Here is a 57,671-nt window from a genome sequence, read left to right as displayed (position 1 = left end):
ACCGTGTTTATCAAAAACTTTTTGGAAGACTTACCGAAAGACAAATGCTTAGTCCTGAATGGGGATGATGTTTTGGATGTGACTTTGTTGAAAGAAAGATCTGTGCCGAATTACAGGAGATTGTTGGATGGGAAGGAATACTTGATTATAGATGAAGCACAACATATACCGGATATAGGGATGATTCTAAAGCTGATCGTTGACACCATTGACGGCATCAAAGTGGTAGCTTCCGGATCTTCTGCTTTTGATCTCTACCATCAAGTGGGAGAGCCTTTGGTTGGCAGGAAAAGTACACTTTACCTGTATCCTTTGGCCCAGAAGGAAATAGGGAAGTTGGAAGATTTTCGTTCTACAGTAGCTAACAGAGAAGAAAGGCTGATTTTCGGAGGGTATCCGGAGCTTGAACAGTATCCTGATTGGAAGGACAAAGAAACATACCTCAATGAGGTCATGAATGATTACCTTCTCAAGGATATCCTGATCTATGATGGTCTGAGGAATTCTGACAAGCTCTTCTCGTTGTTGAAGCTGATAGCTTTTCAAATTGGCAAGGAAGTGTCATTGGATGAGCTTGGTCGACAATTGGGCATGTCCAAGAATACGGTAGAGCGCTATCTGGATCTTTTGTCAAAGGTGTTTGTTGTCTATAAAGTGGGGGGATTCAGCAAGAATCTTCGCAAGGAGATTTCAAAAAGAAGCCGCTGGTACTTCTATGACAACGGCATCCGAAATGCCATCATACAAAATTTCAATAGGCTGGACATGAGGATGGATGTAGGGGAATTGTGGGAAAACTATTTGGCTGCCGAAAGACTCAAATACCAAAGTTATCATCAGTTGAATTGCAACAATTACTTCTGGAGGACTTATGACCAACAGGAATTGGATTGGGTGGAAGAAGAGGGGGATTTGCTCCGGGGAGCTGAGTTCAAATACAAGTTGGGCAAAAATATAAAGCCCCCGGCTGCTTGGGTAAAGGCTTATCCAAATGCTGATTTCCAAGTGATCCATCAGGATAATTACCTGGATTGGATAGTATAGCAAAAGGCTCCTAAATTGGGAGCCTTTTGCAATTGATCAAGTGGTATATACAGAGTTGAAGAGTACATAGTCTGTAGTGAGGTCAGAGCCCCATCCTATGCCTTCTTCCTTGCCGTTGTTTACTTCCAGATGGATCCTTATTTGGGATTCCCGGAGAAGTTTTTTGATGTAGTTTTTATCTATCGGGAGTGGCTGTCCTTTTTCCAATACCTGGATCAGGTGCTCCGAATCACCGATAAATAAGTTTACCTTTTTGTAATTGAAATTTATCCCGGCATTGCCACAGGCAGCGACGATTCTTCCCCAGTTGGGGTCTCTGCCAAACATAGCTGTTTTCACCAAAGTAGAATCTGAAATGGCCCGGACTAGTTTTCTTGCGGTTTCTTCTGTCCTTGCCTTGGTGACTTTGTATTCTATGAATTTTGAAGCCCCTTCTCCATCAGATACAATGAGTTTTGCCAAATGCGTCATCAGTTCCAACAATTTTTCCCTGAAAAGTATAAAGCCTGGATCTTCCTCTTCTGCGATGATTTTGTTTTCAGCCATGCCATTGGCCATGATGGCAACCATGTCGTTGGTGGAAGTGTCACCGTCCACAGTGATCATGTTGAAGGTCCTGTCAACACAATACCGCAATGCTTTGTCAAGGAGGTTTTTGTCAATGTTAAGATCCGTGACGATAAAATTCAGCATCGTAGCCATATTGGGATGGATCATTCCGGAGCCTTTTGCCACTCCGCCCATGTTGATTTCTTTGCCATCGTGCTCAAATTCTACAAAACCTTCTTTGGCAAAAGTATCTGTAGTAAGAATCGCATTGGCTACGAATGAGCCGGCTTTTGCATCATCACTGAGTTTGTGGATGTTGTTTCTGATTCCTTCGACTACATCATCAGTCGGGAAAGGTTCCCCAATCAAGCCTGTAGAGGCAATGATGACATCGTCTTCAGGAATATTCAGCAGTTCGGCTGTGACTTTCATCATGGCTTCTGCACCCAAGCGGCCTTGCTCTCCTGTACATGCGTTTGCATTGCCGGCATTGCAGACGATTACCTGTGCTTGCTTGTTGGCGATATTTTTCTCGCTGATTTCTACGGGCTCTGCCCTTACTTTATTTTGGGTAAATACTGCTGCCGCTGCAGCAGGCACTTCTGAATAAATAATGGCTAAATCCCGTCGCATGGATTTCACACCTGTGTGCGCTCCCCAGCATTTGATGCCTTTTACATTTGTAATATTCTTAATCATATCTTTTTATATTAAGGTCTAAGTGGTATTTGTTCCAAACCTGTTTTTTCTTCATACCCAAGCATGAGGTTCATATTATGTACAGCTTGGCTTGCAGCACCTTTGAGCAGGTTGTCAATAGCCGAGATAACGATAACCCTATTGGTGCGTTCATCCCAAAATGGATAAATATCGCAATAATGACTTCCTCTGACATCTTTGATGCCTGGCGCGGATTTACGTAACCTGACAAAAGGTTTCCCTTCGTAGAAATCATGATAGATTTTCCCCAGGCTTTCTTGATCGAGTTTTTTGGTCGTTTTTGCATATGCTGTGACCAAAATCCCCCTATCCACCGGTAAGAGGTGAGGTGTGAATTGTACTTGGATTTCTTGCTTGCCCAGGATTGAAAACTGCTCTTCGATCTCTACAGTATGTCTATGTACCCCAAGTCCATAAGCTTTGAAATTTTCGTTTACATTGGAGAAATGTGTTGTGTCACTTGCTTTCACGCCTGCACCTGTCAACCCTGATTTGGCATCTATGATTACCGTGTCTTTCTCAATTAAGCCGCCTACAAACAAGGGGGCTAAGCTTAGAATTGAGGCTGTCGGATAGCACCCGGGATTGGCTACTAGGGAGCTGCCTTTGATTTGGTCTGCAAATAATTCAGGCTGTCCATAAACTGCACTTTCAAATCCTTTTGTGAAAATATGGTCTTTTTGATACCATGTTTTGTAAATCTCTGGAGTAGAAAGCCTAAAATCTCCTGACAGATCAATGATTTTACAGTTTTTATGTTCCCATCTTTTTATGAAATCCATGGATACCCCGTGGGGGAGCGCCAAGAATAGTACGTCGACATCGGACTGGTCGATCACATCTGCACTTTCCAACTCTTGGTCCAGTATTCCCATAAATTGGGGATGTAGGTCAGAAAACAGTTTCCCTTTGTGTGTTTCAGAAGTGATATGTTTGATGGTGATTTCAGGGTGTTGACAAAGCAAGCGGGCTAATTCCGATCCGGTAAATCCCGTTGCTCCGATTATTCCAATACTCGGTTTATTATTGTGCATTTGTTAGTTCTTTTTTCATGATGAATACCTTTTCCAAAGCAAGTAGAAAGGATTCTAACTCTTCCCGGCTTATATTCAATGCTGGGACTAACCGCAAAACATTGACGGCTGTTGCATTTGCCACAAATCCTTCTTGGAGGAGTTGCTGCATGTATGGAAGTGCTGGTTCATTCAGTTCTATTCCAATCATCAAACCCATGCCCCTAACTTCTTTGATAGTGCTGTACTTTTCCTTAAGGCTGTTGAGTTTCTCCATCAGCCATTCTCCTTTTTCTTTTGCTTCCTTGGTGAGGTTTTCTTCTACGATTACTTTTAGGGTAGCCATGGATGCGGATGCGGCAAGTGGGTTTCCTCCGAAAGTAGTCCCGTGGTCGCCAAACTGGATCGCTCCTGCAATCTTCTCATTGCATAGCAATGCGCCAATGGGCATTCCCCCTCCCAGACCTTTTGCAGAAGTCAGGATGTCCGGCTGAACACCATAATGGTCTTTGGCAAACCAATGGCCAGTCCTACCTATTCCCGATTGGATTTCATCAAAAATAAGGGCGACATTATTCTCATCACAAATTTGCCTCAAGCCTTCTAAGTAAGCTTTGTCTGCAAGCTTGATCCCACCTTCACCTTGGATTGGTTCTACAATAATCCCGGCGACTTCTTCTGATATAACGTTCCTGACCGCTTCAAGGTCATTGAATGGTACTTGGGAAAAGCCATGTGGTATTGGGCCGAAGCCTTGTTGGTATTTTGGCTGTCCGGTAGCGATGGTCGCAAGGGTTCTTCCATGGAAGGAGTTTTCCATGGAGATTATTTTTCCTCCCCTTCCGATGCTGTGCGCATATCTTCGGGCGATTTTGATGGCTCCTTCTACGGATTCCGCTCCACTGTTTGTGAAGAATACCCGATCCATACTCGATATTTTGACCAATAGTTCCGATAGAGCCACTTGTATGGGGCTGACAAAAAAGTTGCTGATATGCATCAATTCGCCAGCTTGGTCTTGGATTGCTTTGACGACTTTGGGGTGGCAGTGCCCCACGTTGGTGACGGCAATACCTGCAAGCATATCGATGTATTCCCTGTTTTCGATGTCCCACAATTTACTCCCCTTTCCTTTGACAAAAGTGATGGGGATACGGTTGAATGTAGGTAAGTAATATTTTTTATCGAGAAGATGTAAGTCTATATTTTCCATTTGTTATTTTGAAATAGTTGTTCCTGATTTTAAACCTTTTTCGAAAAATCCGAGTAGCTCTTTGGGTTTTGTTCCATTGATGATCAAGACGTTTTTCACCCCTTTCTTCAATGCGGATTCGCATGATTGGATCTTTGGGATCATGCCGCCTTGGATGATTGAGCCATAATATTTTGGAAGGTCTGCCACTGATAGGCTTGTGATCAAAGATGCTGGATCTGGATAATTTCCGTAGAGGCCATCCACATCTGTCAGGGAGATGTAATAATCTACCTGCAATGCTGCTGCAATCTCTCCTGCAAAATCATCCGCATTGATATTGTAAGCCAATCCATTTTCATCGCCACCGATACAGGCGATGATCGGTGTGAAGTTTTTTTCTAAAAGTGTATCTATTAGGGAGGTGTTGATTGATTTGACTTGCCCAACACGGCCCAGGTCTATCTCATCAAGGATGCCGTTTGCATCTATTTTGGAAAGGAGTTTCTTTTCAACTTGTACCATTTGGCTGTCTAGGCCAGAAATGCCCACAGCGGAAAGTTGGTTCTGTGAAAATAGATGGACTAAGTCTGCATTGACTTCTCCAATGAGTGTTTTTTGGATTTCTTCCAAAGCCTCCGGGCTGGTTTGCCGCTGGCCTTCTATAAATTCGGAGACTATCTGGGACCTTTCCAGGGCTCTGTTGATAAATGGACCACCTCCGTGGACGAGAACAATCTGGTGTCCGGCTTGTTTGAGGCGAAAGAGTGCTTGAGCAATTTGTTGTTTGAGTTCCTGATTGACCATGGCATTCCCACCATATTTGATGAGAAGCTTCGATGACTGCATGTTTTTTTGGTTTGGTGAAAAGATTGATGGTGATTAATCGATTTTAGATTTTTCAAAATTTAATTTTATAAAACCCGATTAATTCATATTTCCATCTTTGTGAACAAATATCATTCCATCGGGTGGATATCCTATTCTAAATTAACAATGTATTCAAAATCCCTTGGATAGGTTAAATATTGCCTTAGAATAAGTATAGTTTGTATTGTTTATAGAAAGAGGATTGTTAATTTGGCAGTAGAAATTAGTATTGGGGTTATTTGTATTGAAAAATTATGTCAACATTGGATTTAGGTATAGGAAGCCAGATAAGGCATCCGAAATTTGGTAAAGGTGTAGTGGTAGAGTCGGATGCTTCTTTTTACAAAATTTATTTTAATTTCATAGCTGAGGTGAAGACGATTGCTCGGGATTTTACAGGCTTTGAATTGGTGGAGAAAAAAGAGGCAGATTACCAGCCGATTTCTATCATGGATATTGAAAAAGCTTTGGAAAATGTAGTCAAAAGAAATCAGCCAAAAGAAGACATTCCAAAACTGGAAATGGCTCAAAAGTGGATAAAGGGAAATTTGGTTTTAAATCCATTTAATGAGGAATTGAGTAGTAAGGAAGTTCCTATTTCAACTTTTTTTCACAAGATTGTAATGGTGAGAGAGCGTCTTCGCGTTTTGGAACAAAACATCAATAACCATCCTAAACTTGACGATGAAGATAGGGTTCATCTTCAGCAATATATCACAAGGGCATATGGTTCTTTGACGACTTTTAACGTTCTTTTTGCCGATAAAAAAGATTATTTCAAAGGTGCAGCAAAAGAAGATTAGTGTAAAGTTTTGTTTTGACGTTGATGAAATAAGCCCTTCAAGGGTTCAAAACCCTTGAAGGGCTGCCCAATACAAAGAAAATGTTGAGAGCAAGAAAGATATATTGGGTTTCTTCTTTTGATATCTATTTGAAGTGAGCGCTATTCAGTTACGACCATTTTGAAACCTTCACCATGAATGGTGATAATCTGCACTTTTGGATCTTCTTTTAATATTTTTCTGATTTTGCTCAAATAGACATCCATACTTCTCGCATTGAAATAGCTGTCATCACCCCATATTTGCTTGAGCGCGTGGCTTCTGTTTACCAGTTTGTTCATTTCGGAAGCGAGCAATCTGATCAATTCATTTTCTTTGGAAGTGAGCTTGTGTTTTCCTGAAGGGCTTTCTATTTGTTGCTCGTCATAGTGGAGTGTGAAATCCCCAAATGTCAGGGTTTTCAAATTGCTGGTTTCTTCGCTTTTCAGTGTTCTTTTGAGGATAGCGGATATCCTTAGCAAAAGTTCCTCCATGCTAAAGGGCTTGGTGATGTAATCATCGGCGCCGATTTTTAGCCCCTCTATAACATCTTCCTTGAGGTTTTTGGCAGAGAGATAGATGATGGGTAAGTCTTCCTGTACTTTTTTGATTTCCTTGCCCAAGGTAAAGCCGTCTTTTTTAGGCATCATGATGTCAAGGATACAGAGATTGTATTTGTCTTTTTTGAATTTTGACCATCCTTCGTCCCCATCCCTGCATAGAGTCGCCTCATAGCCTTTCATAGTTAGATACTCATTGAGGATATCACCCAGGTTTGGGTCGTCTTCTACGATCAAAAGTTTTGGCTTGCTCATTGTTTCTTTGGTAATTTTAAGGTGAATATACTTCCTTTTCCCGGTTCGCTGTTTACTTGGATTTCTCCATGGTGGGCTTCAAGCATGGTTTTGACATACGAAAGCCCCAATCCAAACCCTTTGACGTCATGCAGATTGCCTGTGGGAACTCTGTAGAATTTATCGAATATTTTTTTTACTGCATCTTTTGACATTCCTATCCCATTGTCTTCAATTGAGATGTAGACTTCATCTGCTTTGTCCCAGGTTTTGATAATGATGATGGGGTTTTCTTTTGCGTACTTGTTGGCATTGTCCAGGAGGTTGTTGATCATATGGGAAATATGGAAAAAATCACCTTCCAGATAGGTATCCTTCAGCTTGTTTACCAACTTGATTTCCCCCCCTTTATTTTCAATTTGAAGTTCAAATTGTTTTTTGACTGACTCAAGCAACTCTCTGATATTGATTTGTTCTATTTTGAGTTTGAAGTCTTTTTTGTCCAAAGTGGCTGATTGAAGGACTTTTTCTACCTGCGTCCCCAAGCGCTTGTTTTCATCTTTGATGATACTCAGATAGCGATTTCTGAATGTGTCTTTGTTGGCAAGCTCTGGGTCTTGAAGGGCTTCTATGGCCAGACTGACGGTCGCAATGGGCGTTTTGAACTCATGCGTCATGTTATTGATAAAATCATTTTTGATTTCAGACAGGTTTTTTTGTTTGATGATGACCCTGATGGCATATATGAAGCAGAATATAATGATCCCAATGAACAGCAAGGAACTCAAGACAGGCAGCCAAATTTGCTGGAGCACGAATAGTCTTTTGTTGGGAAAATGGATCAAAAGGTAGTTTTCCTTGCCTATAATATCACTTGGAAAAAGCCTGGCTTGCTGTCCTTCCTTGATCAATTTGAAAATATCGGTGATAGGGGTAATGGGGACTACTACGCCTTGGTCGTTTCTGACTGCCAAGTCAAATGTTTGGTTTATACCCCTTTCATTCAGGATTGCTGTAAGGAATTTTCTTACTTGGCTTGTGTCCATTCTGCTGAATACGTCTTTCTGGCCTTCCAGCAACTCTTCCATCACCCTATTGGTTGCTTCAATTTTCTCGTTTGTCCTCCTTATTTTCTCAAAAAAATCTTTGGGGATCTCATATTCCCTCTCTATTTCTATTCTGGCCGGCTTTCGACCCCGGTAAGTGATTTCTACTTGATTCAAATATGCATATTGCCTCTCACGTTCTTGTAGGAGTACCTGCATTTCATCAGGAGTCAAGATCATAGATGCGGTTTCCGGGGTGAGGTTGTTCAAGAAATTATCCAGATCAGCCAACAACTCAATGCTAAACCCAGTGGCCTCAATGATTCTTTTGAATCTTTGGCTGAATTGGGGAATGGGTTGCTGCATAACAGAATCTGCCAGGGAAGGCCTTCTTCTGGTGATGGGTTTTTGAAGGACTTGGATTTCTATCGGATCGATTTTTTCAAAAAGCGATTGCTGAAGTAGTGTGTCTTTGGCTAGGTGTCTTAGAAAAATGTCGCTTGTTTCACCTTTGTCTATTTGTTCAATGGTGGCATTGAGGGATTGGTAGATGTTTTGTTCAAATCTTTCCTCATTGATCCTTAGTGCATTGCTGACCCAATAAAACTGAAACCCGATCAAGCCAAAGCTTGCGAGTGACATGAGTATAATGATCAACTTCATTTTAGACCTAGACATAGCGCAAATTTAAAGGTTATAATGAAGACCTTGAGAAGCTTAACATCTTTTAACAGCGCTTTATTTGTCAAAAAAGCTTAATTGAGAAAAACCTTTACTATTTTTGATCGTTGTTTAATTGTTTCTTAAATAAAGCGAAAGCTTATATAATACCGAAAAAGGAAGGCTATGGCCTTCCTTTTTTATTGTGTATCAATTCTTATCTTTGCTGCTTAAATAAATCTCATGGAATTAGTCAACCAAACCTATCAGATCCAGGGTCAAGCGATGACCGAATTGGCGAAAAAATACGGCACACCTCTCTATGTATACGATGGTGATAAGATTTTGAGCCAGGTAAAGCTTTTGCAAGATGCTTTTTCAAGTGTAAACTTAAAGATCAAATATGCTACAAAAGCGCTTTCGAACATCAATATATTGAAACTTTTGAAGAAGGCGGGGACTGGAATAGATGCAGTTTCCATTGAGGAAGTGATGCTAGGGCTTCATGCGGGTTTTGCTCCGGGTGAAATCATGTATACACCCAACTGTGTTTCGTTTGATGAGATTCAGGAGGCTGTGGCTTTGGGGGTGATGATCAATATCGACAACATCCCGATGTTGGAGCATTTTGGGAAAACCTATGGGAATAGCGTGCCTATCTGTGTCAGGTTGAATCCGCACATCATGGCAGGAGGTAATGCCAAGATCTCCGTAGGGCATATTGACAGCAAGTTTGGGATCTCTATCCTTCAATTAAAGAACATTTTGAAGGTTGTGGAGAATTTTGACCTCAATGTAGCAGGGCTACATGTGCATACCGGTTCGGATATTTTGGAGGCTGAGGTTTTCTTGAAAGGTGCAGAAATCCTTTTTGATGCTGCCAGGGAATTCAAGGATTTGAGGTTTTTGGATTTTGGTGGAGGGTTCAAAGTGGCCTATAAAGAAGGGGATATCTCCACTGACATCATGGATGTTGGGAGTAAGGTTTCTGCGGCTTTCAAACAGTTTTGTAAGGAATATGGCCGTGAGTTGGAAATCTGGTTTGAGCCAGGCAAATTTATCGTCAGTGAGAGCGGTTATCTTTTGGCTAGGGCGAATGTTATAAAATCAACCCCTGCTTCTACATTTGTGGGGGTGGATACCGGATTAAACCACCTGATCAGGCCAATGATGTATGACGCATACCATGGAGTGGTCAATGTCTCAAAGCCAACCGGAGAGCAACATATATACAGTGTCGTTGGTTATATCTGTGAGACAGATACCATCGCTGCAGACCGAAAAATGAACGACATACAAGAAGGGGATATATTGGCAATCAGGAATGCAGGTGCTTATGGATTTAGCATGGCATCCAATTATAATTCAAGATTGAGGCCTTCTGAAGTGTTGGTTTTGGCGGGGAAAGATCATTTGATTAGGGAGAGGGAAACTTTCGAAGATATACTCAAGCACCAAATTGATATTGGGATTTGATATAAGTGTTTAGACATCAATAGGATGTTGGATTAAATTAAGCTATATCTTTTGAACAAAATAGTAAAATACGTACCTTTGTGTGGGGTGAATATCCTAAATTTATAATCCCTAGTAGTAGTAATTACTTTATAAAGACCCGATAGTTTTATCGGGTTTTTTTATGCTTTATTGGCTGATACTGCTGTTTGCCTAATTTATTTTTTCACAATTTTTTTTCTGTACTCCGTGATTTCGAACATATCAAAAAGCAACTCTTCACCTTTTTTTTGAATATGGTATTTATATGAGAAAAATTGCATTTTTTTTAGTCCCTAACTTATTGAATTGTTTGGGTTGAAATTTTGGAAATAAGGTAAATATTCTCTTCATTAAGTAAAATGATCATTTAAATAGAATATCATTTTGGTAAATTCAAAAAGCATAAAATATTATTTTAAATACTGAGTGGCAAAAAAATGTGTTTAAAGCACAAAATTTTTACTTGGAATTTAAAATAAAAAAGAGAAGAGGAATTGGGTTTCTATGGGGAAATTTAAAGGTACATATGGAAAAATTATGTTGATGGAGACCAGGGTATGGGTCTTGTCACTGCTATTCCATTCTTTCTTTTTTGCCAATGTTTTTTCCCAGGAAATCGAAAAAATTGATCCTAAACCGGGAAAACAAAATCATTCAGAATTAGGACAGAATTTTTCGGTTGGAAAAATTGAAGTACATGTTTCTGGAAAGTTGGCTCTTTGCAACCATGATGAAAGGGGGCATATTGTTCTGGATGTCCAGGGTGGTGTAGAGCCTTATTCATTCCGATGGAACAACAATGACACTACCCAAAATAGATATGACCTTTATTCCGGTACCTATACCGTGTTTATCAAAGACAGCAGGGGTACAGAGCACAGGGAAAGGATAGTGGTTCAGCCCCCATTTCCATTGATAGTGGAAATGGAAGAAATTACACATGCTGCTTGTGCCAACAGCAAATCCGGTTCGGCAAAAATCAATGTCAAAGTAGGTCGAGGTGAGCCTTATAGGGTGGAATGGAGTCATGGTCTGCTGAATAGAATGGAAGCTGAAAATCTTCCGGCAGGAGACTACACCGTTACGGTTTATGATTCGTTTAATTGTAGCACAAGCATTTCTTTTTCGATTGGCAACATGCCGGGGACATTACAGGCTGCAATTGAGAATACACTGGATGTCGATTGTGCCAACGGGGAAAAAAAGGGAGTCGCTTGGGTGCGTGTATCGGGAGGCAATCCGCCATACAAATTCAAATGGAATAATGGGGAAGAAGGTAATGAGATCAATTTTTTCAAAAGTACTGAAGTCTCGGTAGAAGTTACAGATGCCAATGGATGCATGGTGGCTGAAGAAGTGAAAGTGACTTTCCCAGATTTTGTGGCAAATGCACGACTGGATTTCAATTACAGAAAATTGGAAATCAATACAGGCTCGAATGTTTATGCCAATGACCCCATCCAATTTGAGAGCTATATCGCTGATGAATTCATCAGTTGGGAATGGGATTTTGGTGATGGTGGGAACAGTGGGGAGAAGGATCCTGTCCATGTTTTCAGGCAGGCGGGGCAGTTTGAGGTAAAGTTGACAGCCTTCGATATTTTTGGATGTGCATCTGAAGAAACCAATAGGGTTCAGGTGCAATCAAATGGGGAGGTAGTGGTCATTCCGAATGCTTTTACTCCGAATGGGGATGGGTTAAACGATAGGTTTCTACCTGTCATGAAAGGTGTCAGCAATTTTGAAATGAATATTTTCAACCAGTGGGGAGAGCATATTTATGCAGAAGCAGGCCTGGAGATCCAAGGTTGGGATGGTTTTTATAGAGGAAATTTATTGCCACAAGGTAACTATGTCTATAAAATAACCTATACGAGTCCTGATGGTAAGTTAGTCAACAAAACAGGTGGTGTCACCTTAATCAGGTAATCTTATGAAAAGTATCTGGATCATTGTCTCCCTGTTTTTTATGCTTCATTCCGTGAATGCTCAAGATATGCAGTATTCCCAATTCTATGCAGCGCCTATTTATCTCAACCCGGCATTTGCTGGGGCTTCTGAGATGACAAGAATAGGAGTAAACTATAGAAACCAATGGCCGGGATTGGGACAGACTTTGAATTCCTATTCCGCATATGTAGACCATTATATTTTTAATCTCAACAGCGGAATTGGGTTGATAGTCAATGGAACCCAGGAATCTATGGCCAATCTAAGTACAATGGACTTTGGGTTGGCGTATTCATATAGGTTGCAGTTGGGGTTCGACAGTTTTTTGAGGTTTGGTGGGCAGGCAAGCTTTGTGTCTCGGGATGCGAATTTTGACAACCTGGTTTTCGGTAGCCAAATTGATCCAAATGGAAACATTGGGGATTTTAGTGGTGAGAATTTAGGTGCGGATGCGAAGCATCGGTTTTTGGATTACAATTTTGGGGTTTTGTACAACAATAAAAATATTTGGTTGGGAATCTCCGCACATCATGTGACACAGCCTAATGTTACATTTATTGAAGGTGAGTATAGCAAGCTGCCCATGAAACTTTCTGCCCACGGCGGTTTGAAATTCGACCTTGCAAATGGACTTGCCCAGAATTTTTATAACAACAGCCAAGGGGCTAGGGAATTGGTTCTGGCCTTCAATTACAAAAGACAAGACCCATTCAATCAATTGGATTTGGGGGCGCAGTTGCATTTGCAGCCATTGGTTTTTGGACTTTGGTATAGGGGCTTGCCTACAGGCAATGGAGCTTTGCCAAACAATGAGTCATTGATCGGATTGCTTGGTGTTTCTCTAAGTTCCGGATTGGATATTGGATATAGTTATGATTATACACTTTCCAAGTTGGGGCAGGCAAATACAGGTGGTGCACACGAAATATCTATGAGATTCTCCTTTTTGGCTGGTGATTCGGGACAAAAAGGGAGAAAGGTGACTAGCATGCCTTGTTTCAAATATTAATATAGGTTAGGTTTTTTTGATTTATCAGTATGTATTATGCCCCTGATGATTTGTCAGGGGCATTTTTTTGATGATTTTCCGCTTTCTTTCATATAACCAAACAATTAATTGTTGGAAGAAGAAAGTGAGGTTTTGTAGACTGTTGTCTACTCCAATGACAAGCTGTGGGCGAGTATCCACATTCTATAAGTTCTCTTCTAGCCCAAGGTGAATTCTATTTTCGAAAACAAATTGTCCCCGGTATATTTCAAAGTTCCTAAAAGCATCTATTTGTTTAAAATTTTCATTACTTCGGTAATCGGTAGAGCCTTGACTGTTCGGCCATCTTTACCTTGCATATCCTGAGCTGCAAACAGGGAATTCAAGATAGCTTCTTCGGTAGCCTCAATGGTTGCCAAAAACAAGGCTGTCATGTCATCATTGCGAAGCTCTTTTTTCTCCAACAGCATCAAAGGTTCTTGTTGGTGTGGGATTAGGTTTTCTTCATAGTTTGAAAATGCAATCACATAATCTCCAGAGCCATTGGATGCGATCCCGCCAGTCTTTGCCAATCCCATCATGGCTCTTTGGGCCATTCTTTTGAGGTTTCTTTCGCCTACCGGCGCATCAGTAGCTACGATTATCATGCAGGATCCATCAGCCGATTCAAGCTGGTTTTTAAAAGCATATTGCCCCAATTCTTTGCCGACTTCTGCCCCATTTATCTGAAGCACACCACCAAAGTTTGATTGGACAAGCACTCCGACAGTATACGATCCCAAAGAAGTAGGGAGTTTCCTTGAAGCACTTCCGATTCCGCCCTTGAACCCAAAACATACAGTGCCTGTCCCGGCGCCAACATTTCCCTCCTCAAGAAGTTCTTCGCTCGAATTTTCAATTGCCTGAAGTACATCATTTTTGCTGACATGCATTCCCCTGATATCGTTTAGAAAGCCATCATTCGTTTCTCCCACTATGGCATTGACAGATTGGACTTCCCCATTTCCTTCTTGCGCAAGTGTATAGGTGATGACTCCCTCGATCCCTGCAGCTACACTAAGCGTATTTGTCAGAACGATTGGTGATTCTATATTTCCCAATTCATCAATCTGTGTAGTCCCAGCAAGTTTCCCGAATCCATTTCCTATGAAAACTGCCGCTGGGGTTTTCTGTTGGAATATATTTCCCTGATGTGGCAAAATCACTGTGACCCCAGTGCGAACAGTCTCACCTTCGATCTTTGTGACTTGACCTACACTGACCCGGGGAACATCAAGTATCGAGTTTTTGATGCCTGGTTCCAACACTCCTACCTGAATATCATAATCCCTCAATCTGCTTTGGGAAAAGCTGCATTGTATTACAATGAGAAAGAATGGGAGGATCAGGCTGATTGATTTTTTCATTTTGCTTTTTAAAACCATTTTAACATTACTTGGATGATTTTCTTTGCTGCAAAACCGTAAGGAGGAAATAGGGATTTGGAAGAGGTGATTCCTGTTCTTTGTTTGAGGACTGCTTTTTCATTGCTAAACGCCAAGAAACCATGATGTCCATGTGCCTTGCCTATTCCCGAATTGTTGATGCCACCAAACGGGAGTTCATGGTGAAGGAAGTGAAGCACACAATCATTGGCAACAGCTCCTCCTGAAGAGGTTTTGCTAAATACCCTATCTAGCGCTTCTTGATTGTTGGAAAAAGCATATAAGGCCAAAGGTTTTGGTTTACTGTTCACGTACTTGATGGCACTATCTAGATCAGAGTAGCTGACTATGGGTAAAATCGGTCCAAAAATCTCTTCTTGCATTACTTCCATACTGTCAGTAACCCCTGTTATAATAGTGGGTTCGAAAAAATTGCCAGAGGCGATCATCCTTCCTCCAAATGCTATGTGCGCACCATTTGTCAATGCATCGGCAAGCAGGAAGTTTATTCTGTTCAAGTGCTTTTCGTTTACTATCCTAGCATAATCTTTTGAGTTTTCTATGCCTTTGTTTTTGGGGTCGTACATTTTGTGGAGCTCGGCTTTGAGCGCTTCGACAAATGCTTCTATGATATCTTCATGCACAAGTAGGTAATCGGGGGCAATGCAGGTTTGTCCACAATTGACAAATTTCCCCCAGATGATTTTGGAAGTGGCATCTTGCAAATCGATATCCCTGTCAATGATGGCGGGAGATTTACCCCCAAGTTCTAAAGTGACTGAAGAGAGGTTTTCGGCAGCAGCTTTCATGATGATTTTTCCTACAGCCGGACTACCAGTGAAGAATATATGATCAAAAGGTTTGGTTAGGAGGTATTGGGAGACTTCTACATCTCCTTCAAAAACAGCTACAAGTTCAGGCTCAAAAATTTCCCCAACCATTCTACGGATCAAAGCGGAAGCATGGGGAGTCATTTCCGAGGGTTTGATGATTGCAGTACATCCGGCTGCCAAAGCAGAGACCAATGGTCCAATTGCCAAGTTAAAGGGGTAATTCCAAGGGGCTATAATCAAAGCATTGCCCTTTGGCTCAAACTGTACATACGAACTTGTACCAAGCAGGGGGATTGGGGCGGAAACCTTTTTAGGTTTCATCCAGTCCTTCAAGTTCTTGATGGCATACTTGATTTCTGAGGTGACGGTAAAAATTTCAGAAATGTCAATTTCAGCATAAGGTTTTTTGAAATCAGCATGAATAGCTTTCCTGATATCCTCTTGGTGGCTTTTTATCCAATCGCCTAGTTTTTCAAGTTGCTGGATTCTTTGGGAAGACGTACTCTCCCTAAGAAGAATGGCGTTTGATTTTTGGGCGGAGAAGGTTTTTGATATTTCTGATTCAAATGATACGTCTTCCATAGTTTTCCAAGTAGATTTTAGCGAGCTTAATTTACTCAAAAAAATCTGGAAGCGGTAAGGTTAGACTGAGTGAAAATGATACCTTTAGACAAACATATCATTTTCGCTCAGTTTTAAAATTATTTGTAATCAAATAATTTGTCTAATGGCTTTGAGTAAATACCACCACAAAGTGTTCTGCATTGTGTAGTAACTGTTACTTCCCCATTATTTGATAAAAATATGGAGCTAATCAATGTGCTTTCAAGCTTGGAGTTGTTTAATTCCCTTAGTTTTGGGTTTGAGGCTAGGTCAACAAGTTCATAGATTTTATCATCAAGAAAGCCTACTACCCTGTTGTTTATTCCTGTATAATTGAATAGGGTAGGATTATCATTTGATGAACTTTTGCTTATTGCCTTAAAGTTCGAGCCATTTAGACTAGCTTCAAAAATGGTAGTTTCCTTAGTTGAATTTGCATAGCCAATCCCAATGATTTTGTTGTCAAGTTTTGAAAATTTAATTCCGTCTATTTTAGTTTCAACTTTTACATTCCCTTGATGATCAATTTTCAAAAGGTTGTTCCCAACTTTGACATAGAAGAAATTTCCATTTGCAAAAACTATCGAAACAGAATCGTAATAGTTTATCACGCTAGGTTTAACAACTTTTATTTCACTGACTATAATATTGGTACTTTCCTTTTTTAAAGAAATTAAAAGAAAACTTGGATTGTTTTCTGCCAAGCCATTGATAGATGTTCTGTAGGGAATCAATACATGCCCATTCTCCGTCAAACCAAATGCATCAAAGCCTGACCAAAATGGCATGTCTTCGAATCTGACAAAAGTAGGGTCTAAGTCTATTGGCTTAATGCTAATAGGTGCAGATATGGCATTAGTGTTAATGGCAAATACATTGACGTCGAGCTCTGTTCTAGTGACAAGAAAATCTTTGGTAATAGGTAATTTGAACCATCCAGGCCTTGTCTGATATTCTTCAAAATTAAAGCTGTTATTGTTTTGCCCTTTTATTTCAAAATGATAAAATAGCTTGTCCCCTGAGATTAAATTCAAATTATTGTCCACGTAACTGTGGTTGTAGACACTTGTTCCAATGTCGGCAATATTGACCCAATCTATACCATTTACAGGATTAGTTGCGTCATCGTCAAATTTTTCGACACAACTGATTGTCAACGATACTATAGAGAAAAAGAAAATCAATTTCGAGAGCAGGGTATTTTTCATGGCGTTGTTGTTTTGAAATACAAATTTATAACTATTAAACGTAAAAAAAAGTATTTGAAATTATTTTTTTTTAAATGCTCTGAAGATGCCTAGCTGATTTTACTTGAAGAAGGTAAATCTTTAAATCTTATTGTGGATTACATAAAATGGGATGTTTGCAGTGGCAAAATTACCAGCATCATCATATACGAATATGAACAGTCTATAAGCCCCTTCCTCCTTTGGAGTAGTGAATTGCACGGTGTTTTTGCTAGGGTCAGTTATCAGGTGGGAATAGATGTAATTATGTCTGCCTACTGAATGGTAGCTTGGCCCCTCAGTCCTTATTTCCCATGAGTATTTCATATTGTCGTTTTCAGGATCTTGGGCATTGACTTTGGCTGTGTAAATATTATCTGCTCCTAGGTATATGTTTTTCTCTCTTGGAATATCAATGATATTGATCATGTTTATCAATGGGGCTTCATTTTTGGGTTTCTTTCCAGTCCATGACTCTTGTAGCCTATTGACGATTTCAGATTTATATCCTTCTTTGGAAAAAAGGCTGAACCAAGTATTTGTGACCTCATACTTATATCCCCAGTAGAATGCGTACCCACCTAGACTGTATTTTTTATCCATAGATACAATTTTCCAATAATCTTTAATATACTCTGCGTTTTCAGTACTGCTTCTTTCAATGGGGGCACCCCACTCAGTGTCTATGGTTTCCCATGGACCTTGGGTTCCAAATTCAGAGATCACATAAGGTTTATTCCAACCCAAAGGATGCTTGATGTCTTTATGTAGTTTAGGTAATTTTTCAAATGCATTGATACCGATTAAGTCAAGATGTGGGCATAGAATCCTTATTAGTCCATAATATTTTAAGTTGGGACTAACCGTTGTTGTGGTCATAACAGGATGGTTGGGATCTACTTCATGGATCATTTTAGCGACTTTGTTGATAAAAAGGCAGATCATTAATCTATTTCCTCCAAAAAAATGCACTTCATTGCCTACTCCCCACATAAGCAATGCAGGATGGTCCTTGTATTTTATGATGACTTCTCGAATTTCTTCTACTTTCTCATTTACTGCTTTTGGATTCCAATAATTAAAATCGTTTCCCCAATGTTGCTTTCCAATCTCGATGCCCAATGTTACGGTAAGTCCATTTTCTTCGGCTTTATCCAGAATCTCCTCAGCATTGTGCAAGCTCCAAGTTCTGATGGAGTTGCCTCCAATGTCTTTCAATTCCTCAAAATGTGAAATCCCCCCACCTCCAACTATATAATATGGTTCCCCATGGCGAAATAACCGATAGCTTCCATCAATATTTTTGATTTCAACAACCTTTGGCTCATCAGTTCCTCCTTTTTTGCAAGAAAGTAACCCTATAGAAACAATCGTTGCAATGACAACTGTGTTTATAAGTTTGAATTTTGTTTTCATTAATATTCAATTCTAATTGAAATAAGTTTTTAAAATTAGCAAAATTATTTTATAATTGCATAAAAATGTATTTAGAATATATAAAAATGTTTTTTGTTTAAAAAAACTCTTCCAATCGAGCCAAAAAATGAAGGTCTTTAAAAAGAATAAAATGACAAAATTGAAATCATTCAAGCCTACAATGATTCTGTTGTTTTGTTTGTCAATGATTAGTTTAGGGTTTTTTGTTTATGGGTTTATAAGTGAAGTTGGTGTGGGACATAAGGTATTGTATGGCTTGTTGACTGTGAGTTTAATTTTCAAATTGTTGAAAGTTATATTTGAGTGGTATCATTATGTTGGGCTTACTGATATAAAGTTCAGGGAAGATATTCTGAGGGATTACACCGTAGATATGTTCACCACAGCTTGCCCCGGTGAGCCATTTGATATGATTAAAAATACTTTGGAGGCGATGGTGGCTGTAACTTATCCGCACAAGACATATTTATGTGATGAAGGCGATGACGACGAATTGAAGAAGCTATGTAAGAAACTCGGGGTTATCCATGTCACTAGAGAAGTCCATAATAATGCAAAAGCAGGGAATATTAATAATGCATTGAGTCAATCAAGTGGTGAGTTGTGTGTGATCCTAGATCCAGACCATGCGCCAACACCTGATTTTTTGGATACGGTTCTTCCATACTTTGATGATGGGGAACTGGGGTATGTGCAAGTAGTCCAAGCTTATGAAAACCAGGAAGAATCCTTGGTAGCCCAAGGTGCTGCTGAGCAGACCTATTTATTTTATGGGCCATTGATGACAGCCATGAGCAAGTATGGATCGGCCCAAGCGATTGGGGCAAACTGTACTTTCAGAAGGGCTGCTTTGGAAAGTATTGGGGGGCATGCGCCTGGACTTACAGAAGATATGCACACTTCCATGCTATTGCATGCCAAGGGATGGAAATCACTTTATGTACCCAAGATAGTTTCAAGGGGTTTGGTGCCATCTAGCTTGTCTGCCTACTATTCACAGCAACTTAAATGGAGTAGGGGGACTTTTGATCTTTGGTTTAATCTTGTACCAAAACTATTCAATAAATTTACTTTGGCGCAAAAGTTCCATTATACTCTAATGCCTGTCTATTATCTATTTGGAATTATAACTTTGATTGACATCCTTGTCCCAATCTACAGTCTGAGTACTGGTGAATACCCATGGTTGCTGAATCCTACTTTGTTTTTTACTTATTTTATTCCGTTTCTCATCTTATCGATGTTTTTTAGGTGGAAAGCACAACAATGGTTGATGGAACCACACGAACGTGGCCTTCATTTGGCTGGAGGAATCTTGAGAGTTGGCACATGGTGGATTTACATCGTAGGGTTTGTGTATACTTTATTCAACCACAAAGTACCTTACATTCCGACACCTAAAGAACATTCTTCCAAGAATGAATTTTGGTTGGGGTTGCCAAATCTAATCGTATCAGTTTTGTCCTTAGCTGCGGTAGTTTACGGGGTGCAAAGAGACTTTCAGCCGTACAGTTTGTTGATGGCAATTTTTGCTTTATGTAATTCAGTTATCTTTTTTCTGGCATTTCTCTTGGGTCAATCAGAATGGATGAGTAAAATCAGTCTGGCCCTTACTAAAATGAAGGATAAACTTTTTGTACAGGAAATCTTGGTTAAAACTGGGTTGTCTTCTAGGTCTTTGAGTTTTCCCGTTGTAATATTTTTGTTGTGTGCAGCTTTGTTGTTTTCCAATTTTAAGATTTTAAAAGATTCTTATGTTGACTTTTTCCATCCTGTCGAAAGGCAAAATGTGGGTGGTTTTTATCTTGGAATTTACTCTCCTGAATACAATGATGAATACGATAAGGAATGGGTAGGGGAAATCAGGGCATCAGCAGAAAGAAATTTTGAGATTATTTCTACTTATTTGGCATGGGGAGATCAAGCCCTACCCCGTCAAAACTGGGATGATATTATTGAAAATGGACAAATACCTATGATTACATGGGAGCCATTTACAAATGATTTCAAAGAATTCGAGTCTCATCCAGAAATAAGTCAAAACAAAAAGGTATTTGCTTATATTTTATCTGGAGTATTTGATGGTTATATAGATAAGGTCGCAAATGAGTTGAAAGAGTTGAATGGACCTGTGTTCCTTAGGTTTGCCCATGAAATGGAGAATCCCATGTACCCATGGTCAACTACTGGGGGGAATACGGCGGAAGAGTTTAAGCAAGCATGGAAGTATGTACACCAGCGGTTTGATCAGTTGGGGGTACACAATATAAGTTGGGTTTGGAGTCCATGGTCTTCAAGTTTGATGGAGGATTACTTCCCTGAAGGTGACAGTGATGCTCCACTTTATTATGTAGATTGGGTAAGTTTGACAAGTTTGAATTACAGTAAGGCTTCCATTGACCAAAATGATATAGATTTTAATAAAATATATAGTCCATTTAAATCTAAAATTCAAAAAATGGGATTGGATCTACCGGTGATGTTGGCCGAGTTTGGATCAACATCCTATAGTGTAGCTGCAGAATCTTGGAATATAAACAGTTTGAGCTTAATTAATTCCAAGTATCCTGAAATTAAAGCTGTGGTACTATTCTACAGCAATCAAGACAAGAATTGGATAACTGAGTGGAGGCCGGATGAAAGGACAGCATTTCTTGATTGGACTTTTGATATTTCTTCACTTGCCCCAACTTTAAAAAAGTTTGGGAAATCCGTTAAAATGGCTAACGAGTCTTTGAAATTAGAGGAAAACCAAGTTAATGGGCAGCGTGCTTATGTTGGTAGTATCAGGGGTGAATTCAGTAGCTTTAGATGGGAAGTAGATGAAGAAAGTGATTTCTTTATGAAAGGGATTTCCTATAACCCCGGACATGATTGGGAAGATGGGTTTTATCCGTTAAGCAGAAAACAGCTTCAGGAAGATTTTGGTAAAATTCAAAAAATGGGTGCGAATATGATCAGAAGGTACGAACCCAGTATTTATGATCGGAATATTTTCAAAACTGCCGAAGAGTTTGATCTGAAAATAATGTATGGATTTTGGTTTGATCCCAAGACAGATTATTTAAATGATGAAGAGGAACTTAAGAAATATGAAGAGAAAGTCATTAAATATGTGAAGAAGTATAAGAACAATAAGAACATTATTGCTTGGAACATAGGCAATGAAACCTATGGTTTACTTAAAAAATACTATTCAAAACCATATTTGAATTTTAATAGAATAGCATATGTTCAATTCTTGGAAAAATTGGCAGTTCAAATCCACCAAATAGATCCAATCAGACCAATATTTTCTTCAGAAGAACATGATCATTTTAGGTTGATATCAACTTTGGCTGACTTTGCCAAATATGCACCATCCTTGGATGTAATTGGGATAAATAGCTACTATAGGGAAAATGTGTCAAATTTGAAGGAGTTATTTGCAAGTGTCGATACACTTAGGCCGTATGCAATTACCGAATTTGGACCAAATGGATATTGGAACAAAGGGCATGGGACATACTGGAAAGATACCTTTCTGATCGAAGAAAGTTCTGTAACCAAAGCCAAATGGTATGCCGAACAATGGTCTGAGTACATTGCATCAAATAAAGGTTACACTTTGGGAGGGATCGCTTATAGTTGGAGGGATAGGTATGAAGGGACTGCTACCTGGTTCGGGATCACGGATTTTAGTGGAAGACTGAAGCCTTCTTATTATGCTCTTGCTAGTGTTTGGAAAAATGATCCAGAATTAGGCATCAATGCCCCTGACGTTAGTATAGTTGGGCATTGGTATGCTGGAGATCCAGGTCAAAAAAGTTGGGTCTCTGCAGCTACAACAAATGATTTCAAAGGAAAGCTAACGTATGAATGGGAGATTCTAAATGAAGAGACCTGGAAAAAAACTAATGCCATTTCCGATAGGTTAGCTAAAGGTCGGTTTATAGAAGTTAATATTCCAAAAGAACCATCCAAGTACAGGATTTATGTGCATGCAACTGATAGCACTGGAAATGTAGTTACAGCATCCAGACCATTACTCGTAAATTACTGATAGAATTGTAAACTGTAAACCTGAAGTAAATTAACTAAAATAAAAACAACGCTCTGAATTTAAATTCAGAGCGTTGTTTTTATTTACTTTTGAGATGTGTGTTTGTTAATTTCGACAGTACTTGTATGCCTGTATGTTTGAGGGGACTAGGGAAAAAATATATGGTTGATTTTTAGTGTGTTTAAGGAAGAGTCTAAGTAGTTAAGTGATATCTGGACAATCAAATATTACCCAACTCTCTGGTTGGCCATAACATTTTGTGATAGTACGTTTTCAAAATAATTGATGGTTTCAAGAAGTCCATTCTCAAGACTGATTTTTGGTTCCCAAGAGAGTTCTTGCTTTGCCAAGCTAATATTTGGTTTTCTTTGCATAGGGTCATCCTGAGGCAAATCCATATGGATCAATTGACTTTTACTTCCCGTTAATTTAAGGATGATTTCTGCTAGCTCAAGCATCGTGAATTCAACAGGATTTCCTATATTCACTGGAGAAGTAAGATGATCACCTGAGTTCATCAGCCTCATCATACCTTCAATGTTATCATTTACATAACAAAAGCTTCGTGTTTGAGATCCTTGGCCATATATAGTGATAGGGTCATTCTGTAGTGCTTGCACTATAAAGTTTGATACTACCCTACCGTCATGCATATCCATTCCAGGACCATAAGTATTGAAGATCCTCATGATCTTGATTTTTGTTGAAAATTGCCTGTTATAGTCAGAAAACAAAGTTTCGGCACACCTTTTTCCCTCATCGTAGCAGGATCTGATACCATTGATATTGACATTCCCAAAATAATTTTCAGGCTGTGGACTTACTTTCGGGTCACCATACACCTCAGAAGTGCTTGCCTGTAATATTTTTGCGTCATACTTTTTGGCAAGCTCCAGCATATTCAATGCTCCAAAGACAGAGGTCTTCATTGTTTTGATTGGATCTGCTTGGTATTTGTCCGGACTTGCGGGACAAGCCAGATTGTAAATCTCGTCAACTTCAATATCTAAGGGGGTGACTACATCATGCAAGATGAATTCAAAATTGGGGTTATCTATTAGGTTCTGAATGTTTTTAATAAAACCGGTTGATAAATTATCAACACAGATTACTTTATGACCTTCAGAGATCAGTCTTTTGCTTAATGTGGAACCCAAAAAACCAGCTCCGCCTGTGATTAGAATTGTCTTCATGTTTGTTAGATTTGTTGACAAGGATAAAGGTACTAGGTCAATTCATCATGCAATGTGTTGTTTATTACACCTTTATGATTTTTGTCAGAAAATAGCTCGCTCATCATATTCAAGATGAATAATGGGGTAGCGATTAAGTATCTTTTGAACAATCTCTTACTGGACATTGCTCGATGAAACCATTCCAATCCGAACTTCATATACACTTTTGGGGCTCTTTGCGTAGTGCCTGCATAAAAATCAAATACAGCGCCTATGCTACAGATTACACTTGGATTGATTTTATCATGATTATTGTATACCCATTTTTCTTGTTTAGGTGCCGTCATTCCGACGAAAAGAAAATCAGGATTGAATGAATTGATTCTATCTATCATTCCAGAGTTGTCTTCCGGACTAAACTCATCTTTGAATGGTGGTGAATATGCCTCGAATGTAATATTTGGATATTCCTTTGATAGCCTTCTCTCTATGAGAGATAGGGTCTCTTCGGAAGATCCGAGGAAAAAACATCTACAAGGTTTCTCTTTTGATCTTTCTAGAATGCTTTGGAATAAATCACTGCCAGTAATTCTTTCCATTTGGATATTTTGCAATAGTTTTCCTGCCAACACAATGCCGATTCCGTCCGGAAGCAAAATGTCTGAATTGCTTAATGCTGATTTGAATACTTTGTCTTTCCTTGCTGTATTGTAGGAGTGGGGATTGATTGTATTGATGATCAGCTTTTGATCAAATGAAATGTCTTCTAATTTCCCGTTGAATACCTTGTAGCCAAGAATATTGCAGGTTTTTTCTGTTTTCTCGGTAATAACCATCATATTAGTAGAGTTTAATAGGCGTTTTCATTTTCGAAGAGCAGACAATTAATTGTCATTATTATTATCTTTAAATCAAGCAAGACACTCCATTTTTTAATATAGAAGAGGTCAAGTTTGAGCCGTGAGTTTATATCGAAATCGCTGAGGATTTCGCCCCGAAAACCTTTCGCCTGTGCAAGCCCAGTAATTCCAGGTTTTACCATGTGCCTACTCATAAAATTTTCAATTTTGGTAGAATAATCTCTGTTCATCACTATGGCATGTGGCCGTGGTCCTACGATGGACATTTCACCCATAAAGACATTTAAGAATTGAGGTAATTCGTCCAAACTTGTTTTCCTCAAGAATTTCCCCACTTTGGTTATCCTAGGGTCATCCTTTGTAGCTTGTTTAAAATGCCCTTTCGGACTGAATTTCATGCTTCTGAATTTCATGCAATAAAAAGGGACGTTGTTTTGCCCGTGCCTCATCTGTTTGTAAAAGACAGGGCCTTTTGATTCCAGAACTATCAAAAGGGAAATGACCAAGAATAGCCACCAACCAACAAATAGTAGAAAAAGCAGTGAGATGGTCAAATCAAAAAACCTTTTTGTAGTCAGTTGATATATGTTATCCAGATTAATCGAGGAATCCTTTAGGTACGTACCAGGGTTTTCGGATTCTTGTTTTAGGGTTTTTAGATCTGTAACTAAATTAGACATACAACAGTGATATTTAGGTGTTAAAATTTTTAATAGTTGTTTATCTGTTTAATAATCAACTAAATAGGTCTATGTTACTATTCAATCATACCAGTTTCTTTTCAGAAGGGGATCTGAAAGATGATTAGGTAATGGTAATTATTGGGCGTTGTATTTGGCTTATCTTATAGTATATCAAATGTATTAAAAGAAATTTTGAATAAAAAATAAATAGCATTTTTTTTGATTTAAAATACATTTAAAATGATGTTAAAGTTTTTTGATGCAGATTTAGTAGGAAGAATTTTTATTGGTTTCTTATTTACTTCCTACATTTTGGTCCTTACCCTTACATGATAGTTGACAAGTGCCTACTTTTTGGTTTTCTTTATCTTATGATTTTTCATACCAACGGGAGTAGAAATACCTAATGATTGTAGATTTGATAATTATTATGAGAAAAAATTTGACAAAATTTATTTTATCATTGATATGAGTATTATTTTTGAAAATAATATATCCTCAATTTGTAGATGTGGATTTTTATTACTTAGATTAAGAATCATGAGTGTGGAAAAGAAGTGTAAAAAAAATTATTTAAAATGCGTAAAAATCACAATCAAAGTTTGGAATGCTTAATCGTAAATTTAAAATGCAAATTTTGAACTTTGAGACCAATCCAATTAAGGCTAAATAAATAGGTGACAGATTATATAAAAAATGAAGAATGGGTAATTTCTTTGTAGGGATTTTGGTCAAGGGATCAGTAATATTATTTCTTTTATGTATATGTTGTGTTCAAATTTTGTTTGGTGCAGATTATTATTTTTCAACTTCTGATGGGGATGATTCTAGGAGGGCTGTAGAAGCCCAGAATCCAGATACTCCTTGGAAAACTATTGAGAAACTGAATCAAATAATCCCAAGTCTTTTACCTGGAGATAAAGTCCTTTTTAAACGTGGTGATACTTTTTATGGGAGTGTGGATATCACTCAATCAGGTACTGTAGCTGCGCCAATTGTTTTTGGTTCTTTTGGTTCTGGAGATAAGCCAATTATTTCAGGATTTACAGAAATAGATTCATGGGTTTTGGTAGGAGAGGGTGTTTTTGAATCAACAGAAAAATTTTCAATGGATTTCCCTTTAAAAGTGGTTACGATAAGTGGTGAAATACAAGAAATAGGGCGGTATCCAAACTTTGACGATCCTAATCATGGCTATTTGAGGATTGAATCAATATCCGGGAATCAGGTTATTGGTTCAAGTGAATTGAACAACTCCCATAATTGGGAAGGTGCAGACGTGGTAATCAGAAAGAATCCATGGATTATCGATAAACATCCAATACAAAGTAATTCAGGCAATCAGATTGGCTATACGAAACCAAATCAATATAATGCTTCTGTGGGGTATGGTTTTTTTATACAAAACCATATAAAAACTTTGGACAAGCAAGGGGAATGGTTCTATGATGATAAAAAAAATAAGTTAAATGTATTTTTTGGCAGCGGAAATCCTCAATCCGAAATAGTAAAAATCAGTACTGTAGAAAATGTCATTTCGTTGAGGCAAGGAGTAAGCTATATAACTTTTTCAAATTTAGATATTCAAGGTGGTAATAGGGCAGGAATTAGTATTGACCATGGGCAGCAAATTGAAGTGTTGGAGACAAATATTTCGTTTACAGGAAACTATGCGATTTATGGATTGCTTTCCCATGAATTGAAAGTTGAGAAATGTCGAATTTTCCAGTCTTTAAATAATGCGATTTTTGTTGCAAATGCAGGAAAAGATGTGGTGATCAGGGATAATGAAATTTTGGACACCTATATGTTCAACGGAATGGGCGAAAACTCTGACATGAAAGGTCAGGCTATTTATATTACTAGTAATTCACATAATGGATTGATAGTTGGAAATAGAATAATCAATACTGGGTATCACGGGATATATTTCGGAGGAAATGGGACGGTTGTTAAAAATAATTTTATAGATAATTTTTGTGTACATAAAACTGATGGAGGAGGTATTTATACATGGGAAGGTCCAAGAAATCAAAGCCTGGAAAACAGGGTTATAGAAGGAAACATTATAGTAAATGGTTTGGGATATAAATCAGGTACCAGACTTCAAGGGACAATAAATAAACCTGCTGTTGAAGGTATTTATTTAGATGACAATACGGCTGGAGTACTAATCAAAAACAATACTTTAGCAAACAATTCCGGTAATGGTATTTATATCCATAATGCTAGAAATCTGGTAATCCAAGGGAATTTGCTTTACAACAATATGAATCAAATATTATTTGGTGATGATAATTTGGGTGCTGATATAAGGAATGTTTCAGTGGAAAACAACACGTTTTTCTCTTTATTTCCCTTTCAATATTTTGTTAAGTTTTCATGCTCAAACAATAATTCTTTTGAGAACATGGGAAGTTTTTCAAATAATTCTTTTGCTAGTCCATTTGGAACGGATTTCGGATTTTTATACGAAAGGTTCAGCTCAGGGACAAAGACTGAATTACTCAAAAGTGTAAAAGAATGGGGAAGAGATAAGAATGCACATATCTCAGATAAAAAATTGGATTACTTAAAGAGTTTTGAAATACATGGTGAAAATTTGTTCGCAAATCAAGGGTTCGATCAAAATAGGGGGTATACAGATTGTGTAGGTTGTTCAGTTGAGAGAGCTGTTGGAGGAGAGTTTGATGGAGGATACATGAAATACAATGCTAACAGGGGAAGTAGAATAGTGTTTTATTTAGGAAAGCCGGAAGTTAAAGAAAATTATATACTTAGATTTACAGCTAAGGCTAATAAAAAGGCTGCTTTAGAAATATATTTAAGACAAGATGGGAATCCTTGGGCTTCGATGAGTAAACCTTTTGTGTTCGAAGTTGGGGAGGAGAAAAAAACGTATGAATTTGCATTTTTCAACGAAATAGAAATCGAAAAAGCAGTTTTGAATTTGGCCACAACGGTAGATAACTTAGAAATTGCTATTGATGATGTCATGTTTCATCAGGCCCAAGTGGAATTCTATCCAGAAGAATCTTTAATCTTTCAGTATAATGAATCCTCTGCTGCGATGAAATTACCATTGCCAGGCATTTACAATAATGTGAAAAATGAATCTTATTCTGGTACTGTAGAGATTCCCTCTTTTTCCTCTGTCGCTTTGATAAAAGTAGGAGATGATAAAGCCAAAGAAGATATACCACCTACCATATCTATATTGTCTCCAAAAAATGAAGATGAATTGGAAATGGGGATTGTTCATAAGATTGAAATTGAAGCCCAAAGTGAGTTCTCCGAAATTGAACGGATAGAGCTTTATGTGGGGGATGAGAAAATTAAAGAAATCGAAAATCAGCCTTATACCATAGAGCATATTTTTGACCAAGAAGGAGACTTTACCCTCAAGGCCAAAGCAATTGATAAAGACGGTCTGGAAACTTATTCTGAGCCAGTTTCAATCAAAGTCGTAAAACCACTTGAAGCCCCTATAATTAGTTGGGACTCACCTTCCAATGGAGACTTTTTTTTTGTAACAGAACCTATTACACTCTCTGTTACAAGTGATCATGAAGAACAAAATATTGAAAAAATTGATTTTTTAATAAATAATTCTGTTGTTGGCACTGTGATTAATGCTCCTTATCAAATTACACTCCCAAATTTGGCTTTGGGATCCTACAATCTCCAAGCAAAAGCTACAAATTCCAATGGATTGAAAGGTGAAACTGAAGTGATTACAATCAATATCACTGAAGCCACTAATACTCCACCAACAGTAAGCATCACTTCCCCTTCCGACAACACCCACTTTACACAAGGGGAAGCTATCAACATTGTAGCCAATGCACAGGATTCTGATGGTACGGTTGCAAAGGTTGAATTCTATAATGGAAACACCCTTTTGGGAACAGCGACTTCATCACCATATAGCTTCAATTGGGACAATGCCCCAGCCGGAACACATACCATCACTGCAAAGGCAACTGACGACAAAGGTTCAGTAACTACCTCAGCACCAATCAATGTCCAAGTCGGTGAAAAACCAAACAATCCTCCAACGGTAAGCATTACATCTCCTTCCGACAACGCCCACTTTACACAAGGGGAAGCAATCAACATTGTAGCCAATGCACAGGATTCTGATGGTACGGTTGCAAAGGTTGAATTCTATAATGGAAGCACCCTTTTGGGAACAGCGACTTCATCACCATATAGCTTCAATTGGGACAATGCCCCAGCCGGAACACATACCATCACTGCAAAGGCAACTGACGACAAAGGTTCAGTAACTACCTCAGAACCAATCAATGTCCAAGTCGGTGAAAAACCAAACAATCCTCCAACGGTAAGCATTACATCTCCTTCCGACAATGCCCACTTTACACAAGGGGAAGCAATCAACATTGTAGCCAATGCACAGGATTCTGATGGTACGGTTGCAAAGGTTGAGTTCTATAATGGAAACACCCTTTTGGGAACAGTGACTTCATCACCATATAGCTTCAATTGGGACAATGCCCCAACCGGAACACATACCATCACCGCAAAGGCAACTGACGACAAAGGTTCAGTGACTACCTCAGCACCAATCAATGTCCATGTCAGTGAAAAACCAAACACTCCACCAACAGTAAGCATCACTTCTCCTTCCGACAATGCTCACTTTACACAAGGGGAAGCTATCAACATTGTAGCCAATGCACAGGATTCTGATGGTACGGTTGCAAAGGTTGAATTCTATAATGGAAACACCCTTTTGGGAACAGCGACTTCATCACCATATAACTTCAATTGGGACAATGCCCCAGTCGGAACACATACCATCACTGCAAAGGCAACTGACGACAAAGGGGCTCAGGTCACCTCAGCACCAATCAGTATCCAAGTCAGTGAAAAACCAAACACTCCTCCAACAGTAAGCATTACATCTCCTTCCGACAAAGCCCTGTTTACACAAGGGGAAACGATCAACATTGTAGCCAATGCACAGGACTCGGATGGTACGGTCACAAAGGTTGAATTCTATAATGGAAGCACCCTTTTGGGAACAGCGACTTCATCACCATATAGTTTCAATTGGGACAATGCCCCAATCGGAACACATACCATCACTGCAAAGGCAACTGATAACAAAGGTTCAGTGACTACCTCCAGTCCAATCAGTATCCAAGTAAGTGAAAAGCAGAAAAGCCCAAGTTTCAGAATGATTTCTCCGGTAGAAAACGAGCAATACTTTTATGATGAAAACATTGAATTGGATGTTGAAGTTTTAGCAGAATCATCCGAAATTATCAAAGTAGAATATTTTAGGAATAATATTTTCATAGGGAGCCGTACCAATGGGGACTATGCATATGATTGGAAAGTTACTGTTTTGGGAAATGTCAATATCACGGCAATAGCTACAGATGCAAGTGGAAAAACTGCATCTGATGTAAAGGCAATCAATGTTGTCGTAAGACCCAATGAACTGCCAGAAATAAAGATCACCTCACCTTCAGACAATTCAATATTTACAGTAGGTGAAGATATAACCTTAGAAGCAGAAGCGAGTGATTCCGATGGGTATGTGGCAATGGTTGAGTTTTTTAATGGCAGCCAACTTATTGGGAAGACAAATAAACATCCCTATAAAATAGATTGGAATAACCTTCAGGAAGGTTCGTACAATATTTTGGCGCGTGCTACAGATAATCAAGGTGGAATTACAACTTCCTTGCCAATCAAAATCAATGTGATTAAGGATGAATCTCTTCCGGAAATTGAACTTTTGTCGCCTACAAAGAATCAGGTCTTTGAATTTGGCGAAGTAGTGGATCTCATGGTAATGTTTAAGGGTGATTCCAAAAATGTAAAAAGCGTAGAATATTATGCAGACAGCAAATTGATTGGCTCATCGACAGAAAGTCCATATTTTATTCAATGGGAGAAACCACATCCTGGAGTTTACTCAATTTCGGCTAAAGCCATTGGAGTAAATCCTGATAACTTCAGGATAAGCGAGCAAAATAAGATTACTGTCAACAAAGAGCCTATCTTCAGGATAACTTCACCAGTCCATTTGTCGGAGCATAAAGCTGGATTAGATCTGAAAATTGAAGTTGAAACTCCCATCACTGATAAAAAAATAGAAAAAATAGAATTCTACAGGGGGAATACATTAATAGGAAGTACCAACGATTATCCTTACAGCTTGACTTGGAAAGATGTTCCAATAGGGGATGTTACATTGATTTCCAGGTTGCTTTATGAAGATGGGGGTATTTTAATTTCTTTACCAGTGAGGATAATTGTTAATAATGTTCCAATTGTCAACCTGCTCACCGAACAAAATAAAAAAGAGTTTGCCCAATCAGAAAAGATTATAATAAAACCAGAATTTATTCACTTTAAAGGTGATATTTCGAATGTTGAATATTTTGTAAATGGAGTTTCGGTAGGTTTTTCAGACTCTGATCCATTTGGTTATGAGTTCACGAGTCTAGGAATTGGAATTCAGGAGATTTGGGTTGAAGTATTGGATAGTAATGGCAAAAAGTTCACATCAGAAAAAATCGAAATTATTGTTAGGGAAATTGGAAATAGTGGTGAAATCAACTTGGATGATTTCAAAATAGGACCAAACCCAACAAACAGGTATTTGAACCTTATATTTAACAATACTCAAGAGTCAAGCAGGTTGACTGCAGAAATTGTTTCTATAAATGGAACATCAATTAACAGTTATGATTTTGTACTAGATCAAAACGAAGTGACGTTGGATCTGGAGAATTTATTGATGGGGGTATATCTACTGAGGATTCACTACGAGGGGAAAATGGTCATCACTAAGAGATTTGTAAAAATATATTAAAACAACAGCGGTCCAATATTCTTATTGGGCCGCTGCGTTGTTTGCTTTTGTTTATTACTCCTCTTGCAGAAGAATCTGGTGGCCGGATTTGATCAAGTCCAGATCTTTTTTGAAAAGTGCTACATCTGCCTGAACCATCTCTTCAACCAATCTTTCCAAATTATATTTAGGCTTCCAACCCAAAACCTTGTTTGATTTGCTAGGATCTCCTATAAGCAATTCTACTTCTGTAGGTCTGAAATATGCCGGGTCAACTTTAACCAAAACATCTCCAATTTTCACTTTGTATTCGCTTACTTCCAATCGGTCGGCTACCAACTGATAATCAATAGAATCCAAAATACCAACTTCCTCCACTCCTTCTCCTTCAAACCTCAAGTTGAATCCCACTTCAGCAAATGCCAAGGAAATAAAGTCCCTTACCTTCGTAGTCACCCCTGTGGCAATCACATAATCAGATGGTTTTTCTTGCTGCAAGATCAAATACATTGCCTCAACATAGTCCTTGGCATGTCCCCAATCTCTTTTTGCATCCATATTACCCATGTACAAAGTGGTTTGCAATCCCAAAGCGATTTTGGAAACTGCCCTTGTGATTTTTCTAGTCACAAAAGTCTCCCCCCTCAACGGTGATTCATGGTTGAAAAGGATTCCGTTGCAAGCATAAATCCCATATGCTTCCCTATAATTAACTGTAATCCAATATGCGTACATTTTGGCAACAGCATATGGAGATCTTGGATAGAATGGAGTCGTTTCTGACTGGGGAACAGCCTGTACCAAACCATAAAGTTCAGAAGTAGAGGCCTGGTAAATTTTTGTTTTTTTCTCCATTCCCAACAATCTCACTGCTTCCAAAATCCTCAAAGTACCGATTCCGTCAGCGTTTGCAGTATATTCAGGGATATCAAAACTTACTTTAACATGGCTCATTGCCGCCAAATTGTATATTTCATCCGGCTGTGTTTCCTGAATGATTTTAGTCAGATTCATCGAATCTGTCATGTCACCAAAATGTAATTTGAAATTACAGTTTTCAGAATGTGGATCTTGGTACAAATGATCTATTCTATCTGTATTGAATAATGAAGTTCTCCTTTTGATACCATGAACCATGTACCCTTTAGAGAGTAATAGTTCTGATAAATATGCCCCATCCTGCCCAGTCACTCCAGTGATCAAAGCTACTTTTCTAGTTTTTGTTGTATTGTTCATGACTATATGATTTACACTGATTATTAGCTGATTTTTACTTTTTTTAGGTCGTATGAATTTTCCAAATACCATTCATAAGTCGACCTGATTCCTTCTTCCAATTTGATTTGGGCTCTCCATCCTAAGTCAGACATTTTTGATACATCCAATAATTTTCTAGGTGTACCATCTGGCTTGTCCGAATCCCACTTTATTTCCCCTTCATGTCCTACAATTTCTTGGATCATATTTGCCAGCTCGAAGATTGAAATATCTTCACCTGTGCCTATGTTGTACAGATTTTCCGGAAGCTTATTTTCCAAAGAGAATAACACTGCCTTGGCCAAATCATTGACATGTAAGAACTCTCTTTTTGGACTTCCTGAACCCCATAAAAGGACTGGTTCATGATTGTTGAGCTTAGCTTGGTGAAACTTGGTAATCATAGCCGGTAGCACGTGGGATGTTTCCAAGTCAAAATTATCCCTTGGGCCATAAAGGTTTGTTGGCATTAAGCTACTGTAGTCTTTTCCAAACTGTGTCCGTATGTATTCACAAGCCTTTACTCCAGCAATCTTTGCCAAAGCATAGGCTTCATTTGTAGATTCCAATTCGGAAGTAAGCAAATACTCCTCTTTGATCGGTTGGGGAGAAAATTTGGGATAAATACAAGAACTCCCCAAGAAGATGAATTTTTCACATTCATGTCCCAATGAAGATTCTATCAAATTGTTTTGAATCCTCATATTGTCCATCAAAAATTGATAGGGGTAAGTCTTGTTTGCCATGATTCCACCAACTCTTGCAGCAGCATCTATGACAACTTGTGGTTTTTCCCTTGCGAAAAAATATTCCACTTCGAGTTGGTTTCTCAAATCTAGGTCTTTGCTGTTTGCCCCAAGCAAATTCTTGTAGCCATTGTCAACCAGTGCATTCCAGACTGCCGAACCTACCATTCCCCTATGTCCAGCAATAAAGATTTTTGAATCTTTAGAAATCATAATTTTATCTTAAGTATTTAGGATTTTCAATTTCAAGCCGTTCGTAGACCTTCTTTACATCTTGGGCATTGTTTTTATTCAAAACCAATATGGCATCTTCGGTTTCGACCAAAATAATATTGTCTACACCTACGAACTCAACCAGTTTGCTGGAGTTCAAAGAAAGATTTCCGGCGGATTTTCTTGAATCATTGTCTGGAACAAAATCATAAATTGCCTGAAAACTCCCCATATCAGACCAGTCAAAGAAGGAGGGGACAACTTTTATTTTATCAGTCTTTTCCATCACAGCATAATCCACACTGATGGAAGGTATTTCCATTGAAAGCAATTCGTTCAGGTAAACTCCATTTTTTTTGAAGAATGCCCTATGGCTAGCCCCATAAAGTTCTGGCTCAAGTTTTTCTAATTCTTCAAGAAAAACCCCTGCCTTGAAACAAAACATACCACTATTCCACAAAAAATTTCCTGAAGCGACGAATGATTCAGCTAACTCCCGGGATGGCTTTTCCCTGAAAGAAATCACTTCATTTCCTTTATACTCAATATATCCAAATCCAGTTTCTGGGTGTTTTGGTTGCAACCCAAAGGTGACGATGTGGTTGTTTTTGGCTAAGTCTATGGCGGTTTCCAATGCGCTATAGTAGAGGGCGTCATTTTTTATCAGCTGATCTGATGGAGTTACAAGCAAAATATCCTCGGGATTTGCTTCAAATGCAGAAAATGCAATTGCGGCAGCCGTATTTCTGGGACATGCTTCGACGATTTCGCCAAAGCGTTGTACATTTAACTTTTTTAAGATTTGCCTGGAAAGTGCATAATTGTCTATACCTCCAACGATACACAAATCTGTGCATACCTCCTTATTCCTTTCCACCGCAAGTTCAAACAAGGACTTTCCATCAAACAATGGTAAATATTGCTTTGGTTTTGACTTCCTTGATAGGGGCCAAAGCCTGCTTCCTACACCCCCAGATAATATTACATTAATGATTTTCATGCTTGATAATTCACTTAATTTATTACCAGTTTATTTTCTAGGTTTGCATCCAGACTATCCAAGATTTTGAACCATGCGGTAGTGGCTAGTGAGTCTGGAATGTCAATGTCCGAAAACTTGATGATCTGTCCTTCTTCGACATTTTCCTTGACCACTACATTCTGAAGGAGTCCAATAGGTACATGGTTTGGTTCGTCCTTGATTCTTATTGCTTCTCCACGGGTATCAAAACTTCCGATGCCATTGGGTATAAAATCCCCCTTGATCAATTTTCTTTTTGCTATTGCACCCACACTCGCTGTTGGCCTGTCGCTGTTGTCGATCAGAATTTCATTGTGTCGGAGTAGTTTTTTGATAGTGCCTGGAATTTCAAAAAAACATAAATGAGTCGGTTTGCAATGGTGATAATATGGCCCATCGCCCATTTTATAGGTTCTCAATTCATTTCTCATTTCTTCCATATGTTTTGTGACTATAAAAACTCCTGGAGGAGCTGTTCTTGAAAGCAAATAATCACTTATTGGAGTACCAATTTTCTCAGCAATTTCCGCTAATTCATAACTTGAGTTCACAAAATCCTCCGTCTGAAACCCAAGTAGCCCCTGCTGAGCAATCCCAACTCCAAATGCATTGGCTACCAAAGCTTGTTCGATTTGTAATTTTGTGCCATCAGTAAATGAAGTGACAGAGCTGAGGGAATAACCTTGTTTATTAGACCAGTAATTCATGTCCTCAATGGAAGGGTTTTTGTTTAAGAATCCTTTTATATTCCCATAGACAATAGGTGTAAACCCCATTTCTAACACTTCTTTTCTTAAAACAGCCAAGCAGCCAGGTTGGTCTCCATTTGACTCGGTAATCAGTCCCTGTCTTGAAAGCCAAGTCCCTGTAGTTACCATGGTATCAGCATCCATTGTCACTACAGGCAGGTTGTACTTGAATGCTTCATGAATGATTGCTGTGCTATATATAGGATCTCCGGTACTTACTACAATCACGTCAGAATTCAAAAACAATAATTCCGGGATTTTGTAGACAATGTCTTCCGGGACTTCAAGTCCTTCAATTTTCCCATCTCTTCTTGTCAATACCCCTGATACAGACATATCAGTGCTTGCATTAAGGAGCTTTACCAAGCCTTTAATTATCCAACCAGTACCAACTACCCCCACTTTTATCGTAGTATTTTGAAACATAACCTGTAGTGTTTTAAATCGAAGTATAAAAGTAATGACAATTATTTAAAAAACAAAAAAATGTATTTAAAATACTTTTTAATGTTTTTTAAATCAAGATGAATTTGTAGTTTTGGAAATAATTGGAAGATGTTGTTTGATCTTATGACTTTTGGGAAAGTAGTGAATGGTGAGTTTGGGGCAATGTCCCAAAGACAAGTATCTATGTGGATATCGAAAGTTTCGGAGATTATCAAGTAGAAGTAAAGTAGGATGAAAGACAGAGTTTCGTTTTTATTACGTGTACCCCAGCCTGTTCATGGCTCTTCAGTTGTAGGTTTCAATATATTGAACAGTAGTTTGATCAATGGTGTCACCAAGGTCATCAATGAGAAGAGGCGAGTGATTGTGTCGGAAGATGACCTTATTGCCAGTCAGAATTTTCTGGATTTCAGTGACTATGGTTTCCCAAGATCTTTCCAATAATTATTAAGGATAAATTAAAATAATAGAAAATTTAAAACATTAATTAGAATGCTTTTTAACTCAATTGATTTTGCATTATTCCTACCTGTGGTTTTTTTGCTTTATTGGTTCCTCACTAACAATAACTTAAAACTGCAGAATTTTCTTATTGTGGCGGCTAGCTATTTTTTTTATGGATGGTGGGATTGGAGGTTTTTGTCATTGATTTTATTCAGTACTATTCTTGATTATTTTATTGGAAGGGGCCTCTCCAAGCAAGATGACCAATTGAAAAGAAAAATGCTCTTGTGGACAAGTATTGTTGTGAATCTTGGTTTTCTTGGCTTTTTCAAATACTACAATTTCTTTTTGGACAACTTTGTTACTGCTTATACTTTCTTGGGTAAGGAAATCAGTGGGGATTCATTGAACATTATTTTGCCTGTGGGAATAAGTTTTTACACCTTCCAGACATTAAGTTATACTATAGATGTATACAAGCGTAAATTGGAGCCTACAAAAGATTTTGTGGCTTTTTCTGCATTTGTTTGTTTTTTCCCCCAGCTTGTAGCTGGCCCTATAGAAAGAGCTACACATTTACTGCCTCAATTTTATAAGAAAAGGACATTTGAATATGGAAAGGCAGTTGATGGAATGCGTCAAATACTTTGGGGGCTTATCAAAAAGGTAGTCATTGCTGATAATTGTGCTGAATTTGCAAACATAATTTTCAATAATTCTTCCGAATATTCTGGTAGTACTTTGGTTCTTGGAGCTATATTCTTCTCTTTCCAGATTTATGGTGATTTTTCTGGGTATTCTGACATAGCCATTGGGACTTCTCGCCTTTTTGGTTTTGATTTAATGCAGAACTTTAGCTTTCCATACTTTTCGAGAGATATTGCTGAGTTTTGGAGGCGTTGGCATATTTCATTGTCAACATGGTTTAGAGACTATGTTTATATCCCATTGGGAGGAAGTAGAGGTGGTACATTGGGAAAAATAAGAAATACATTTATCATCTTTATAGTAAGTGGTTTCTGGCATGGAGCAAACTGGACATTTGTAATTTGGGGAGCTTTAAACGCAATCTATTTTTTACCACTTTTATTGACAAAAAACAACCGTAATAATCTGGAGGTTGTTGCAAAAGGAAACGTTTTTCCGAATATTAAAGAGTTCTTGTTAATAGTTTTAACCTTTGGTCTGACGGTAATTGCTTGGATATTTTTCAGAGCGGATAATGTTGGACATGCTATAGGCTATATCTCTGAGATATTTTCACCAACTCTTTTTGACAACCCAAAATTTCCAAGGAAAGTAGAGTCATTGGCAACTCTTATTATGATTGTAGTTTTTGTTTTGTTTGAGTGGAATGGTAGAGGAAATAAATATGCAATTGAGAATTTGGGAATAAAGTGGAATCGACAAATTAGATATGCGTTGTATTACGTCTTTATTATTTCAATTTTCTGGTTTGGTGGAAAGGAACAACAATTCATCTATTTTCAATTTTAACAATATGAAACCGGGTTTGTCTGCGACAGACATAACTGGATCGAAACAAAAGAAAACACCTAATTATCTACTGGATGTATCTGGGGATGTTCGAGGATCCTCCCAAGTCTGACTAGCCTGTTGCCCTTGGGAGATTCAGCACTGGATATATGACCACTCAAAGATAAATTATAAACACATGAAACAATTTCTAAAAAAGTTCTTCGGATTCTCTATCATATTACTTGTCATTTTTCTGTCTAGTTTTATTCTTGGGAAATTTGGGGTGGAGTCAATCTCATATTATAAGTTGCCAGCCGATAAAAAGTATATCATGTTAGGCCATTCTCATTCAGAAGTAGCGTACGATGATTCCATGATAAACAACTTTTCTAATTTTGCCAATTCAGGGGAAGCGTATTTTTATACATACTTAAAGGCCAGAAAGCTGATAAAGGAGAATGAACACATACAAGTTGTTTTTATAGAATATTCCAATAATCAACTTACAAAACAATTTGAAGAATTTATTTGGGATGATGTCTATTTACCTATCCGATTACCAGCATACCTTCCTTTAATGGATTTTTCTGAATTGAATCTATTGGTAAGCAACAACACCAGCATGTTTCAAAATCAAATTGTAAAAGCATTAATGAAGAACACTTTTCACAATATTGGAGCAATTATAAACAAAGGTAATTGTCAAGTAAACAATTTGAGGTTTGGTGGTTTTCTATCCAGAGAAAGTAGCCATGTAGATTCTTTAGTCCAATCGGCTGATAAAACCAGGAAGGAGGATATAGATTTCGAAATCTCTAAAATCAATCTTTTTTATTTGAAAAAAACGATTGATTTGTGCGAAAGCAATGGAAAAAAGGTGATCCTTGTCCGAACTCCTATTCATGAAAATTGGGAGGGGCTATATTCTGAAAAAGCCTATAAAAAAAATTTAAAGGCTAATTTTCCTGATGTTGAATATGTGGATTTTAATGGTTTTAAATTGAAAAATTCAGAATTTTATGATTTTTCACATATGAACGAAATTGGGTCAAAGGTTTATTCCACATGGTTTAATGAGATTTTGAACCAAGGCTTTTTAGAAGTTCAAGAGAAGCAAGCTTATACAGACAAGCAAATAGATCTGATTGTTAAAAAAAATAATTTGGTATTAATGGATGTTGAATAGTCGAACTCAGGTTTAAACGTACCCCATCATTGATACTCTTTGTACCTCAAATCAAGCAAGCCTGAAAATCCCCCAAGGCATTCGGCTAATTAATCAGGGCTTCAATGTTTGTATTTTATCACCTCACTTAGACAGACAGTACTCAGTACTTTTTCAATTTAATGTACTGATATATAGTCGTTTATGTGTCCCAGAGTTGTTTTTGTGTATTTTTAGGGATGTTTGTACGTGGTCACGATAAATTCTTCAAAGCACCTTTGTATCGGTTTTGAGCACAGAAATCAACTGCAGCATTCATTGACAAATAACGATCTGGATAAAATAGTAAAAAAATCAGTTTGGATTGGTTTTGGGAAAGTCCAGGGTCTGAGTTTTTCATCAGATCTCAAAGTTAGCACAGAGAATAAATTCATCAATTATTTGTTACTGATGTATCTAGAGTGAAACCACCAAATCATTTTTTTTCTATTTGAATTCAAAAATCGTAACTGATTATAAATTAGATCCTTAACCTTTACTGGTAAGCTTTTTTTCTTAAACTTTCTTTTAGGGATCCCAACAAACTTACCGAGATATTCTGTGAAATTTTTTGTATTCCAGAATTCCGAATTTGGATTTATGGCCTCATCAAACAATTTTTTTAACCCAGTTACTTTTTCACTGGTAACATGCCAGATTGGTATTTTTTCGTCTCCATCCATAACATTGTTGGATATTTCACCTGTTAACAACCTTTTGGAATGAAGCTTGTTTGTGTCGTATATTTCAATATCTATCGAATTATAGACAAAAGAGGATAAAAATTCATCACCATCAAAAATAGAGCTGCCATTCGGGAAGTAAATTTTATTTCCGTTTTTTTCTTGCTCTTTACAATAATCCAGTAATTCAAGAATGTTTTTCGCCAATACTCCAAAAGTTTTGGGGGACCCTCCAGTTATTTCACCCCCATACCAGATTGGATAAGGCTCGTTATAACTTTGGATACCTATTGAATAAAAAGTATCCCCCATATCTTTCATGCTTAAATTATGAGGAGATCTTTTTAAAGGGTGATTATTCCTTTGGTATGTGTCTTGCAAAACCAAAACCTCTCCTTTGGAAATGATTTCATCTAAAACAGTATCTTTTTTATGCCAAAGAATATCGGAATCCAAAAGAATTGAGGGCAAAGCTTCTTGGGACAATCTCTCAAATACTTGTAATTTGTAAAAAGCATTTCTAAATATTTTAGAAAATTTTCCGGGGTCGTATGTATCAAAGTTCAAATATATCAACTCCACTCCTAGAAGAGATAATTCTTTTTTTATGTTTTTATTGTCAATTATTACATCATCATAATCATTTGTTATCACTAGATGTTTTTTTTCATGATTTACTCTTACTGAAGTAGCGCAAAAAGTGTAGACACATTTCCAATAAATATTCTTTTTATCACTTTTTTGATTTCCAATATTCGGATATTTCACGTTTTTGCCCGATTGGTCTTGATCGACACAAATTGATGTAACTATGTTATACATTATTTTGTTGTTAGGTTGTTAGATAAATAAGGTTCTTTATTTAGTATTGAACCACTCCCCATTATTTGTTAGATTAGCTGTCATTTAATTGTTTTTATGTACAACTTCAATGAGAATTTCTTTCATTCTTTTTTCAAAAATCTCTAACGTAAATTCAGTTTCATATTTTTTCCTCCCATTTATTCCCATTTTAACCCTAGAATCATTATTGTGAATCAAAAATTCAATTTTACTTGCCAATTCAACAGGGTTTTCTTTTTCCACAATAAAGCCATTGTGCTCATTTATTACCATATCTGGAATACCACCTACATTTGTTGTGACTATTGGCAAAGAAAATTGCATCGCTTCTAAATTAACCAATGGGAAAGCTTCATCAAATGTTGGTAAAACAAAAATATCTGCTTGAGCCATAATCTCGAATTTTTCTTCACCGTATTTTTTTCCCAAATAATTCACACAATTTGATAGGTTCAATTCATTTATCTTGTTTTTTAGTTCTAAAGCAGATATATCTGCTTCAGCACCGATGATTATACACTTGAAGTCAAGATTGTTTGCCTTTAGGATTTTGCAGGCATCCAAAAGTATAAGTATGCCTTTGGCAATAAGTAAGTTCGACAAAAACAGAATCTCAACAGTGTTGTTATTAGTGGTTGGCTCTCTTATTGGATTTGTTGGGGGGATTCCATTTGGGCAAATGTAGAGATCCTTTTCAGGTATATATTTTTTAATGTCATCATATAACATTTTAGACAATAAGACAGCCTTGCAGTTTTTAAAAATTAATTTATAGATTAGATTGTAAAAGAATCTATTTTGGTTCTCGCAAAATCCTTTGTTATGAAAATGATAAACCAGGTCTATTTTCAACAACCTGATGACTATGGCCAATAAAGCATCTTTGTAAAATCCAAACCCCTTTGAAGTAGGTGTCATATATACCAGATCTGGTTTATTCCTATAGATGGCAATCAAGACATTTTTGATAATTTCTAAAAACCTTGGGATCTTTTTCAAGTTCCCTTGTCCTATTTCATTTAGGTTTTCAGAGACACCAAGATTTACATAGCTGCAATTAAATGAACTATTGATTAATTCACTTTCTTTGAGGAACTTCCCCATTAAAGCAGCTCCGTGAATAGGAGGGGGGAGATGTAGGATAAAGAGGATTTTCTTATCAATTTTTTTCATGAAAATATGCTTTTTACTTTATCTAACAATCTTTTTTGAATTGAGAAAAATGATCTAAACTCTTTCAATAACTGCTTGTCTGGATTTTCATATAACTTAAACAAAAACTGTCTTTGATCAGAATCATCAAGTTTTGTGTCAAATCTAGAAACCGATTTGGTATGAGTGGCATCTTTTGAAAATCCAATACTATAGATTTTTGATTTGGAAGGAAAAACGGTAAACATCCCTTTATTGAATTGATGAAAGCAAAACCGTATTGCCCATGAATCAATTTTCCCTTTGTTTTGGTTGTTTAGCATTCGTACCATATCACTTCCACCTTCTCTAAATTTCCTCCTCAAGGGTTTCTGTTGAATGAATTTGTCATAATTTTTCATCTCCCAATCAACATCTTCCCAACGGTCCTGCCATGTCCCCCATCCCCAAGAAGATGCTCTTACCCCAAAATAATAATCTTGATTACAACTTTTCAATCCTGGCAATGGAAGTGTAAATCCAGATATAGATATTACATTTTTGTCATTTTTGTAGAAATCAATAGCCTGATTCATGAAATCCAAAAAGTTGGAAGATGTGACTAAATCATCTTCTATAACGATAACCCGACTATGGGTTTTAATGACTTTAGATACACCATTGATGATAGAATTCGCCAGTCCTATGTTAATAGTTGACTCAATGATTGTTACATTTTTGAACCCATCTATAGTGTGCAGATAGTTTCGTACTTCATTGATTTTTGTTTTTTGGATATCGTTTTTGGGACCATCTGAAAAAATGTAGAGTTCGCTATATAGCGCTAAATGGTTTTTTTTCAAAGCTTCTACCGTCTTGATGGTCTCATCCAATCTGTTAAATGTAAATAAACAGATTGGTGCTAAATTCTTGTTGGACGTTTTCACTTCTTTGGTATTTAAATTATGGATTTGTAAACTTGTATTGTTATGGGCACTTTATTGAGAACCAATATTGGGATGTTTTTATTATTGTACCTACCCTGATTGGGCATCCCCCCCCACTACAACAACCTCAAAATCTCAAACTAAGAGGAGTATGGGTTTAGATAAAATACGCAATGGATTAATCGGAATTTTAGTGGACACTTATACACTAAACACGCTGCAATTGGGTTTAAATGTTATTGTATATTTCGGAAAATCTTGAGCTGAAAGCATTCCATGAGTTTTCCAAACAAAATATTTTGTTCTCAGAAATATCAAATTTGGATTCATTTTTCTCGAGGATTATTTCTTTGAATTCTTCAAAATCACCATAAACTATTACATCATTCAAGTATGAAAGGTCTTTAAAGGCACCTGAATTTGGTCCTATAATTTTCGTGTTCATTCTTAAAGAATCAATTAGTACTCCGGAGCTTAATAAGGTTGTTGAGTGGTATGGAAATAGAATGAATTTACATTTCTGTGCTAAGACAGAAATATCTTCCAGCGGCAAAACCTCATTTATTAATTTGACTTGAGGTGTGAACTCTTGCTTCAATTGATCTAAATATGCGAGGTTATTGCATTTGCCAACTATTAGGATTTTTAAATGACTTAAGTCAGCATTTGAATTGACGAATTTTAAAAATTCTAAAATTCCTTTATATGGTTGGATGGAACCCCAAATCAGAATATCATATTCAATTGCTAAAGACTTAACTTGGGGAAACGGATCATTAATTGGGTGAATCAGATAATGTACTTTAGCTTTGTGGGCTGGAAAATTTTCTTCGACAAAATTAATTCCTTCATTTGAATGTGTAATAATCAAATCAGAATGTTTCATTAATAGATCATACATCAAATCAGTCAAAGATTTTTTGCCTTTATCTTTTCCGTATTTATTATGGAGAATCCAAACTATCTTTTTGTTGGAAAGTTTTTTAATTATTATGAAAAATATGAAAAATAGAACCTGAAACTTACCATACTTTCTTTTAAATACATCCTCAAACCAATTTAAAAGATAAGTATCGGTTTTTGGAAAATGTTGGAATAATTCTAGGACACCGTATTTTAATGTGTTTTTATTTACAATATTAAATTTACGTCCTAAAGCTTTTTCCAGATCCTCAATATAAGGGTTTGGAGCTATTAGGTTTTTATTTATGACTTTGGGATATATATAAATATTATTCATATTTAATTTCGCTTTAAGATTTAAAATATAAAGACTCAGATTTTTTAAAGTATGATACTAAACCTTAAATGACTGGGTCAAGGAGGAATGGTTCATCCTAAGCTATTTATGTTTCAAACTCCGTAAGATATTTTGAAATGTTAACCTGACTTCTATTGCATTGTGGTATTTATCGGCTATTTCTACTCCACTTTGAGCTGTCTTAAGGCGTAAATCTTCGTCGTTTATTAACTCTATGATACTTTCCGCCAATTTTTTTGAGTCATTTTGAGTTACACTTAAAGCACATTGATGCTTTTCTGCATAATCTACTACAGCTGTACAATCTGGGGAAAATATGATAACAGGAGTTCCGCTTGCAAAGTATTCAGATGCTTTTGTAGGCATTGATAACCTGATGAAATTTAGGCCTTCCTCCCCAAAATCATAGGGTAAGATTAGAAAATCAGCCTCTGCAAACACCTTAGGCAACTCTTTATATTCTACATAGGAATTGTGTCTGGTATATTTGTAATTACTGATCCATTTTGGAGCTTCCGGTGTCTGCAATGCAAACTGAAGTCCAATACCTGTCTGTTTATTGACAAGTTCCACAGACTTTGCGATGACTTCGAGGGAGGTTTCTATACCTGTTCCTACTCTTCCTGCATACAGAATTACAGGAGGATCACATAAAGCCTTATTTTCCTTTCTATGCTTTTTCCAAAATTCTACGTCTATTGGATTGTGAAAAGGGATAAAATCTTTGTTATACCTTGTTTTATATTCTTTGGCCATTAGTTCACTAATGCTCAAAAGAATATTTGATTTGTCAAAAAGACTTTGAAATTCTTTTTCTACTCTATTGTACCAAAATCTACCAAATATACCTTCACTTTTGAGCATTGTAGCCCAATCATCCATCATATGGAATATAAGTGGCTTATTCAAATACTCTTGGACCATCTGACAGAATTGGATGGCACCCATTGATGAAGCTTGACCATATAAAACCTCTGGATTATACTCATCTAACCAATCGCATAATTCCTTTGAAAGTTTTTGGGTGGATGATGCGTGATACAAACCCAAAAATTTCAAAGTAGGATAGAAAAAATCATTAATAAGATTCATCCTAAGACCATTGGCTGGGGCTTTTTCAATAAATTGTGCCTTGCTGGATTTAGAAGGTTCAATTTTCCCTGAAATATGCTTTCTTTTGATCAGATTAAATGGAAATCTCCATTTATGCTCTAAATGACCAATTTGGTAATAGTTAGAGCAAATCTCAAAATTTGTTTTGTCATTTATTAAATATGATGAACATACAACAGCGAGCTTTTCTTTTTCATATCCTTTAAAAAGATTTGAAAGTGTAATACCTCCTCCAGTTACAGTGTCAAAAGGTTGGTTTATGATTAAGATCCTAGGTGAATACATGAATTGTAATTGATTATTTGATTTCTTTAAAAACTTTAACCAAACTATCTCCAAATCTTTCAGAATTATATTCAGAGACATAAAGAGCGTTTGCATTAGAAGCCATTTTGTCTAACTTTTCAAAGTCAAACAATATGCTATTTATAGCCTTTCTCCATTCTTCAACAGTAAAACCATGAACACTTAAGCCAAATCCATGGTCTTCCGGGTTGATGTCAACATATTTGTTGTAAGTCATGATGGCAGGTTTGTTAATCGCCAAAGAGTCAAGTAGAACTGTTAATCCAAGGGTTCTTCCTGTTTCCACTTTCTCTTTTTTGATAGGAATTAAGATGAATCTTGCTTTTTGATACCTTCTCAACAAATCAATGTAAGGGACAAAATCTGAATTAATACTGATGTGATCCGGGAGATTGGTATCGTTCGGTCTAGTAGCAGGCGTACAATAAATTTCTAACGGGAAATCGATCTCTCTAAATGCTTCAATCACCAATTCAAAATCCCTATCTGTAGTTCCTGCACAGATGGCGAATTGTGTATCACGGGAATTGACATACGATTCATTTTTTTTGTGGAAATTTACATCCGCTCCCCAATTAACTTTAGTAAATCTATCATTGAGCTCACTCTTAGAGACTCCTAAATCGTTTATAGTTTTATTCATTAAGCCTTCGCTCAAAAAAGCAATTTTGTTGTAATCAAGTAATAGCTTTTTCCTGAAATCGAAAAAAACTGGTTTTTCCGGCTTTATGTATAGATTCATATGTCCCAATATTACAATAGGGGTATTGATGATTCTAAAATATTTTAAAATATTCAGCAGTCTTGTATTTCCTAAAGCGAATGGGGCATATATGATGTCATATTTTCGGATTTGCATTAATACCCTAACTTGTTGATCTAGCCCAGTTAAACCTATAAAGTCACCGATTTTATTCAGCCATTTGTATTTTGAATGTGGCAGGATATCTGCTTGAAATCCATCATGTTTATTAACTTCAAGAGTGCCAAAAAGGAAGTGGGATGGGCTTTCTCCATCTAACCATTCTTGATAGATTTTATCAAACGAGTAGGTGTTCAATACTAGTATTCTCATGCTGTTATAGGCTTTTAGATTGGCTTGACAATTTGATGTTATGGGTTTTCAACAATATCATTATTTCTTTGTTGCTGAGATTTCTAATTCGTGGGGAAAAACAAATCCTTACGCATATCCAGATCAATAGATAATTGAAAGTGAAAGTATTGATTGGTGAAGGGTACATATTGATGACACCGATCAAAATCCACAAGCCTGCAGCCATGGAGAATAGGTTTCTTGATCTCAATATACCAATCAAACCTGCTGGTATTAAGATTAGCAACAACAGGCCTAAGCTGATAATACCTCCCTTCAATATAATCTGTAAGTAATCTGTTTCAATAATTGAACGATACACCGAAGGTTCCCCATCTCCCCAAATGATGCCTGGACAATAATATTCACCATTTATTCCTCGTCCAATTATCCAGTCTATAGGTTGCATATCTTCATAGAAATTGGCTTCTACATTGGAGCGTGTATCAGCCAGTCCTCTGCTCTTAAGTGTTGAAAACAGCCCGTTGTTGGTAAGTTTTTCCATTCCGAAAAACATTAATGATGCAAATGCCATAGAAGAGATGACCAGAACTATCGCAATGTTCTTGCCTTTGGTAAGGTAAATGATCGCAGCAAAAGCTAAGATCATAAAGCAAAATATTGAAAGCCCCCTCCTGCCTTGATATACTGCAAGTAATAATATAGAGATCATAGAGGTGAGAGCCAAAGCGATTGTTTTTTTCGAATGAAATGGGAAAGTCAGTAAGAGAAATCCAGCTGTAATCCCAAAAGTCCTAGATAACGATTCGGTAATAATCAAGCTATAATGAGAAACATTTATAATGCTTGTGACATTGAGCACCAAGAAAAACAGATGTAATACTGCGAAAAGTTGTATGGCAGTTCTCAATCTTTTTAAAAATTCGAAATTTATCGGAATCAACATCACCAATGGAACTGCGTAAAGAAGCACACCGAAATACTGGCTGAACAATGCTGATTTGATATAATTGTAATCAAAGGCAAAACCGCGTAGTACGATTGAGGCCAAATAGAATAAATAAGAATAATAAATGATTTTTAAGTACAGGTTTTCGATACTAAAGTCTATCAGGAAAATAAAGGAAATAAAGATCATTCCGATTCCAATCAATTGAATCAAATTACAGATAACAGGATGGATGATTTGTGTATCCATCATTCCAGAACCAAAGGAATAACCCAATATTCCAAGGAAGAAGAAATTGATATACTTAATTTGCTCCTGACTGGTAGCAGCTTTTTCGAGATTGTTCCTAATACTGGTCAGCATTTTTCAATTGGAAAGTTTTATTTAATGGCTTCGAACAGCCTAAAGTGTTTGGCTATCACTTGTTCATCTTCAAACTCGGGTTTCAATTTACCCCGCACTTCATTTTTCAAACAAAATATTATCCCATCTGCCAAATCTTCCGAAGATTTGAATTTTGCAAGATATCCATTACGCTTATGTTCAATCATTTCTGGGATACCTCCTGTTTCAAAACCGACTACAGGTACTTCACATCTAAGACTTTCCAGTATAGTAGTAGGTAGGTTGTCTGCGATGGAGGAAACTACAAATACATCCATGGAGTTGTATGCTGCACATATCTCTTTCTCAGATGTTAGATATCCTGTATAATGGACTTTAAAGGGGATTTCTTTGATGATTTCCTCAGAAAGATTACTTCCAAAAACCAGTATCTCAAAATCGATGGAAATATTTAATTCCCCTAAGATCTGGAGTGCTTTTAACAGGTATTGGAAACCTTTATAAGGACTATTGATGTAATTGGCTCCAAAGCCGATTATTTTTCGTGTTTTATCAGGTTTGATAAATTTATCGGGTCTTTTTGGAAGCTGTTTGAAGTTTGAAGAAACTGAATTGAAAATCTGCCAAATATTTTTGTTTTTGAGCAGTGAGGCTGATTTTGCATTTTGTTCCATCCAACGACTGGGAGCTACGAAATACAGGTTGTTGTATTTCTGAAAAAGTTTTTGCTTTTTTAAAAATAACTTTTTTGACCTGTCTTTTTCTTTGTTTTCAGGTAAAACCTGACAATTTCCGCAAGTACCCTTGAATTTTTCACATTCAAAACTATAATGACAGCCACCAGTAAAAGTCCACATGTCATGTAATACAAAGATTAATGGTTTGCCCAATTGGGCTAGTTTTATTAAGCTGTTGATATTTAAATAACCGCCCAGCACCCAGTGGACATAAATAATGTCGGCTGTTGAGATTAGTTGGTGGGAAGATACGTCAGTCCCCAATATTGGGTAGCTAAAATTACCGAACTCTTTGTTGTTCTCCCTGTTTAATTTTGCTTGGATTTTATGGTCTAAACTGGATTTTAAATTTGGGAATTTGCCTAGTTTTTGGATAGCAAAATCATCTGGAGTGAATGTTGAAAACAGTGATAGAACAGAAGAGTCTATACCATTCCTTTTCATCAAATCATGTAATGTAATCGTATAATTTCCCGAGGAAGAAGAGCCATATTGTAAGTGTACTATTTTCATGTTTTTAAGAATTTATTTTATCCAGATGCCTCTTTTGTTTTTGACAACTACCATCAAGTATTGGTAAGGTGCAAGGATAATTCCATTTAGATTAGCAATTATAGCTGAGATAAATAAGGCATGTACGCCAATACCAAGAATGTTGATAAGGTACATGGCTGTCAATATGTAGATAATTGGGCTGAATAAACTTGCCCAAAACTGGAGTTTAAGAGCACTGATCCCATTTAGGAAAGAGACATAAGTGTTGCCGAACATAAAGCATATGAAAAATATAAATGCCCATACTGATAACTGGCTTGGTATAGTAACCAAATCTTCACCTAACCAAGCTCGATAGACGAAGTCAGAGATAATTACCATGAAAATTCCTGCAATCAGAAACACAAGGATGAGAAGATTATATTTTTTCACTGAGGATTTTATCCATTCAAAATCTTTTTTCATAAATGCCTCTGTTGATGCTGACCAAAATGGAGTCAAGAATATCGCAAAAACCATATTTAGTAATCCAAAGTACTTGTAGACAATATTGTAAGCGACAACATCTTCCGGTAGAAAATTCCTTACAATAATGATGTTTGCTGACTGATACTGGATGATTCCAGCGACTTGGATAATAAAGAATGTCCCTCCCAACCTGAATAGGTTTTTTGCATATCGGAAATTGATACTTTTGAAGCTTGGTCGATAGGCTGCGTACCTTCCTTTGAAAAGGATGAAGTTTGCTGATAGCAATACTATCAGGGGACTGATGCATAGGGCAAGTCCAAGGTTCAATAGGGATCCTTCTGTTGTCTTGATCAAGATGATTATTGCCATCAGGGAAAAGAACTGTCCCATGAGATCAACAAAACTCGCTATTGCAGGCTTTTGGTCTGCTGTGAGTATGGATGTGATCGTTTTTAGTATAAATTGAAGACAAAAATAGGTAAATACAATGACCATGAGCCTACTTAAATCACTCGACATGGTTGCATCTGTTTTGAGAATGCTAGCCCAATCAATGAAATTATTGGCTATCAAAAAGCTAACCCATACAGTCGAGAATATCAATACCAGTGTGGCATAAGTCGTGCTGACATATGTTTTGGCCAATTTAAGGTCACCTTTCGCCAAGCTTTCGCCAAGCTTATTCCGCAACCCCTGTGTCAAACCAATGTCAAAGAAAGAAAACCAGCCCACTATGGAGCTGATGGTTAGCCAAATTCCATATTTGGAAGGACTTACATAATCCAATGTAAGAGGAACCATGACCAAACTAAAACCTATGCTCAGACCTTTGATGAGCAATGTCCCCAGAATGTTCTTTTTGGCTTTAATGCTTCTTTCCTGGCCTTTGTTGATTTTCTCGTTAACCCATTTGTAGGCCAAACTGAAACTTTGTGTCATCTATAAATCCTTAAATACTAGTTCAAAACTGGTTCATAGTCATATCCATAACCATACCCGTTTACCAAACGGACGCCATTGAATATAAGTGATGGGTTTTTGAGCTTTTCTTTGACACCAAACTGGTTCAAAAAATCAAGATTATCTGTAGTTGTATATTCTGACCTTAGGATATACAATGTTTTGTCAGCATAGTGTACAAGTTCAAATGCGTCAGGCACCATTCCTACAGGAGAAGTGTCAATGATGATGTATTGAAATTGTTCCCTCAAAGCTTGGAATAATTGGGATACCCTATCATGACATATGATCTCCGATGGCGATGATACAAGATTCCCTGCACCAATGAAATAGAGATTATCCAAATTCGCATCTTTTACCAGAATATCAGAAAGCACGAGTTTTTTGTTTAGAACGTAATCAATAATTCCTATTTCTGGTTTTATTAATCCAAGGGATTTGAAAAGAGCGGGTTTTCTCAAGTCAAATTCCAACACTACTGATTTTTTACCCAAAACACTGAAACTACCACCTAGGTTTGTGGCGCAAAATGTCTTGCCTTCACCGGATGTAGATGAAGTGATCAAAAGGGTTTCCGTGTCGGAATTATAAGTACTGTTGTTGATCAGGTTTGATCTCAAAAGCCTGAATTGTTCGGCAACTGGTGATTTGTGTTTGTTGCCAAAAACCATCCCTTGCATCGTGTCATTTTTTGAAATTTCCCCAATGACAGGTAAATTGACTTGCTCCTCGGCATCGACTTTTTCTCCAATTTTGTTGTTCAATAGATTTTTCACGAAAATAAATGTGAATGGAATACCAAAGCCCATGATGACAGCAAAGGCAAGGGTTATTGGTTTTTTTGGAGATACTGGGCCAGGTGATGACCTAGCCTTATCGATTACTCTGGAAAAAGTATTTGAAGATACTGTCAACGAAATTAGTGCTTCTTCATTCTTTTGGTTTAGGAAATTAAATTGTTCCAGCCTATTGTTTTTCAATCTTTCCAAATCCTGCAATTCCCTTTCGATTTGTGGGATTTGGCTTGATTTATAATCGAATTGGGAAGAGTTGGATTCCAGGTTCCGGATGGATATTTCCAGACTTGATTTAATGTTTTTGATATTCTCTAGAATATCCTGTTTTTGATTGTTCAGTTTTTCGTCTATTCCTTGGACAATCGGATTTCCAGGTTCATTTGTCTGTAATAGCCTTTCCCGGTCTCGTTGAAGTGTGTTGTAGTTAGCCACAGATGCTATCAAACTTGGATCATCAATAGAAAGTGAACTTGGTACAGACCTGAATTCTCCAGTAGAAGTACTGATATAACTACGAATAGATTCTAGAATCTGGACTTGGGTTCTTTGGTTTCTGATCTCATTTTTAATCTGATTTGAGCTTTCTGAGTACAGTCTCGCCTCTGAGTTCACATCGCTTACCCGATTTTGGGTTTTTAGCAATTCAATTTTCCTTTCAATAGAATCAATCTCAAACGTTAAGCTCGAAAGTTGGTCGGACAGAAAATTTACTGTCGTATTTGCAGTCTCATTTTTCTCTATTTCTGTAAGTGAATTGTAATTGTAAATCAATCTATCAACGACCTCCTTGCCTCTCTGTGGTATGTTGTCTACCAAATTAACATACAATACACTTGATTGCTTATTGGCCTGTGCTATTTCAAGACGATTGACAAATCCTGCTGCCATGCTTGCCGGATCTGAAAAATATACAATAAAGTCAAGTTCTTTTACTTCCTGGAAGTCGATTGATTCATTTAATGCAATATTGAATTCACCATAATGTCCCTTTATTACTTCTCCAAAGCGATGAGTACTCGTCTTACCATCGAAATCCAACTTAAATTTGGTGCCATCGATTATTTCGATGTTGTATTCGTATTCATCAGGTTCGTAAAGCCATTCCTTTTTTGACCAATTGACCAGGAGTGGGGAAGCGTCTTTATAATATTCTTTTTTCCTCAGAAACTTATCTTTTGAATAAATCATCGTTTCAAATTGCAGATCACGAAGAACACTTTCCATAAGAGATAAAGACATGAACACTTCCATCTCATTTTCAAGGATTTTTGATGTCCTTAAGATATCCAATTCAGAAGAAATAAGATTGTCTGAAAAATTGACACCTTTTTCCTTATCCTTTATTACAATTTTACTGGAAATATGATAATATTTTTCTGCGTAGAATAAGTGGAGGACTGCAAGTGCAACAGCAATTAGGATACTGGCGGCAAACAAATACTTGAATCTCAAATAATTTTGAAGAAATTTACGGGGATTAACCTTTTTCTTATCTTCTAACCCAAACCCATCTATTAAAATATCTGACATTTTCATTAGTTGAATAAATTTTGATAGTTGAATATTAGTGCAACAAGTATTGAAGAACCTATGGAAGCGACTGTAATTAATGTTCTGTTATCCCTAGTCTGCTTTTCTTTGGCCTTGTCAGGTTCGACATAGATGATATCGTTTTGTATCAGATTGAACTGCGGTGATCTGAGGATTTCTTTGTCATTCAAATTTATTCTGTATGTTGCTCTTTGACCGTCTATTTCTCTCATGAGGAGGACGTTTTCACGTTTTCCAAATGCTGTCATATCGCCGGCCATCCCAAGGGCCTCAAGAATATTGATTTTGTCATTTTCAACAATGAAATGCGAGGGATTACTTACTTCACCAATTACAGTAATTCTGAAATTTGAGAGGTAAACATTGACTGATGGCTCCTTGACATGTGCCCTCAATAGAAATTTCAATTCGTTTCTGATTTCCTCGATTGTCAAACCTGCAACCTGAATTTCCCCAATTACCGGGAATTCAATCTTTCCATTGCTGTTTACTAAATAGGAATTGGTTGTAATCTGTTGGATATTGTTGTTTACCCCATTCAATTCGTCTTGATTTGGCAAAACACCTCCATTAAACAATACATTCGACTCCATGCTTGGACTGGAAACAACAATTTTCAACCTGTCATTCTTCTGGATTCTCACATTGCTGTTTGAAGGGATCTCGGAAAGTGTTTCTGAAGTTGGATCTAAATTACTAAAGTAAGTAAGGTTTCGTGGAGAGCAACTATATAGTGATATGGTTACTAGACATATATAAAATAATCCTTTCATTTCATTAAACTTAGTTTGTGTTTTGAATCGATTTTCCAAAGGTAATACAAAAAAATGTATATAAAAAACATTTTATATACTATTAAAATCAGATAGATGTGCGGTTTGTCTTAGGGGAATAAGGTTGCCAAGCCAATTATTCCAACAATAGTTACTTATTACTTTATAGGGGTATTTTGGGTGGGGTTTAGGAAAATGTATCCTGCTATATAGAGAGTAAATTTTATCCAAATATAAGAGGTAATACAGTCGTAATTCGATAGGCAAAATAAAATACATAGTTTAAAAATATCTTTTATGACTATCTGCTTTCTTGCACGTAGCCAAACAATATATTGTTGGATGAACAATTTGAGGTTCTGTTGACTACGCCGCGGCACAAGTGTGAACTGTTGTCCACGCCACAGGCGCGCAAGCTGTTGACGAGTATCCGCAAATTATAAAGCCTCTTCTCACCCAACGTGCAACATTGCGGATACTCATAATATATAGTCGCTTTTCTATTGTTGGTAAGCATACTGAAACTATTTGGGTTCCAAGCTTTATATTTTTTGACAGTCAAAACTGCTTTCATGCATTTCTGTATTATAGACCATTTTTTTACCTGAAATGATTTCTATAAAATCGCCCAATTGGACTCAGATCCCTTCATTTTCATTGTTATTGTCTTTAATATGGTTTTTATTTATAAAAAAATTTGCATTTCAAATACAAAAAAATGTACTTTTACATTTCAATAATGCAGAAGTAGTTTTCTGATAAAATTATTGGACTAAGTAGAAAGTTGTCCAGTTGGGGTAAAAAAATCAATTAAATGAAATCTTTAATCTTATTATTCGGTAGAAAGTTAGCTGTATTGTTTTTGCTTTCATTTCTTCTACTAAACAATGTCTTTTCTCAAAATATAATCAGGGTCAACTCTGAAGGGAATAATATTCCTATCAGGGAAGTTGAAATCGTTTTGGATAGAGGAGGGCAGAATGAAAGGGAAGTCGTTCAGACAAGGCAGAACCCTGGCAATCTCCTGCCAAGAAATGTTTCAGCTGAAATAAATTCCATACTTTTAGAAAGTGGGGAAAGGATTTTTGCAACTACAAGGTTTCCCAAAGTAATCAGTGCAAATCCAAAATTGGGGCAAAACATTGATCTGGGTCAAATTCGAGTAATTAGGTCTTTGGACAGTCTCGAAAGTCAGCATATCAATCACGAGAATAATCTTGAGAATTTTCTTGCGGGAATTGCCGAAATAGTTTCCATTCCTGATTTACGCTCTTATTGGGATATAAGCAATGCGACCTTATTAAAAGAAGATAATTCCTTTATTGATATACTCTATCAAAATCAAATCCCGTCCTCGGGATATATTCTTGTATCAGAAAGGAATGGAAATTCAACCTTTGATTTAGGTGCTTTAGATGAATTTGGGGATTTAATAGAGGATGCAAACCTTGTAAGCCTAACAGCGCAATTTGATTGGAATACCGTTGTGACCCATCAAATAAATTTTAATAATCAAACGCAATGGCTTACCATTTTCAATCCTGAGCTGTTCAATACGGAAATCCCAATTTTCGGCTTTAGGGTATTTGACAGGCAAGAATCGGATGGGAAAATTATATTTTTTGCAAGGGATGTTTCGGCTGCTCCGGATAACCTTTGTCCAATTTTCGCCTCTGTTGGTTCCGAAAATGCCGGGAATATTTTTGAAAATGATGAAATGGATGGAAATATCCTCAATCCACAAGATATTAACTTGACAGTTTTTGATGGGCAAGGTGTGCTTTCTCTAGGTTTTATCCAATTGGACCAAGATCCAAATTCTCCCGGATTTGGCAATATTTCCATTTTACCGAATGCAACTCCGGGTATTTATACTTTTGAATATGAAATAGAAGATAAATTGGATGGTAGAACAGACAGGACTGAAGTTACTGTAAGGATTATCGAATTTTTGGAATTGGAAAGCAATACTTATTGCCAGGGACAGCAGTCAGATGAATTGTTTATTTCTTCCGACAGAGTTTCGGGTTTTACCTACCGCTGGTACGTTAATGAGACTGATTCCAACGAAGGAGGACAGTTGATCGCAGAAGAGACTTCACCTAGATTGACCCCTCCCACAGATGTGGATGGTGTACGATACTATTATGTAATCGTTACCAATGATTGTGGTGAATCCCTGACCTCTTCTGTTGCTGCAATCACCGTCCTGGCTACCGAAGCCCCATTGTCTACTGGAAATATAACTGAGTGCGCACTGGAATCTATCCAAACACTCAACGCAAATGATGCAATTGCCACTACTGATGGGGTTGAAATTGTATGGTATCTGTCAGCTGATAGTGATGATAGGGTTACAGCGCCAATCCTAGATGAAATTGGATCTATTACTTACTATGCAGAAGCAGTCAATCTGGCTACTGGCTGTGCTTCTGTCATAAGAACACCCGTCACCCTTACTTTGGATGATTGTAGGCTGTCTATCAATAAATCTGTAGACCAGTTGGAAATCGACGGGCCAACCATTTTGAATTTCACAATTGAAGTGACCAACCCAGGGACTGTGGCTGCTACTGATGTTGTAGTGACAGATCCTCTGACCAATGGAAATGAACCACTGCAATTGCTTAGTGGAGATTCCAACGGGGATGGAGTCCTTGATTTAAATGAAACATGGATTTATCAAACTTCATACGAAGTAAATCAGGAATTAATAGATCTTGGTTTGGACATAGTCAATACTGCATTTGTTAATGCCAATGAAACTGGTGAAGAGTTATCTACAACTACCACAATCATCAACCAAAACAGCAGTATTTCATTAAGCAAAACCGCAGACAAATCAGAGGTAAGTGCAGCAGGGGAAGTAATTACATACACCTTGGCAGTTGCCAATACAGGCAACACGACTTTGACAGAAGTGGTGATCAGTGATCCGAAGCTGGAAGTTGAGGAGAATGTGGGGACCTTGTCGCCAGGAGAGAGCAAGTCGGTGACAGCTGGCTATACTGTAACCCAGGAAGATATTGATGCAGGAAGTATCCTGAATGCGGCAAGTGTGCAGGGTGAAGATCCAAACGGGGAGACACCGGGAGATGAAGATGAACTTGAAACACCTGTTGACCAAAACAGCGGAATTGCTTTGAGCAAAACAGCAGACAAATCAGAGGTAAGTGCAGCAGGAGAGTTGATCACTTATACACTGACAGTTACCAATACAGGCAACACGACTTTGACAGAAGTGGTGATCAGTGATCCGAAGCTGGAAGTTGAGGAGAATGTGGGAACTTTGTCGCCAGGAGAGAGCAAGTCGGTGACAGCTGGCTATACTGTAACCCAGGAAGATATTGATGCAGGAAGTATCCTGAATGCGGCAAGTGTGCAGGGTGAGGATCCAAACGGGGAGACACCGGGTGATGAAGATGAACTCGAA

The 57,671-nt window shown here is 37.4% G+C and carries 39 protein-coding genes (1 of these 39 running past the window's edge); 11 read left to right on the top strand and 28 right to left on the bottom strand.

Translation table 11 applies throughout. From position 1 onward, the window contains the following. A protein-coding gene (locus tag ACFSKL_RS13495; RefSeq protein WP_376886761.1) for an ATP-binding protein crosses the window boundary here: on the top strand, window positions 1-1,044 show its 3' portion. 93 nt of this gene lie to the left of the window's left edge; the window shows 1,044 of its 1,137 coding nt (coding positions 94-1,137); its start codon lies off the left edge, out of view; its stop codon occupies window positions 1,042-1,044. A 36-nt stretch (window positions 1,045-1,080) separates the two neighbouring features. Here the strand turns inward: ACFSKL_RS13495 and argJ are convergent, their stop codons facing one another. Genes argJ through argB form a run of 4 tightly spaced genes read right to left on the bottom strand, consistent with a single transcriptional unit; the run spans window position 1,081 to window position 5,367 of the window. After that, complete coding sequence (argJ, locus tag ACFSKL_RS13490) at window positions 1,081-2,292, bottom strand: bifunctional glutamate N-acetyltransferase/amino-acid acetyltransferase ArgJ (RefSeq protein WP_376886758.1); 1,212 nt, start codon at window positions 2,290-2,292, stop codon at window positions 1,081-1,083. An 11-nt stretch (window positions 2,293-2,303) separates the two neighbouring features. Then, the gene (argC, locus tag ACFSKL_RS13485; protein ID WP_376886756.1) at window positions 2,304-3,347 is read right to left on the bottom strand and encodes an N-acetyl-gamma-glutamyl-phosphate reductase; all 1,044 of its coding nucleotides are present in this window, start codon (window positions 3,345-3,347) and stop codon (window positions 2,304-2,306) included. Next, entirely contained in the window at window positions 3,337-4,539 is a 1,203-nt protein-coding gene (locus tag ACFSKL_RS13480; protein WP_376886755.1) for an aspartate aminotransferase family protein, read from the bottom strand. Before ACFSKL_RS13480 ends, argC begins: the two co-directional genes overlap by 11 nt. Before the next feature lie 3 nt (window positions 4,540-4,542). After that, a complete protein-coding gene (gene argB, locus ACFSKL_RS13475; RefSeq protein ID WP_376886753.1) occupies window positions 4,543-5,367 on the bottom strand; it encodes an acetylglutamate kinase in 825 nt (274 codons plus the stop codon). Window positions 5,368-5,642: 275 nt separating this feature from the next. Here argB and ACFSKL_RS13470 point away from each other — a divergent pair, with 275 nt between their 5' ends. Then, complete coding sequence (locus ACFSKL_RS13470) at window positions 5,643-6,191, top strand: hypothetical protein (protein ID WP_376886752.1); 549 nt, start codon at window positions 5,643-5,645, stop codon at window positions 6,189-6,191. Window positions 6,192-6,331: 140 nt separating this feature from the next. On the opposite strand, the gene ACFSKL_RS13465 is transcribed toward ACFSKL_RS13470, so the two are convergent. Together ACFSKL_RS13465 and ACFSKL_RS13460 are read right to left on the bottom strand one after the other, a co-directional pair. After that, a complete protein-coding gene (locus tag ACFSKL_RS13465) occupies window positions 6,332-7,024 on the bottom strand; it encodes a response regulator transcription factor (RefSeq protein ID WP_376886749.1) in 693 nt (230 codons plus the stop codon). Further along, window positions 7,021-8,727 carry a sensor histidine kinase gene (locus ACFSKL_RS13460; protein WP_376886748.1) on the bottom strand — a complete coding sequence of 569 codons (1,707 nt, stop codon included), beginning with the start codon at window positions 8,725-8,727 and terminating at the stop codon, window positions 7,021-7,023. Before ACFSKL_RS13460 ends, ACFSKL_RS13465 begins: the two co-directional genes overlap by 4 nt. 225 nt (window positions 8,728-8,952) lie before the next feature. Between ACFSKL_RS13460 and lysA the strand changes: the two genes are divergently transcribed. From lysA to ACFSKL_RS13445, 3 genes are all read left to right on the top strand, one after another. Then, complete coding sequence (gene lysA, locus ACFSKL_RS13455; RefSeq protein WP_376886746.1) at window positions 8,953-10,185, top strand: diaminopimelate decarboxylase; 1,233 nt, start codon at window positions 8,953-8,955, stop codon at window positions 10,183-10,185. 525 nt (window positions 10,186-10,710) lie between these two features. Beyond that, on the top strand, window positions 10,711-12,135 hold the full coding sequence (locus ACFSKL_RS13450) for a T9SS type B sorting domain-containing protein (RefSeq protein WP_376886744.1): 1,425 nt from the start codon (window positions 10,711-10,713) through the stop codon (window positions 12,133-12,135). A 4-nt stretch (window positions 12,136-12,139) separates the two neighbouring features. Next, window positions 12,140-13,165 carry a PorP/SprF family type IX secretion system membrane protein gene (locus ACFSKL_RS13445; RefSeq protein ID WP_376886743.1) on the top strand — a complete coding sequence of 342 codons (1,026 nt, stop codon included), beginning with the start codon at window positions 12,140-12,142 and terminating at the stop codon, window positions 13,163-13,165. Window positions 13,166-13,431: 266 nt separating this feature from the next. Here ACFSKL_RS13445 and ACFSKL_RS13440 read toward each other — a convergent pair whose 3' ends face one another. From ACFSKL_RS13440 to ACFSKL_RS13425, 4 genes are all read right to left on the bottom strand, one after another. Further along, window positions 13,432-14,550 (bottom strand): P1 family peptidase, encoded by a 1,119-nt coding sequence (locus ACFSKL_RS13440; protein WP_376886742.1) that lies wholly within the window; start codon window positions 14,548-14,550, stop codon window positions 13,432-13,434. 8 nt (window positions 14,551-14,558) lie between these two features. Beyond that, window positions 14,559-15,983: an aldehyde dehydrogenase family protein gene (locus tag ACFSKL_RS13435; protein WP_376886740.1), complete on the bottom strand. Its 1,425-nt coding sequence runs from the start codon at window positions 15,981-15,983 to the stop codon at window positions 14,559-14,561. 119 nt (window positions 15,984-16,102) lie between these two features. Then, a complete protein-coding gene (locus ACFSKL_RS13430) occupies window positions 16,103-17,212 on the bottom strand; it encodes a hypothetical protein (RefSeq protein WP_376886739.1) in 1,110 nt (369 codons plus the stop codon). 120 nt (window positions 17,213-17,332) lie between these two features. Further along, on the bottom strand, window positions 17,333-18,646 hold the full coding sequence (locus tag ACFSKL_RS13425) for a glycoside hydrolase family 2 TIM barrel-domain containing protein (protein ID WP_376886738.1): 1,314 nt from the start codon (window positions 18,644-18,646) through the stop codon (window positions 17,333-17,335). A gap of 151 nt (window positions 18,647-18,797) precedes the next feature. Between ACFSKL_RS13425 and ACFSKL_RS13420 the strand changes: the two genes are divergently transcribed. After that, window positions 18,798-22,709, top strand: a complete 3,912-nt coding sequence (locus ACFSKL_RS13420) for a glycosyltransferase (RefSeq protein WP_376886737.1) — start codon at window positions 18,798-18,800, stop codon at window positions 22,707-22,709. 227 nt (window positions 22,710-22,936) lie between these two features. Here the strand turns inward: ACFSKL_RS13420 and ACFSKL_RS13415 are convergent, their stop codons facing one another. The 3 genes from ACFSKL_RS13415 to ACFSKL_RS13405 are packed head-to-tail and all read right to left on the bottom strand — an operon-like array spanning window position 22,937 to window position 25,424. Beyond that, window positions 22,937-23,902, bottom strand: coding sequence for a UDP-glucuronic acid decarboxylase family protein (locus ACFSKL_RS13415; RefSeq protein ID WP_376886735.1), 966 nt, complete (start codon window positions 23,900-23,902; stop codon window positions 22,937-22,939). 32 nt (window positions 23,903-23,934) lie between these two features. Beyond that, complete coding sequence (locus ACFSKL_RS13410; protein ID WP_376886734.1) at window positions 23,935-24,723, bottom strand: WecB/TagA/CpsF family glycosyltransferase; 789 nt, start codon at window positions 24,721-24,723, stop codon at window positions 23,935-23,937. 11 nt (window positions 24,724-24,734) lie between these two features. Next, window positions 24,735-25,424 (bottom strand): sugar transferase, encoded by a 690-nt coding sequence (locus tag ACFSKL_RS13405; RefSeq protein ID WP_376886732.1) that lies wholly within the window; start codon window positions 25,422-25,424, stop codon window positions 24,735-24,737. A 784-nt stretch (window positions 25,425-26,208) separates the two neighbouring features. Between ACFSKL_RS13405 and ACFSKL_RS13400 the strand changes: the two genes are divergently transcribed. Further along, window positions 26,209-32,280, top strand: a complete 6,072-nt coding sequence (locus tag ACFSKL_RS13400) for an Ig-like domain-containing protein (protein WP_376886730.1) — start codon at window positions 26,209-26,211, stop codon at window positions 32,278-32,280. Window positions 32,281-32,334: 54 nt separating this feature from the next. On the opposite strand, the gene gmd is transcribed toward ACFSKL_RS13400, so the two are convergent. Genes gmd through ACFSKL_RS13380 form a run of 4 tightly spaced genes read right to left on the bottom strand, consistent with a single transcriptional unit; the run spans window position 32,335 to window position 36,671 of the window. Beyond that, window positions 32,335-33,495, bottom strand: a complete 1,161-nt coding sequence (gene gmd, locus ACFSKL_RS13395; RefSeq protein ID WP_376886729.1) for a GDP-mannose 4,6-dehydratase — start codon at window positions 33,493-33,495, stop codon at window positions 32,335-32,337. 23 nt (window positions 33,496-33,518) lie between these two features. Then, a complete protein-coding gene (locus ACFSKL_RS13390; RefSeq protein WP_376886728.1) occupies window positions 33,519-34,475 on the bottom strand; it encodes a GDP-L-fucose synthase family protein in 957 nt (318 codons plus the stop codon). 4 nt (window positions 34,476-34,479) lie between these two features. After that, on the bottom strand, window positions 34,480-35,475 hold the full coding sequence (locus ACFSKL_RS13385; protein WP_376886726.1) for a mannose-1-phosphate guanylyltransferase: 996 nt from the start codon (window positions 35,473-35,475) through the stop codon (window positions 34,480-34,482). Window positions 35,476-35,489: 14 nt separating this feature from the next. Next, window positions 35,490-36,671, bottom strand: coding sequence for an NAD(P)-dependent oxidoreductase (locus ACFSKL_RS13380; protein ID WP_376886725.1), 1,182 nt, complete (start codon window positions 36,669-36,671; stop codon window positions 35,490-35,492). A gap of 252 nt (window positions 36,672-36,923) precedes the next feature. Here ACFSKL_RS13380 and ACFSKL_RS13375 point away from each other — a divergent pair, with 252 nt between their 5' ends. From ACFSKL_RS13375 to ACFSKL_RS13365, 3 genes are all read left to right on the top strand, one after another. Further along, on the top strand, window positions 36,924-37,136 hold the full coding sequence (locus tag ACFSKL_RS13375) for a hypothetical protein (protein ID WP_376886724.1): 213 nt from the start codon (window positions 36,924-36,926) through the stop codon (window positions 37,134-37,136). Between the two features lie 48 nt (window positions 37,137-37,184). Further along, window positions 37,185-38,633 carry an MBOAT family O-acyltransferase gene (locus tag ACFSKL_RS13370; protein WP_376886722.1) on the top strand — a complete coding sequence of 483 codons (1,449 nt, stop codon included), beginning with the start codon at window positions 37,185-37,187 and terminating at the stop codon, window positions 38,631-38,633. Window positions 38,634-38,811: 178 nt separating this feature from the next. Continuing rightward, the gene (locus ACFSKL_RS13365) at window positions 38,812-39,801 is read left to right on the top strand and encodes a hypothetical protein (protein ID WP_376886720.1); all 990 of its coding nucleotides are present in this window, start codon (window positions 38,812-38,814) and stop codon (window positions 39,799-39,801) included. Window positions 39,802-40,217: 416 nt separating this feature from the next. Here ACFSKL_RS13365 and ACFSKL_RS13360 read toward each other — a convergent pair whose 3' ends face one another. The 11 genes from ACFSKL_RS13360 to ACFSKL_RS13310 form a co-directional block, all read right to left on the bottom strand. Further along, window positions 40,218-41,270: a hypothetical protein gene (locus ACFSKL_RS13360; protein ID WP_376886719.1), complete on the bottom strand. Its 1,053-nt coding sequence runs from the start codon at window positions 41,268-41,270 to the stop codon at window positions 40,218-40,220. 138 nt (window positions 41,271-41,408) lie between these two features. After that, entirely contained in the window at window positions 41,409-42,518 is a 1,110-nt protein-coding gene (locus tag ACFSKL_RS13355) for a glycosyltransferase (RefSeq protein ID WP_376886717.1), read from the bottom strand. Next, the gene (locus tag ACFSKL_RS13350) at window positions 42,515-43,423 is read right to left on the bottom strand and encodes a glycosyltransferase (protein ID WP_376886716.1); all 909 of its coding nucleotides are present in this window, start codon (window positions 43,421-43,423) and stop codon (window positions 42,515-42,517) included. The genes ACFSKL_RS13355 and ACFSKL_RS13350 overlap by 4 nt, the downstream gene beginning before the upstream one ends. A gap of 229 nt (window positions 43,424-43,652) precedes the next feature. Continuing rightward, window positions 43,653-44,663, bottom strand: coding sequence for a glycosyltransferase family protein (locus tag ACFSKL_RS13345; RefSeq protein ID WP_376886714.1), 1,011 nt, complete (start codon window positions 44,661-44,663; stop codon window positions 43,653-43,655). 102 nt (window positions 44,664-44,765) lie between these two features. Continuing rightward, window positions 44,766-45,776, bottom strand: a complete 1,011-nt coding sequence (locus ACFSKL_RS13340) for a glycosyltransferase (RefSeq protein WP_376886713.1) — start codon at window positions 45,774-45,776, stop codon at window positions 44,766-44,768. 319 nt (window positions 45,777-46,095) lie between these two features. Next, a complete protein-coding gene (locus ACFSKL_RS13335) occupies window positions 46,096-47,178 on the bottom strand; it encodes a glycosyltransferase family protein (RefSeq protein WP_376886711.1) in 1,083 nt (360 codons plus the stop codon). Window positions 47,179-47,182: 4 nt separating this feature from the next. Further along, entirely contained in the window at window positions 47,183-48,472 is a 1,290-nt protein-coding gene (locus ACFSKL_RS13330) for a hypothetical protein (RefSeq protein WP_376886710.1), read from the bottom strand. Window positions 48,473-48,489: 17 nt separating this feature from the next. Next, on the bottom strand, window positions 48,490-49,704 hold the full coding sequence (locus ACFSKL_RS13325; protein WP_376886708.1) for a glycosyltransferase: 1,215 nt from the start codon (window positions 49,702-49,704) through the stop codon (window positions 48,490-48,492). Window positions 49,705-49,716: 12 nt separating this feature from the next. Then, window positions 49,717-51,096 carry an MATE family efflux transporter gene (locus tag ACFSKL_RS13320; RefSeq protein ID WP_376886707.1) on the bottom strand — a complete coding sequence of 460 codons (1,380 nt, stop codon included), beginning with the start codon at window positions 51,094-51,096 and terminating at the stop codon, window positions 49,717-49,719. 17 nt (window positions 51,097-51,113) lie between these two features. Next, on the bottom strand, window positions 51,114-53,444 hold the full coding sequence (locus tag ACFSKL_RS13315) for a GumC family protein (RefSeq protein ID WP_376886705.1): 2,331 nt from the start codon (window positions 53,442-53,444) through the stop codon (window positions 51,114-51,116). 5 nt (window positions 53,445-53,449) lie between these two features. Continuing rightward, a complete protein-coding gene (locus ACFSKL_RS13310) occupies window positions 53,450-54,238 on the bottom strand; it encodes a polysaccharide biosynthesis/export family protein (RefSeq protein WP_376886703.1) in 789 nt (262 codons plus the stop codon). An 814-nt stretch (window positions 54,239-55,052) separates the two neighbouring features. On the opposite strand from ACFSKL_RS13310, the gene ACFSKL_RS13305 reads away from it, so the two are divergent. Continuing rightward, window positions 55,053-57,671, top strand: a 2,619-nt coding sequence (locus ACFSKL_RS13305; RefSeq protein ID WP_465252697.1) for a DUF7507 domain-containing protein, incomplete at its 3' end; no start/stop codon positions are given.

Origin of the sequence: Belliella marina, assembly GCF_042682445.1 — a bacterium.
GTDB classification, from domain to species: Bacteria; Bacteroidota; Bacteroidia; order Cytophagales; family Cyclobacteriaceae; genus Belliella; species Belliella marina.
The sequence above is the reverse complement of the archived record's forward strand: the minus strand, read 5'-3'. Positions and strand labels throughout refer to the sequence as shown.

Coding starts and splice junctions, on each gene's coding strand:
- argJ (WP_376886758.1), bottom strand. CDS start 2,292: ATGATTAAGAATATTACAAATGTAAAAGGCATCAAATGCTGGGGAGCG.
- argC (WP_376886756.1), bottom strand. CDS start 3,347: ATGCACAATAATAAACCGAGTATTGGAATAATCGGAGCAACGGGATTT.
- ACFSKL_RS13480 (WP_376886755.1), bottom strand. CDS start 4,539: ATGGAAAATATAGACTTACATCTTCTCGATAAAAAATATTACTTACCT.
- argB (WP_376886753.1), bottom strand. CDS start 5,367: ATGCAGTCATCGAAGCTTCTCATCAAATATGGTGGGAATGCCATGGTC.
- ACFSKL_RS13470 (WP_376886752.1), top strand. CDS start 5,643: ATGTCAACATTGGATTTAGGTATAGGAAGCCAGATAAGGCATCCGAAA.
- ACFSKL_RS13465 (WP_376886749.1), bottom strand. CDS start 7,024: ATGAGCAAGCCAAAACTTTTGATCGTAGAAGACGACCCAAACCTGGGT.
- ACFSKL_RS13460 (WP_376886748.1), bottom strand. CDS start 8,727: ATGTCTAGGTCTAAAATGAAGTTGATCATTATACTCATGTCACTCGCA.
- lysA (WP_376886746.1), top strand. CDS start 8,953: ATGGAATTAGTCAACCAAACCTATCAGATCCAGGGTCAAGCGATGACC.
- ACFSKL_RS13450 (WP_376886744.1), top strand. CDS start 10,711: ATGGGGAAATTTAAAGGTACATATGGAAAAATTATGTTGATGGAGACC.
- ACFSKL_RS13445 (WP_376886743.1), top strand. CDS start 12,140: ATGAAAAGTATCTGGATCATTGTCTCCCTGTTTTTTATGCTTCATTCC.
- ACFSKL_RS13440 (WP_376886742.1), bottom strand. CDS start 14,550: ATGAAAAAATCAATCAGCCTGATCCTCCCATTCTTTCTCATTGTAATA.
- ACFSKL_RS13435 (WP_376886740.1), bottom strand. CDS start 15,983: ATGGAAGACGTATCATTTGAATCAGAAATATCAAAAACCTTCTCCGCC.
- ACFSKL_RS13430 (WP_376886739.1), bottom strand. CDS start 17,212: ATGAAAAATACCCTGCTCTCGAAATTGATTTTCTTTTTCTCTATAGTA.
- ACFSKL_RS13425 (WP_376886738.1), bottom strand. CDS start 18,646: ATGAAAACAAAATTCAAACTTATAAACACAGTTGTCATTGCAACGATT.
- ACFSKL_RS13420 (WP_376886737.1), top strand. CDS start 18,798: ATGACAAAATTGAAATCATTCAAGCCTACAATGATTCTGTTGTTTTGT.
- ACFSKL_RS13415 (WP_376886735.1), bottom strand. CDS start 23,902: ATGAAGACAATTCTAATCACAGGCGGAGCTGGTTTTTTGGGTTCCACA.
- ACFSKL_RS13410 (WP_376886734.1), bottom strand. CDS start 24,723: ATGATGGTTATTACCGAGAAAACAGAAAAAACCTGCAATATTCTTGGC.
- ACFSKL_RS13405 (WP_376886732.1), bottom strand. CDS start 25,424: ATGTCTAATTTAGTTACAGATCTAAAAACCCTAAAACAAGAATCCGAA.
- gmd (WP_376886729.1), bottom strand. CDS start 33,495: ATGAACAATACAACAAAAACTAGAAAAGTAGCTTTGATCACTGGAGTG.
- ACFSKL_RS13390 (WP_376886728.1), bottom strand. CDS start 34,475: ATGATTTCTAAAGATTCAAAAATCTTTATTGCTGGACATAGGGGAATG.
- ACFSKL_RS13385 (WP_376886726.1), bottom strand. CDS start 35,475: ATGAAAATCATTAATGTAATATTATCTGGGGGTGTAGGAAGCAGGCTT.
- ACFSKL_RS13380 (WP_376886725.1), bottom strand. CDS start 36,671: ATGTTTCAAAATACTACGATAAAAGTGGGGGTAGTTGGTACTGGTTGG.
- ACFSKL_RS13375 (WP_376886724.1), top strand. CDS start 36,924: ATGAAAGACAGAGTTTCGTTTTTATTACGTGTACCCCAGCCTGTTCAT.
- ACFSKL_RS13370 (WP_376886722.1), top strand. CDS start 37,185: ATGCTTTTTAACTCAATTGATTTTGCATTATTCCTACCTGTGGTTTTT.
- ACFSKL_RS13365 (WP_376886720.1), top strand. CDS start 38,812: ATGAAACAATTTCTAAAAAAGTTCTTCGGATTCTCTATCATATTACTT.
- ACFSKL_RS13355 (WP_376886717.1), bottom strand. CDS start 42,518: ATGAAAAAAATTGATAAGAAAATCCTCTTTATCCTACATCTCCCCCCT.
- ACFSKL_RS13345 (WP_376886714.1), bottom strand. CDS start 44,663: ATGAATAATATTTATATATATCCCAAAGTCATAAATAAAAACCTAATA.
- ACFSKL_RS13340 (WP_376886713.1), bottom strand. CDS start 45,776: ATGAATCTTATTAATGATTTTTTCTATCCTACTTTGAAATTTTTGGGT.
- ACFSKL_RS13335 (WP_376886711.1), bottom strand. CDS start 47,178: ATGAGAATACTAGTATTGAACACCTACTCGTTTGATAAAATCTATCAA.
- ACFSKL_RS13330 (WP_376886710.1), bottom strand. CDS start 48,472: ATGCTGACCAGTATTAGGAACAATCTCGAAAAAGCTGCTACCAGTCAG.
- ACFSKL_RS13325 (WP_376886708.1), bottom strand. CDS start 49,704: ATGAAAATAGTACACTTACAATATGGCTCTTCTTCCTCGGGAAATTAT.
- ACFSKL_RS13320 (WP_376886707.1), bottom strand. CDS start 51,096: ATGACACAAAGTTTCAGTTTGGCCTACAAATGGGTTAACGAGAAAATC.
- ACFSKL_RS13315 (WP_376886705.1), bottom strand. CDS start 53,444: ATGTCAGATATTTTAATAGATGGGTTTGGGTTAGAAGATAAGAAAAAG.
- ACFSKL_RS13310 (WP_376886703.1), bottom strand. CDS start 54,238: ATGAAAGGATTATTTTATATATGTCTAGTAACCATATCACTATATAGT.